50 protein-coding genes (2 of these 50 cut by a window edge) are annotated in these 57,671 nt (G+C 68.8%); 24 read left to right on the forward strand and 26 right to left on the reverse strand.

The genetic code is table 11. The annotated features are described in order from the left end of the window. Positions 1–786 carry the 5' portion of a YlbL family protein gene (locus NK1_RS19270; RefSeq protein ID WP_218023142.1) on the reverse strand. The gene continues 240 nt to the left of window position 1, outside the view, so 786 of the gene's 1,026 nt are visible here — the first part of the coding sequence; the start codon lies at positions 784–786; its stop codon lies beyond the left edge, outside the window. Positions 787–836: 50 nt separating this feature from the next. Between NK1_RS19270 and NK1_RS19275 the strand changes: the two genes are divergently transcribed. Continuing rightward, positions 837–2,330, forward strand: a complete 1,494-nt coding sequence (locus tag NK1_RS19275; RefSeq protein WP_084461206.1) for a zinc-dependent metalloprotease — start codon at positions 837–839, stop codon at positions 2,328–2,330. Positions 2,331–2,360: 30 nt separating this feature from the next. Here the strand turns inward: NK1_RS19275 and NK1_RS19280 are convergent, their stop codons facing one another. Further along, on the reverse strand, positions 2,361–3,341 hold the full coding sequence (locus tag NK1_RS19280; RefSeq protein WP_063010487.1) for an FAS1-like dehydratase domain-containing protein: 981 nt from the start codon (positions 3,339–3,341) through the stop codon (positions 2,361–2,363). 235 nt (positions 3,342–3,576) lie between these two features. On the opposite strand from NK1_RS19280, the gene NK1_RS19285 reads away from it, so the two are divergent. Further along, positions 3,577–4,482, forward strand: a complete 906-nt coding sequence (locus tag NK1_RS19285; RefSeq protein ID WP_063906052.1) for a TOMM precursor leader peptide-binding protein — start codon at positions 3,577–3,579, stop codon at positions 4,480–4,482. 128 nt (positions 4,483–4,610) lie between these two features. On the opposite strand, the gene NK1_RS19290 is transcribed toward NK1_RS19285, so the two are convergent. From NK1_RS19290 to NK1_RS19305, 4 genes are read right to left on the reverse strand one after another with little or no spacing between them, the layout of a single operon-like run. Then, on the reverse strand, positions 4,611–5,300 hold the full coding sequence (locus tag NK1_RS19290; RefSeq protein ID WP_063010491.1) for an NUDIX hydrolase: 690 nt from the start codon (positions 5,298–5,300) through the stop codon (positions 4,611–4,613). A gap of 9 nt (positions 5,301–5,309) precedes the next feature. After that, the gene (locus tag NK1_RS19295; protein WP_063010493.1) at positions 5,310–6,572 is read right to left on the reverse strand and encodes an adenylosuccinate synthetase; all 1,263 of its coding nucleotides are present in this window, start codon (positions 6,570–6,572) and stop codon (positions 5,310–5,312) included. A gap of 36 nt (positions 6,573–6,608) precedes the next feature. After that, a complete protein-coding gene (locus NK1_RS19300; protein ID WP_063010600.1) occupies positions 6,609–7,592 on the reverse strand; it encodes a hypothetical protein in 984 nt (327 codons plus the stop codon). A 5-nt stretch (positions 7,593–7,597) separates the two neighbouring features. Further along, the gene (locus tag NK1_RS19305) at positions 7,598–8,614 is read right to left on the reverse strand and encodes a hypothetical protein (RefSeq protein ID WP_063010495.1); all 1,017 of its coding nucleotides are present in this window, start codon (positions 8,612–8,614) and stop codon (positions 7,598–7,600) included. Between the two features lie 241 nt (positions 8,615–8,855). On the opposite strand from NK1_RS19305, the gene NK1_RS19310 reads away from it, so the two are divergent. After that, positions 8,856–10,199, forward strand: a complete 1,344-nt coding sequence (locus NK1_RS19310) for an ABC1 kinase family protein (protein WP_063010601.1) — start codon at positions 8,856–8,858, stop codon at positions 10,197–10,199. A gap of 120 nt (positions 10,200–10,319) precedes the next feature. Here NK1_RS19310 and NK1_RS19315 read toward each other — a convergent pair whose 3' ends face one another. The 5 genes from NK1_RS19315 to NK1_RS19335 form a co-directional block, all read right to left on the reverse strand. Next, positions 10,320–10,607 (reverse strand): WhiB family transcriptional regulator, encoded by a 288-nt coding sequence (locus NK1_RS19315; protein ID WP_051042974.1) that lies wholly within the window; start codon positions 10,605–10,607, stop codon positions 10,320–10,322. A 644-nt stretch (positions 10,608–11,251) separates the two neighbouring features. Next, positions 11,252–13,405, reverse strand: coding sequence for an ATP-dependent DNA helicase UvrD2 (locus NK1_RS19320; protein ID WP_439955950.1), 2,154 nt, complete (start codon positions 13,403–13,405; stop codon positions 11,252–11,254). Positions 13,406–13,504: 99 nt separating this feature from the next. Further along, positions 13,505–13,975: a MarR family winged helix-turn-helix transcriptional regulator gene (locus NK1_RS19325; RefSeq protein WP_063010497.1), complete on the reverse strand. Its 471-nt coding sequence runs from the start codon at positions 13,973–13,975 to the stop codon at positions 13,505–13,507. Then, positions 13,972–14,424 (reverse strand): EVE domain-containing protein, encoded by a 453-nt coding sequence (locus NK1_RS19330; protein WP_063010499.1) that lies wholly within the window; start codon positions 14,422–14,424, stop codon positions 13,972–13,974. The genes NK1_RS19325 and NK1_RS19330 overlap by 4 nt, the downstream gene beginning before the upstream one ends. Before the next feature lie 41 nt (positions 14,425–14,465). Next, positions 14,466–14,903 carry an SRPBCC family protein gene (locus tag NK1_RS19335; RefSeq protein ID WP_063010501.1) on the reverse strand — a complete coding sequence of 146 codons (438 nt, stop codon included), beginning with the start codon at positions 14,901–14,903 and terminating at the stop codon, positions 14,466–14,468. Positions 14,904–15,005: 102 nt separating this feature from the next. On the opposite strand from NK1_RS19335, the gene NK1_RS19340 reads away from it, so the two are divergent. Next, on the forward strand, positions 15,006–15,257 hold the full coding sequence (locus NK1_RS19340) for a mycoredoxin (protein ID WP_269750196.1): 252 nt from the start codon (positions 15,006–15,008) through the stop codon (positions 15,255–15,257). A 22-nt stretch (positions 15,258–15,279) separates the two neighbouring features. Here the strand turns inward: NK1_RS19340 and nudC are convergent, their stop codons facing one another. Continuing rightward, positions 15,280–16,206 (reverse strand): NAD(+) diphosphatase, encoded by a 927-nt coding sequence (nudC, locus tag NK1_RS19345; protein WP_063010503.1) that lies wholly within the window; start codon positions 16,204–16,206, stop codon positions 15,280–15,282. Positions 16,207–16,273: 67 nt separating this feature from the next. After that, positions 16,274–17,332 (reverse strand): potassium channel family protein, encoded by a 1,059-nt coding sequence (locus NK1_RS19350; RefSeq protein ID WP_063010505.1) that lies wholly within the window; start codon positions 17,330–17,332, stop codon positions 16,274–16,276. A 365-nt stretch (positions 17,333–17,697) separates the two neighbouring features. On the opposite strand from NK1_RS19350, the gene NK1_RS19355 reads away from it, so the two are divergent. Then, positions 17,698–18,090 (forward strand): DoxX family protein, encoded by a 393-nt coding sequence (locus NK1_RS19355; RefSeq protein WP_036504380.1) that lies wholly within the window; start codon positions 17,698–17,700, stop codon positions 18,088–18,090. Between the two features lie 13 nt (positions 18,091–18,103). Here NK1_RS19355 and NK1_RS19360 read toward each other — a convergent pair whose 3' ends face one another. Together NK1_RS19360 and NK1_RS19365 are read right to left on the reverse strand one after the other, a co-directional pair. Next, entirely contained in the window at positions 18,104–21,832 is a 3,729-nt protein-coding gene (locus NK1_RS19360; protein WP_084461214.1) for an ATP-dependent helicase, read from the reverse strand. Continuing rightward, a complete protein-coding gene (locus NK1_RS19365; protein WP_063010507.1) occupies positions 21,829–25,362 on the reverse strand; it encodes an ATP-dependent helicase in 3,534 nt (1,177 codons plus the stop codon). Before NK1_RS19365 ends, NK1_RS19360 begins: the two co-directional genes overlap by 4 nt. A 351-nt stretch (positions 25,363–25,713) precedes the next feature. Between NK1_RS19365 and NK1_RS19370 the strand changes: the two genes are divergently transcribed. The 5 genes from NK1_RS19370 to NK1_RS19390 all read left to right on the forward strand — a co-directional run bounded on the left by NK1_RS19370 (position 25,714) and on the right by NK1_RS19390 (position 31,804). Next, positions 25,714–26,466 carry an alpha/beta fold hydrolase gene (locus NK1_RS19370; protein WP_063010604.1) on the forward strand — a complete coding sequence of 251 codons (753 nt, stop codon included), beginning with the start codon at positions 25,714–25,716 and terminating at the stop codon, positions 26,464–26,466. Beyond that, the gene (locus NK1_RS19375; protein ID WP_063001444.1) at positions 26,466–26,765 is read left to right on the forward strand and encodes an MGMT family protein; all 300 of its coding nucleotides are present in this window, start codon (positions 26,466–26,468) and stop codon (positions 26,763–26,765) included. The genes NK1_RS19370 and NK1_RS19375 overlap by 1 nt, the downstream gene beginning before the upstream one ends. Before the next feature lie 55 nt (positions 26,766–26,820). Next, positions 26,821–27,558, forward strand: a complete 738-nt coding sequence (locus tag NK1_RS19380) for a VOC family protein (protein ID WP_063010509.1) — start codon at positions 26,821–26,823, stop codon at positions 27,556–27,558. A gap of 105 nt (positions 27,559–27,663) precedes the next feature. After that, on the forward strand, positions 27,664–29,397 hold the full coding sequence (locus NK1_RS19385; RefSeq protein ID WP_084461216.1) for an NTP transferase domain-containing protein: 1,734 nt from the start codon (positions 27,664–27,666) through the stop codon (positions 29,395–29,397). A gap of 109 nt (positions 29,398–29,506) precedes the next feature. Then, positions 29,507–31,804: an arylsulfatase gene (locus NK1_RS19390; RefSeq protein WP_063010511.1), complete on the forward strand. Its 2,298-nt coding sequence runs from the start codon at positions 29,507–29,509 to the stop codon at positions 31,802–31,804. Here the strand turns inward: NK1_RS19390 and NK1_RS34620 are convergent. Next, a complete protein-coding gene (locus NK1_RS34620) occupies positions 31,722–32,219 on the reverse strand; it encodes a hypothetical protein (protein ID WP_157104350.1) in 498 nt (165 codons plus the stop codon). The genes NK1_RS19390 and NK1_RS34620 overlap by 83 nt on opposite strands. Before the next feature lie 393 nt (positions 32,220–32,612). Between NK1_RS34620 and NK1_RS19400 the strand changes: the two genes are divergently transcribed. The 6 genes from NK1_RS19400 to NK1_RS19425 are packed head-to-tail and all read left to right on the forward strand — an operon-like array spanning position 32,613 to position 41,366. Then, positions 32,613–36,425, forward strand: a complete 3,813-nt coding sequence (locus NK1_RS19400; RefSeq protein WP_084461218.1) for a nitrate reductase subunit alpha — start codon at positions 32,613–32,615, stop codon at positions 36,423–36,425. Position 36,426: 1 nt separating this feature from the next. Then, complete coding sequence (gene narH / locus NK1_RS19405) at positions 36,427–38,130, forward strand: nitrate reductase subunit beta (RefSeq protein WP_063010517.1); 1,704 nt, start codon at positions 36,427–36,429, stop codon at positions 38,128–38,130. A gap of 43 nt (positions 38,131–38,173) precedes the next feature. Beyond that, on the forward strand, positions 38,174–38,923 hold the full coding sequence (narJ, locus tag NK1_RS19410) for a nitrate reductase molybdenum cofactor assembly chaperone (RefSeq protein ID WP_063010519.1): 750 nt from the start codon (positions 38,174–38,176) through the stop codon (positions 38,921–38,923). Continuing rightward, positions 38,920–39,657, forward strand: a complete 738-nt coding sequence (narI, locus tag NK1_RS19415) for a respiratory nitrate reductase subunit gamma (RefSeq protein WP_063010521.1) — start codon at positions 38,920–38,922, stop codon at positions 39,655–39,657. Before narJ ends, narI begins: the two co-directional genes overlap by 4 nt. A 57-nt stretch (positions 39,658–39,714) precedes the next feature. Then, the gene (locus NK1_RS19420) at positions 39,715–40,671 is read left to right on the forward strand and encodes an LLM class flavin-dependent oxidoreductase (RefSeq protein ID WP_063010523.1); all 957 of its coding nucleotides are present in this window, start codon (positions 39,715–39,717) and stop codon (positions 40,669–40,671) included. A 38-nt stretch (positions 40,672–40,709) separates the two neighbouring features. After that, positions 40,710–41,366 carry a Uma2 family endonuclease gene (locus tag NK1_RS19425; protein WP_063010525.1) on the forward strand — a complete coding sequence of 219 codons (657 nt, stop codon included), beginning with the start codon at positions 40,710–40,712 and terminating at the stop codon, positions 41,364–41,366. 57 nt (positions 41,367–41,423) lie between these two features. On the opposite strand, the gene NK1_RS19430 is transcribed toward NK1_RS19425, so the two are convergent. Continuing rightward, positions 41,424–41,843: an SRPBCC family protein gene (locus NK1_RS19430; protein WP_063010526.1), complete on the reverse strand. Its 420-nt coding sequence runs from the start codon at positions 41,841–41,843 to the stop codon at positions 41,424–41,426. Between the two features lie 115 nt (positions 41,844–41,958). Between NK1_RS19430 and NK1_RS19435 the strand changes: the two genes are divergently transcribed. The 3 genes from NK1_RS19435 to NK1_RS19445 all read left to right on the forward strand — a co-directional run bounded on the left by NK1_RS19435 (position 41,959) and on the right by NK1_RS19445 (position 44,327). Continuing rightward, positions 41,959–42,468: an anthrone oxygenase family protein gene (locus tag NK1_RS19435; RefSeq protein WP_063010528.1), complete on the forward strand. Its 510-nt coding sequence runs from the start codon at positions 41,959–41,961 to the stop codon at positions 42,466–42,468. Positions 42,469–42,607: 139 nt separating this feature from the next. Further along, positions 42,608–43,024, forward strand: a complete 417-nt coding sequence (locus tag NK1_RS19440) for a YciI family protein (protein WP_036504404.1) — start codon at positions 42,608–42,610, stop codon at positions 43,022–43,024. 13 nt (positions 43,025–43,037) lie between these two features. Continuing rightward, positions 43,038–44,327, forward strand: a complete 1,290-nt coding sequence (locus tag NK1_RS19445; protein ID WP_063010530.1) for an RNA polymerase sigma factor — start codon at positions 43,038–43,040, stop codon at positions 44,325–44,327. 30 nt (positions 44,328–44,357) lie between these two features. Here NK1_RS19445 and NK1_RS19450 read toward each other — a convergent pair whose 3' ends face one another. The 3 genes from NK1_RS19450 to NK1_RS19460 are packed head-to-tail and all read right to left on the reverse strand — an operon-like array spanning position 44,358 to position 48,846. Continuing rightward, positions 44,358–46,097, reverse strand: a complete 1,740-nt coding sequence (locus NK1_RS19450) for an N-acyl-D-amino-acid deacylase family protein (RefSeq protein WP_063010532.1) — start codon at positions 46,095–46,097, stop codon at positions 44,358–44,360. A 39-nt stretch (positions 46,098–46,136) separates the two neighbouring features. Beyond that, positions 46,137–47,789 (reverse strand): steroid-24-oyl-CoA synthetase, encoded by a 1,653-nt coding sequence (gene casG / locus NK1_RS19455; RefSeq protein WP_063010534.1) that lies wholly within the window; start codon positions 47,787–47,789, stop codon positions 46,137–46,139. A 16-nt stretch (positions 47,790–47,805) separates the two neighbouring features. Beyond that, complete coding sequence (locus tag NK1_RS19460) at positions 47,806–48,846, reverse strand: NAD(P)-dependent alcohol dehydrogenase (RefSeq protein ID WP_063010537.1); 1,041 nt, start codon at positions 48,844–48,846, stop codon at positions 47,806–47,808. Positions 48,847–48,959: 113 nt separating this feature from the next. On the opposite strand from NK1_RS19460, the gene NK1_RS19465 reads away from it, so the two are divergent. Next, positions 48,960–49,580, forward strand: coding sequence for a TetR/AcrR family transcriptional regulator (locus NK1_RS19465; RefSeq protein ID WP_063010539.1), 621 nt, complete (start codon positions 48,960–48,962; stop codon positions 49,578–49,580). Between the two features lie 23 nt (positions 49,581–49,603). On the opposite strand, the gene NK1_RS19470 is transcribed toward NK1_RS19465, so the two are convergent. Then, positions 49,604–49,939 (reverse strand): TfoX/Sxy family protein, encoded by a 336-nt coding sequence (locus NK1_RS19470; protein ID WP_063010541.1) that lies wholly within the window; start codon positions 49,937–49,939, stop codon positions 49,604–49,606. A gap of 137 nt (positions 49,940–50,076) precedes the next feature. Here NK1_RS19470 and NK1_RS19475 point away from each other — a divergent pair, with 137 nt between their 5' ends. The 3 genes from NK1_RS19475 (at position 50,077) to NK1_RS19485 (ending at position 53,196) form a co-directional block, all read left to right on the forward strand. Then, positions 50,077–51,777 carry a metallophosphoesterase family protein gene (locus NK1_RS19475; RefSeq protein WP_063010543.1) on the forward strand — a complete coding sequence of 567 codons (1,701 nt, stop codon included), beginning with the start codon at positions 50,077–50,079 and terminating at the stop codon, positions 51,775–51,777. 107 nt (positions 51,778–51,884) lie between these two features. Further along, a complete protein-coding gene (locus NK1_RS19480; RefSeq protein ID WP_063010608.1) occupies positions 51,885–52,772 on the forward strand; it encodes a TIGR03619 family F420-dependent LLM class oxidoreductase in 888 nt (295 codons plus the stop codon). Between the two features lie 7 nt (positions 52,773–52,779). Continuing rightward, positions 52,780–53,196, forward strand: coding sequence for a nuclear transport factor 2 family protein (locus NK1_RS19485; protein ID WP_063010545.1), 417 nt, complete (start codon positions 52,780–52,782; stop codon positions 53,194–53,196). Positions 53,197–53,208: 12 nt separating this feature from the next. Here the strand turns inward: NK1_RS19485 and NK1_RS19490 are convergent, their stop codons facing one another. The 3 genes from NK1_RS19490 to NK1_RS19500 form a co-directional block, all read right to left on the reverse strand. Further along, entirely contained in the window at positions 53,209–54,192 is a 984-nt protein-coding gene (locus NK1_RS19490; RefSeq protein WP_063010547.1) for an alpha/beta hydrolase, read from the reverse strand. 169 nt (positions 54,193–54,361) lie between these two features. Then, positions 54,362–54,808, reverse strand: coding sequence for a VOC family protein (locus NK1_RS19495; RefSeq protein ID WP_063010549.1), 447 nt, complete (start codon positions 54,806–54,808; stop codon positions 54,362–54,364). A 106-nt stretch (positions 54,809–54,914) separates the two neighbouring features. Then, on the reverse strand, positions 54,915–55,745 hold the full coding sequence (locus NK1_RS19500; protein ID WP_063010551.1) for a helix-turn-helix domain-containing protein: 831 nt from the start codon (positions 55,743–55,745) through the stop codon (positions 54,915–54,917). Between the two features lie 117 nt (positions 55,746–55,862). Here NK1_RS19500 and NK1_RS19505 point away from each other — a divergent pair, with 117 nt between their 5' ends. Beyond that, positions 55,863–56,927, forward strand: coding sequence for an aldo/keto reductase (locus tag NK1_RS19505; RefSeq protein WP_063010553.1), 1,065 nt, complete (start codon positions 55,863–55,865; stop codon positions 56,925–56,927). 22 nt (positions 56,928–56,949) lie between these two features. Here the strand turns inward: NK1_RS19505 and NK1_RS19510 are convergent, their stop codons facing one another. Together NK1_RS19510 and NK1_RS19515 are read right to left on the reverse strand one after the other, a co-directional pair. After that, complete coding sequence (locus NK1_RS19510) at positions 56,950–57,666, reverse strand: sirohydrochlorin chelatase (RefSeq protein WP_063010555.1); 717 nt, start codon at positions 57,664–57,666, stop codon at positions 56,950–56,952. Beyond that, positions 57,663–57,671: the 3' end of a uroporphyrinogen-III synthase gene (locus tag NK1_RS19515; RefSeq protein WP_084461220.1), read on the reverse strand. The gene runs 1,218 nt beyond the window's last position; the window shows 9 of its 1,227 coding nt (coding positions 1,219–1,227); the start codon falls outside the window, past its right edge — the gene reads right to left on this strand; its stop codon occupies positions 57,663–57,665. Before NK1_RS19515 ends, NK1_RS19510 begins: the two co-directional genes overlap by 4 nt.

A 57,671-nucleotide genomic window follows, 5' to 3' on the forward strand; every position in this document is an offset into this window, starting at 1 on the left:
GACGAAGCGTCCGCCGTTGAGTTCGCCGGGGCTGAGCTTGTCGACCAGGGCCAGGCTGAACATCAGACCGGCCGAGGGGCCGCCGATATCGGCGAGATTGAAATCGACCTGCAGCGGACCGGCCGGCACCTCCTGCGGGGTGACGCCGAGGTAGGCCTTGTTCGAATCGTCCGGGCGCGCACCGAGTTTCACCTCGGCCGTCTGCTCCACGCCGCCGCGGCGGATCACCATCGGGATCGTTGTGCCCGGGGCGGCACCCTGCACCGCCTCGATCACGTCCTTGGAGGTCGTGATCGGTTTCCCGTTCACGCTCACCAGTTCGTCACCCTTCTGCAGCACCGCTTTGGCCGGCCCGTCGTCGGCCACGACGCGCACCTGAACCTTGGTCGGATACTTCAGGAAGTTCAGCGCGGCCAGTTCGGCGTTGTCCTCGGATTCCTTGAAATCGGCCTGGTTGGACTTGTCCACCTGATCGCGGGGAACGCCGGGCGGGTAGACCTCGGCACGCGGCACCAGCCCGTAGCGGCCGTCCACCCACAAGCCCATCGCCTCGAATATATTCAGCCCGTCGCGAACGGACACCGTCGTCATGTTCAGGTGTCCCGAGGTCGGATCCACCGCGGCACCCTGCACCGCGACGACCTGCTTGCCCTCCACCTCACCGAGGGTATTGAAGGTGGGACCAGGGCCGAGAGCGACGAACGGCACCGTCACCGCACTGCCCACCACACCGAGGACGAGCACGGGCACCAGAGCCGCTATCAAGGTGATGATCCGACGATTCACCCGGCCCACAGTAGCGGCTCCACGATCACCATCCGCGTAGCCTTGGGGGCATGAGCGACGTGCCCTTCGGATTCTCGAACCGCGACGACGATCCCGACCGTGACAAGCGTGACGATCAGGCCGGTTCCGGAGCGAACAACCCCTTCGCCTTCGGTATGGGGTCTTCGGGCGCGGCCGGATTCGATCCCGCGGCCTTCGGGCAGATGCTGACCTCGCTCGGGCAGATGTTCTCCACCATGAGCCAGCCGGGCGGCCAGGCGAGCCCGGTCAACTACGACGTCGCCAAGCGGCTGGCTCGCCAGCAACTCGGTTCGACGGTCGCGCCGATCACCGACGGTGCGCAGCGCGCCGTCAGCGATGCCGCGCATCTGGCCGAACTGTGGTTGGACGCGGCGACCACCCTGCCCGCCGGGGCCACGAAGACGGTCGCGTGGTCGCCCAACGATTGGATCGAGCAGACACTGCCGACCTGGAAGCGACTGTGTGATCCGGTCGCCGAGCAGGTCTCGGGTATGTGGAGTTCGACACTGCCGGAGGAGGCCAAGCAGTTCGCCGGGCCGATGCTCGGCATGCTCGGGCAGATGGGTGGTCTGGCCTTCGGCTCGCAGCTGGGGCAGGCGCTGGGACAGCTCGCCCAGGAGGTACTGACCTCCACCGATATCGGGCTGCCGCTGGGTCCGGCCGGAACCGCGGCGCTGCTGCCCAGCGCGATCAGCGAATTCAGCAAGGGCCTGGAGCTTCCCGAAAGCGAGATCCTGGTTTATCTGGCCGCCCGCGAGGCCGCCCACCAGCGGCTGTTCGCCCATGTGCCGTGGCTGCGGCAGCAGGTACTCGGCGCGGTCGAGGATTACGCGCGTGGCATCCGGATGGACTTCTCCGCGATCGAGGAGGCCGCGCAGAACATCGATCCGATGTCGCTGACCGATCCGTCGAAACTCGAGGAACTGCTGTCGCAGGGCACCTTCGAACCGCAGACCACCCCCGAGCAGAAGGCCGCGCTGGAGCGGCTGGAAACACTGCTGGCGCTGATCGAGGGCTGGGTTCAGGTCGTGGTGGCCGAGGCCGTCGGCGACCGGCTGCCCGGTGCGGGCGCGCTGGCCGAGACGCTGCGGCGCCGCCGCGCCACCGGCGGTCCGGCCGAACAGACCTTCGCCACTCTGGTCGGTTTGGAGTTGCGTCCGCGCAAGCTGCGGGAGGCCGCCACGCTGTGGCAGCGGCTGACCACCGATGCGGGGATGTCGGCGCGCGACGCGGTGTGGGCGCATCCGGATCTGCTGCCCAGTTCCGAGGACCTCGACAAGCCGAGCGGCTTCATCGACGGTGTGATCGGTGGCGGCGCCAACGTTTTCGACGATCCGCTGGCGCAGCTGGCCGAGACCGAGGCGCGCGAACGCCGCGAAGGCGCTGCGGCGCAACAGGAGCGGCCGAACAAGGACTCCGACGGTGACAAGGACACGGAAGGCACTGCCGCCCAGGGTGATTCCGCTTCGGACGCACATCCGGCCGACGCCGACGACGAGCGCGGCGACAACGAGGATCACTGACCGTCGGCGGCGCAGTCCGGCCGGCGCGGTTCAGCCCAGTCGTGCCTCGGCGGTCGCGTAGCCGAACAGCTTGCGCCCCTTGGACAATGCGTCGACCACGACGGTCACCATGCGGCGACGCGAACTGAGCCAGCCGACCTGGCCGCCGAACAAAATCGACGCCGGAGCGTCGGAGTCGACGGGCAGATAGTGCATCTTGGGCGCGTACTGCACCCGCAGTTTCGTCAGTGCGGTCGGATCGCCGAGCCAGCGGCCGAGATAGCCGGCGACCAGGCCGAGCGTGAGCATGCTCGGCGCCGCCCCCGCTGTGGTCGCGGACCGGTGCGGATCCACGACGCCGGCGTGGCGCACCACATCGTCGGCCGCGAGCGTGACGGTGTCGGCGGGCAGATCCGCGCCGACTGCCAGCGGACCGAGGTCGACGATCGGGCGCGGTAGCGGCGGTTGGATCCGGTCGCGCTGCGGTGTGCGCAGACGCCGTTGCGCCGGGACCGGTTCGAGGTCGTGCGGCCGCTGGAGCGCCCCGGATCGCGCACAGGTTCCGGGCTGGGTGTGCACCAGCAGGGTGGAGGAGCCACTGGTCACGACCTGACCGTCGTCGTCGCGCAACAGAGTGGTCACCGAGACCACGTCGTAGTCGCGGTAGTGGCGGAAGGATTCGAATCCGATATCGCAGCTGATGCGGTCGCCGGCCAGCAGCGGGCGCACGATTTCCAGCGTGCGGTCGGCATGCACGACGCACCCGCTGTGAAAACCCGGCACGAGTGCGTCCAGCGTGCGTTCCTCGGCGCGCATCCACACCGTGGTGGCGAAGGTCGGCGGGGCCACCAGGGCATCGAATCCGCGCGCGGCGGCGGCACGTTCGTCACAGTGGATGGGATCGGTGGCGCCTATCGCCCGGGCGTACTCGCGAATCGTGTCCGCGGCGATCGGCCGATCGCCGGGGATTCGAAACCGATGTTCGCCGTGCAGCGACGCCACCGGTGGCACGTCGAGGGATGCGCTGACCATATTGCTCCTTTAACCGACCCGAATCGACCCGATTGTCGGCCGCCGGTGGCCGGGCGTTAGCACTCTCCGCGCCGGTCTGGAAAATTCACGGCGAGTCGTCGGCCGGTTTTGTGAAACGGTGCGTGCACAGTGACGCTGCGACATCACCCGAAGCACCCTGTGGACAACGCCGAACCTGTGGATAACCAGCGGTTTTCCCGCGGGTGCGCCTCGGCCCGCCGACAATACTGAGGCCATGACGTTGTCACACGCACGTGGACCGATGTTGCATCCGCGGGTGGCGGTTCTACGCCGGCCCTCGGGTGCGGTGCAATTGGGATGGGATCCCGAACGCGCGGTACTCCTGCACCCGCCCGCCGCCGACACCGATGCGGTAGTCGCGTTCGTCCGGCTGCTCGACGGTCTGCACAGCCATCCCCAGCTCCTCTGGGAGGCCGGGCAACTCGGCCTCGGTGGCGTGGCCCTGGAACTGCTACGAGATATCGACGCGGCCGGACTGCTGATCCGGCCGCAGACCCGCCGCACTCGCGTGCGCACGGTACATGTGCACGGCCGCGGGCCCCTGGCGGATTCGCTGCACAGCGGTATCCGGCAACTGGGCATCACGCCGACGCGGTCGAGCGAATATCGCAGCGGCACAACGGATTCGCTGCCGACCTCCGATCTGGTGATTCTCACCGACGCGCTGGTCCCGGTGCCGGAGCTGGTCAGCATGCTGCTGGTGCGCCGAATCCCGCACCTGCAGGTGCGCATCCGCGACGGGCACGGTGTGATCGGGCCGCTGGTACTGCCCGGCGGCACCAGCTGTCTGCGCTGCGCCGATCTGACCCGCACCGAATTCGACGCCGAATGGCCGCATCTGGCGGCGCAGCTGCTCGGCCGAACCGGCTACGCCTCCCCCGCCACCATTGCCGCCACCGCCGCCCTGACACTGCGCGAAATCGAATCGATCATCGAGGGCGCCGCCGACGATCCGCCCCGAACCCTGGACACCACACTGGAGTTGGATCCGCACACCAGGCGCATCGGCCGGCGTCGCTGGACCCCGCACGCCGACTGCGCCTGCCGCCGAATCGCAGCCCCGGGCGCCGGGGCGCCGGACGACGATCGCACGGTCTCCGTCGCCGGAGGACAGGTATGAGCGCGACGAAGGCGGCACACGCCGTGGCTCGGGCGCTGACAGAGTCTCGCCTCGGTGAGGTCGTCACCGTCGTGCAGGAGGGCTGGGCCGTTATCGCCTCGGCCGCGAGGTGGGTTGGTGTCGCCGGCTCAGCGCTCGCCGGGGGCCGAGTCGGTGAAGGACCAGACGGCCGCCGGACGTCCGGTGGCCTTGGTGCGCATACGTTCCCCGGTTCGGGTGAGCCCGGGGATCGCGGCCAGGGTGCGGTTGAGGTTGCCCGGGTCGGGACGAGCGCCGGACAACGCGGTGGCCAGGGCCACGGCGCGGGTGGCGGGGAAATGTTCTCCGATCAGGGCGCGGGTGAAGGTGAGATCCTTCCACAGCATGTCGGCGAGCCGTTCCCGGGCGACCTCGACGATCATGGTGTGGTCGAAGGCCAGCGGCGGGACGTCGTCGAACGAAACCCACCGGACATCGAGAAGGCTTGCAGCGCCGCCGGTTTCACCATTGCTCGACCCGGGGGATGCTGCGGCGTCACCGAGAACCGCCCACATCGCGATCGAGAGTGTCGGGCCGCGTGGATCGCGATTCGGCTCGTCGAACGTGACCAGTTGCCCGACGGCGAGGATCGCATCGTCGGGCACACCGAGTTTGCTGTGTATCGCGCGGCGGGCCGCCGTCGCGAGCCGCTCACCGCGGCCGAGCAGCACACCCGGCAGGGCGAGCTCGCCGGCGAACGGATCCCATTGCCGGGGCGCCACCCCGAAGGTGACGGTCGTGTCGTCGGCGCCGAATCGGAGCGCGACGACATCGAGCGATACGGCGGATTGCTGCTCCACGGCGAACCATCATGCCGCAGCGGCGACCCGGGCCACGCGATCGGCACGATCGGGCCCGTGCCCGGTCAGCACCACCGGTGCTCCGAGCCGGTGTTCGAGGTATTCCGGTACCTCCGCGGGCAGCGCCACAAGATCGGGGGTGCTGCGCGCGACGAGGCCGGTCAGCCGGCGCTGATGGTCCAGATCCCGCCAGGGACCGCAATCGAGCCGGTCCCGATATCCGTCCGGGGTGAAATAGCCTGCGACGGTGCGCATATCGTCACGACCGGCCACGAGATCCAGATGGTTGATGGCGAGCGCGTCGATTCCCCCGCACGCTTCCACGGCGTAGCGCAGCAGAACCAGATCCAGATGCCCGACGCGGAAGACACCCTGATACGGGCCGGTGGCGTTGTGCGGCTCCGGGATCGACAATGCCGCATCCTCGGTCGGAAAGGGGCCCGCGCCGTGGCGAGTCTGGTACGCGCGTGTCACTCCGAGTACCGTGCCCGGTTCCCCGATGCGCGCCAGCATGGCGCGGGCATGGCGGGGCTCCACCGTCGACCAGGTGGTGTAGGGATGCAGGCCCCGCCATTCGTCGAGCAGTACGCCCTGGGCGCCCTCGAAGATCAGCCGGCCCGCGGCGGCGAATACCGCGAGTTGCTCACCCGGCACCAGCGCCACCGACCGCGCGAATTCCGTATAGGCCTCGATCAGGGCATCGATCGGTTCGTAGCCGTGCTGCCCGCCGGCCAGCAGCGGTGCGAAGTGCCGCTCCAGCGCGATCAGTTTGCGGCGCAGGATATCCGGAGTGCGGCAGTCCCGGATCCTGGGCGCATCGTGCTCGAGGGCGTAGCGCACGGTCTCCCCGATGCCCATCCCGCAGGAACCGTGCCGGGCGGTACCCCGCGCATCCTCCCGGCAGCGGTTGGCGGCTCCGTGGATCGGAGTGGTCAGCAGCGCCCGCTCGTCGACGAAGATCGATCCCAGCGGATCGGCGACGCCCAGCGCGGTCAGCGCTTCGGCCTCGGCCGCCAGGGCGATCGGATCCACGAGCACGTGCCGCGACAGCACTGTCGGCACGCCCGACAGCGTGCCCGATCCGAACTGCCGGAAGGTGTGTCGGCGGCCGTCGGCGATCACGGTGTGCGCGGCCTGCGCGCCGCCGTTGAAGCGCACGACGGCCGCGACGTCCAAGCCGGCCTGTGGCGAGCACAGCCAATCCACGGTGGCGCCTTTCCCGGCGTCACCGAATCCCAGATCGACCACGATCACATGCCGGTCGCCGAACATGGTGATTTCCCTTCGCTTTTCGAATCGGATTCGCGGTCAGAACCGGACGTCGTCGTCGCCCGGGGTCGCCGCCGGCAGCGCGCCCGCACTGCGGTGACCGCCGGGAGTACCGATCGGGGCCAGTGCCTTACCGACGACGTCGGCGGCGTCGGCGGACCCGATATCGCGCAGATCGGCCAGCCCGGCACCCAGGTCGACGCGATCCTCGCCGATGCCGATGGTCAGGGCGATGAGTTCGCATACCGCCGCCGGATCGTCCAGGCGCAGGACCCGCTCCCCGAGCACTCCCCGCCAGTGCTCGAAGATCTCCGGATCGGTGTAGTAGTGGGATTGATTCGGCAGGATGTAGTACACATGCCACCGATCGGCCAGCTCGCGGTAGATCGAGGGAACCGAAATGTCTTGGTGCACATCGTCGCCGATCACCCGGCGCACGTGCCCGGCGGCGAGGCGCGGCTTGTTCAGCTCGTCGCCCACGATGAACAGATATCCCTTGCGCCCGCGCTTGTCCCACGCGTCGGTCGCCGTGTGCCGAGCCATGAAATACGCTGCCAGCTCATAACTTTCGGATTTCTGTCCGCCCCCGCCGCCTTCGAGCAGAATCAGCCGCAACTGTTCGTCCATCCGATTGTCGGATTCGAACTGCCCGATCTGCAGCGGCACCCGATCACAGTCGGCATCGCCGATCCCGCCGAAGAGAATCTGCGGATCCTCGGCGTACCCCTTGCGCTGCAGCAGACCGTGCAGGGTAGCCAGTTTCTCCTGCATGATGCGCGGGACCCGCCCCATCGACCCGGTGACGTCGAACAGCACCGCGATCGGCAGCGAGGCCCCGTGCTCGGCGGAGTCGCGCGATTCGCGCAGTCCGACGCCGAAGGGGTCGAGCAGCGGATGGGCGACCCATTCCGTATAGGGCTTGGCCCGCATGTCGACGGTATAGCCGAAGTCGTCGAGTCCGCGGGCGGCGCGGAAGGTGCGGGCGGCGTCGTAGGCGCTGTCGTCCCACTGTCCGTATCCCATGGTGATCACTGTCCTTTCGGTAGTTCGAACGGCCGGAAGCGGCGGGCGCCGTACAGCCGGTCGAGCAGGTCGTCGAATTCGTCGAGCAGGGTGCGGGCGTCGGGCCGCAGCCTCGGTGCCGATTGCAGACATCCCTCGGCGAAGGCGCGCATCGGCGCGGGCGCGCGGGCGCCGAGCATGGTGAGCAGTAGCCGGTGGGCCAGATACACATCGGTGCGCGGGCAGACCCCGGTGCCGATGTCGGGCGGATAGTCGATCGAGGCCGGCGTGGCCACGGGCACCCGCCCGGGCCGGGTGGCGAACGACCAGCCGACCAGCACCACCCCGTGCAGCCGCGGATGGATGAGCACGTTCTCCGCGGAGACCGCGGTGTGCACCCAGTGCGCGGCCGCGGCACCGGCCAGGCAGCGCAGCAGCCGCCGGTGCATCCAGGCGTAGTCGCGCGGGTCGAGCCCTCCCGGAAAGGCGGCGCGGACCTGGGCCAGCGTCACGAACCCGTCGGTCAGCGCATCGAGCACATTGATCGCGCGCACCTCGCCGGTTTCGATGTCGGTGCGGTCGACGGTGTCGATCAGGCGCGGAAAGTACGGCGCGAGCCACTCGTGCTCCCCGGCGAGCGCGGCGATATCCGTCAACGCGTTCCGCTCGTTCGCCAGCAGCGAATTCGCGGCCGGGCGCCGTGCGATCTTCACCACCGCGGCCGAATCGGTGCGGTACACGTCCGCGACGGAACCGCGGGCATGCATCGCATCGAGGCGATACCGCCCCCGCACACCACACACCTCGAAGGCCCGCCCGGCCGTGAGCCAGCTCCGGTACAGCTCACCGAGGCGAACGAATGCCGCAGTGGCCCCCTCGGCCTCGGCAGCGGGCACCCGATCCGGATGCAGCGCGGCGGCCAGCCGCAGATACGTCCGATGCGCGGTGCGGCGAGTGGCCGAATCCGTTGTCGCCGTGCCGAACAGGTCTTCCGCGCGTCGCACCTCCCTGATGGCCGCCGCGGCCTCTCGCGCTGTCGTCATACTTTTAGTCTATACGACTAAAACATGGGGAACCAGACCTTCGGCCAACTTTTAGTCAAACCCACTAAAACTCGTCGCCAGTGGCCCCCGACCACCACGGATGAGCCGTTTCGCAGGCGCTCGCGCGCACCGACGATCACCCGGACCGGCCCCACTGTGACCGATGACACGTCTCGGTCCGGGGGTGGAGTTCACGCAATTCACATGGCACGCGGCACGGTGGGTCAGCCATGATGGGGGTGTGTCTGAGATTGTGCGCCGTAGCTCATCCCGCAACGCCAAGTTGGCGAAGATTCCACTCGGTATCGCGGGACGGGCCGCTGTGGGGTTCGGCCGCAAACTCGCCGGCGGCGACAAGAGCGAGATCAATGCGGAGTTGAATCAGAAGGCCGCCGAGCAGATCTTCTCCGTTCTCGGCGAGCTCAAGGGCGGCGCAATGAAATTCGGGCAGGCGCTGTCGGTGATGGAGGCCGCCGTACCCGAGGAGTTCGGCGAGCACTATCGCGAGGCGCTGACCAAACTGCAGGCCGCCGCCCCGCCGCTGCCGGCCGCCGCGGTGCACCGCGTGCTGGACCAACAGCTGGGCACGGCGTGGCGCAAGCGCTTCCGCTCCTTCGACGACGCCCCCACCGCCTCGGCCAGTATCGGACAGGTGCACAAGGCCGAATGGTCCGACGGCCGCACGGTGGCGGTGAAGGTCCAGTACCCCGGCGCCGACGAGGCACTGCGCGCGGACCTCAAGACCCTCAATCGGATGGCCGGCATGATCGGCGCCGTCGTCCCCGGCGCCGACGTCAAACCCATCCTCGCCGAGATCACCGAACGGACCGAGGAAGAGCTCGACTACCGCACCGAGGCCGCCAACCAGCGCCGTTTCGCCAAGGCCTTCGACGGCCACCCGCGGTTCCTGGTACCGAAGGTGGTGGCCGGGGCGCCGAAGGTGATCGTCACCGAATGGCTCGACGGCACCGCGGTGTCCAAGATCATCAAGCGCGGGCAGGAGGATCCGGCGGGCACGGTCGAGCTGCGCAACCGCGTGGCAACGCTGATGGGTGAATTCCACTTCTCCTCCCCCGCCCTGGCGGGACTGCTGCATGCGGACCCGCACCCCGGCAATTTCATGATGCTCGACGACGGCCGGTTGGCGGTGCTGGATTTCGGCGCCTGCGCACCGCTGCCCGACGGGTTCCCGCCGGTACTCGGCCAGATGGTGGCGATGGCGGTCGAGGATCGGTTCGAGGAACTGACCGATCTGATGTACAGCAACGGCTGGGTGATTCCCGGCCGCACCGTCACACATGCGGAGATCGCCGACTATCTGCGCCCGTTCACCGATCCCATCCGCGAGGATTCGTTCCACTTCACCCGCAAGTGGATGCAGCGCGTGGCGGGCAAGGCCACCGATGTGAGCCGCCCGGAGATGAAAACCGGTATGTCACTGCAACTTCCGGCCGAACACATCATGGTGTTCCGGGTGCTGATGGGTTCGATCGGCATCTGCGCACAGCTCGACGCCGAGGTGCCGTTCATGAAGCTGATGCACGACTGGGTGCCGGGCTACGCCGAATACCGCAGCGCCAGTTGATCCTTCGCCCCGCCGGGCGCCGATATGGGACAAGCCCCGCATCCGACATCGGATGCGGGGCTTGTTCGTGTTCCCAGAAGTGGCCGAGGCGGATCCGCGCTCGGCCCGAACCGGCGCCGATCACGCCAGTGCGACCTTCCGCGGGCGGCCGCGCGGCCGCTTGCGGGCGATCACGACGCCCTGTTCGAAGATTTCGCCACCCCAGACACCCCAGGGTTCACCGCGATCCAGGGCGGCAGCGAGGCAGCCCTTGCGGATCGGGCAGGAAGCGCACAGTGTCTTGGCCTCTTCCAGCTGGGTGGGGCTTTCGGCGAACCACAGGTCCGGGTCACCGACTCGGCAGGGCAGTGCGAGCGCGACACCGCGGGTGCGGGCCGGCCTCGAGGCCTGGGTCGATCGGCATGTCACGCGAGTAGCGGTCGCGGTGGACACGTCTTGCTCCTTCAGCTCGTGCAGCGGTCGTTTCGTTGTCTTCCGCGAAACCGGTGCCGGTGGCTGGAGGCCGAAAAAGAACTGTGGCCACGGTTTCGCTTCGGGCGATCCGTGGCCAGGAGGCTGCGGTAGCTGGTGCTACCTGAACCGACTTCGATGTCGGCTACTGATCACGGTCGCTGGGTGTGCATTGCGGAGGCGGGCTGCCTGCAGATTCGCCGTCATACGATCGGCTTCCACTGCGAAGGCGTGGGCTGCGTCGGTGTGGAAACCGATGTGTGCCTGATGCCAACCCCACTCGGACTTGTCTGCGGCAATTGCATATGCGGGCGCTTGCGGTCGAGCACCGATAATGCTTGCGACAGACAGACCGGTCCCCTGCAAGGCGAGGACCCCCCGGGAGGCGGACACGACAGAAACCATCGGTGCCACAACGCTTCTCGAAGCGAGAGTCACGATGTTGTTCATTTTGTCTACCTCCCTCCTACTCGTTATCCGACTGATCACTGTGCGCACCGGAATGCCCTCCCAGCGCGTGATCACCACCCTACGGGTGCGATACACAACCGCACAACCTATTTTTCACCTGCGGTTTTGTCATTCGCGGCACGCTCGCCGAATCACCGGTTGCGCACCCGTGATCGCACGATCGCCAGTAGCTCCGGACCGAACTGCTGCGACTTCTGCTGTCCGATGCCCGGAATCGCGGCCAGCGCGTCCTCGTCCATCGGCACCTGTTCGGCGATCGCGGTCAGCGTTTTGACGCTCACCACCGCGAACGGTTTGATCTGCAATTCCTCGGCCCGCTGCCGCCGCCATTCCTGCAGCGCGCCGAGCAGTTCGGTGTCCACCTCGGCCGGACAGCCCGAACACCGCCCGAGCAGCGTGTCGGTGGAATTGAGCAGCGAACGCCCGCACACCCGGCAGACCGGCAGCCGGCGCCCGCGTCCACCCCGCGTCCCCGCCTGCTGAGCGATCATCGACGCCGGGGAATCCTCCGGCACCAGCCCGGTGAGGAATCGGCTGCGCCGCCGGTTGCGCCGCCGGCCGTCGGCGCGCGACAGCGCCCAGGACAACCGCAGGTGTTCGCGCGCGCGGGTCACGCCCACGTAGAGCAGCCGCCGCTCCTCCTCCAGTGCGGCCTCGTCGGTCACCGCGCCACCCTCACCGAGCACATGGGCGATGGGCAGGGTGCCGTCGGTCAGCCCGACCAGGAAGACCGCATCCCACTCCAGCCCCTTGGCCGCGTGCAGCGAGGCGAGGGTGACGCCCTGCACGGTCGGTGGGTGGCGGGACTCGGCGCGGACGGCCAATTCCCGTAGCAGCCCGGCGAATTCGAGGGCGGGATCGTGGGCGGCGAGTTCCTCGGTGAGCTGTACCAGGGCCACCAGTGACGACCAGCGCTCGCGAGCCTGCGCACCGGCCGGCTCCTCGGCAGTGAGTCCCAGCCGGGCGAGGACAGCGCGCACGAGCGTCACGACCTCGGGACCGCGGGCCGCGGGCAGATCGTCGCGGGCTCCCGCCTGGCGCAGCGCCTGCACCGCCTGCCGGACCTCGGCACGCTGGAAGAACCCCTCGCCGCCACGGACCTGATAGGGAATGCCCGCCTCGGTCAGCGCCTGCTCGTACAACTCGGACTGGGCGTTGATGCGATACAGCACCGCGATCTCGGCGGCCGGAACACCCTGCCCGAGCAGGGCGGCGATGCCCTTGGCGACGGCGGTGGCCTCGGCGACCTCGTCGTCGTATTCGGTGAAGGACGGTTCCGGCCCGTCGGCGCGCTGCCCGACCAACTGCAGCCGGGTCCCCGCGATGCGGCCGCGCGCGGCGCCGATCACGCGATTGGCCAGCGACACCACCTGCGGCGTCGACCGGTAGTCCCGTTCCAGCCGGACGACGGTGGCGTCGGGGAACCGGCGGGAGAAATCGAGCAGATAGGCCGGGCTGGCGCCGGTGAACGAGTAGATCGTCTGGTTGGCGTCGCCGACCACGGTCAGATCGTCGCGATCGCCGAGCCACGCGTCGAGGACGCGCTGCTGCAGCGGGGTCACGTCCTGATATTCGTCGACGACGAAGCATCGGTAGCGGCCGCGGAACTCCTCGGCCACGGCCGGGTAGTCCTCGAGCGCGGCGGCGGTGTGCAGCAGCAGGTCGTCGAAATCGAGCAGCAGACCGTCCGGAGTGTTCTTCAACGACTCGTAGCCGGTGTAGACGGCCGCGATCTTGTCCGCCTGATACGGAATGTCGCGGTGGCGGCGCTGGGCGGCGCCGGCGTAGTCCTCCGGCGCGATGAGCGAGGCCTTCGCCCATTCGATCTCCCCCGCCAGATCACGCACGTTCTCCGTCGCGGTCGGCAGCCCCACGCGCTGCGCGGCCTGGGCGACGACCGCGAATTTGGAGTCGATGAGCTTCCACGGCACGTCACCGACGATCTGTGGCCAGAAGTACTTCAGCTGCCGCAGCGCCGCGGCGTGGAACGTGCGCGCCTGAACCGTCTGCGCGTCACCACCCAGGCCGAGCGCGCGCAACCGGGCCCGCAGCTCACCGGCCGCCCGGGCCGTGAAGGTCACCGCCAACACCTGGTCGGCGCGCACATGCCCGGCCGAGACCAGATGCGCGATGCGGTGGGTGATGGTCCTGGTCTTTCCGGTGCCCGCGCCGGCGATCACACACACCGGGCCGCGCGGAGCCCGCACCGCGGCAGCCTGCTCGGGGTCGAGCCCGTCGAGCCGCAGGCTGGTCGATGAGGTCGGGGCAGGCACGCGCTCCATCATGACAGGCACCACCGACATCCGCGCCGCCGCGACGACGCCCGCGGTGACCAGGCACCCCGCGTGCGCAGCCGCGTTGCCCTCGGCCGGCCCGAGCGTCGCTCAACTCCGCGCGTCGCGCAGCGTCCGCAGCGATGCGGCGAAGCCGGCGGTCCGATCCTGCAACGGACCGAAGAAGGCCCGGTCGCAGTCCTCCACCGCGACGATCGCGCGATTCACCAGTGCCACACCGGCTTTCGTGGGGACGAGGGACTTCGCGCGCCGGTCGTGCGGATGATCGCGCCGCTCGATCAGGCCCTTCCGTTCGAGGGCGCGCAGTACCTGGGAGGTCATCATCGGGTCGGTGGCGGCATGGGCGGCGAGATCGCGCTGGGTGACGGGGGTGTCGGCATGCGATCCGCCGAACCACGTCAGCGCCGCCAGCAGAACGAACTGCACGTGGGTGAGATCGAACGGGGCCAGAGCCGCGCGCACCGCCGCCTGCCACCGGTTGGTCACCTGCCACAACAACAGGCCGGGACTCTCGTCGGCACTACCGAATTCCGTTCGCAGCGAGCGAGTTTCGTCGCTCATCGGGCCGCTCCCGACCGCTCACCCGCGTCCGCTCCCAGCATGGCCTGCGAGATGACCTCGAAATCGTGTGGGCTCAGTTCCACCACACCGCGGCGCAGCACGATGCCCCAGTTGGGGACGCTGGTGAGATCGAGATCACCGCGCACCGTATCGATCGCGACGTCGTGCGCGTCCGGGCGATAGGTCACCGCGCGCCGCCACGGCCGGAAGCAGCCGCCCGGATCCTCCGCCTGCCACGCGGGCCGGTCGTCGACCGTGCCGATCGCGGTGAACGACTTGACCGGCTCCCCCTCGCGCATACCGGTTCTGGGCGAGTAGTAGACGAGCCCGTCGCCCGGCCGCATCCGTTCGACCGCGGCACGCTTGCCGTGATTGGCCTGGACGATGCCGAGCGCCACCCCGCGCCGCACGTGATCGCGAGAGACGACGGCCAGCCAGTACTTGTTCATGATGCCCTCCTCGAACGATTCAGTGAGTGCCCGGAACCGATTCAGTGGCCGCCCGGAACGGGGCGGCGCGCCTCGGCCGTCTCGACCAGCGCCGCGAGGTCGCGATGGACGGAATCGGCCAGTCCGCCGCCCATCAGCGCCGACCACAGCCGGCGCAGCGGGCCGGTCATCGAGATGGTCACCGTCACCTCGGTGCCCGCGGCCGTCCCGACCACGCGATGGGCGAAGGTCAGCCGAGCGCCTAACAGCCGCGAGACGTCGATGAACTCCTCATCGGTCAGCTTCTCGACCACGAACGCGACCTTCGGTCCACCTTTCGGCTTCAGGGTCCCGGTGACGCCCTCGACGAAGGGGCCGTCCAGCCGGACCCACTCGGTGTCGGCGTTCCATTCCGGCCAGGCGGCCATATCGGCCCAGACCGCGAAGAAGTCGGCGGGCGCGGCGGTGGATACGGCGTGAGCTGCGGCGATCTGTGTCATGCATTTAGTATGCGCGCTTACTATCTGTCTGGCAAGTCCCCTCCGGCGGAGGTCACAACCAGCCGGGGGAACACGGAAAACCGATTCGATGTTCAATCAGGCGTGACTGCTACTGACCTGACCATGTACTCGACGACCTGGTGCGGATATTGCCGCCGCCTCAAGAAGCAACTCGACGAGGCGGGGATCACCTACACCGTCGTCGACATCGAACAGGACCCCGAAGCGGCCGAATTCGTCGGCAGCGTGAACGGCGGCAACCACGTGGTGCCGACCGTCAAATACTCCGACGGATCCACTGCCACCAACCCGAGCCTCGCCCAGGTGAAGACCGCGCTCGCCGCGATCGGCTGACCGGCGGCGAGTCGCGGGCGAATCAGCCTGCCGCAGCCCAGGATTCGACGATGGTGCGGGCGATGGAGATGGAGCCCGGCAGCAGCAGCCGCTGCTGCTCGGCATTTCCGGTGTCGCCGGTGACCGAACCCCACGCACCCGCGGCCAGCGCCGTGCGCACCTCGTCGCGGGTGAACCAGTGGGCCTCGGCGATCTCGCCGTCGGAGAAGACCAGCGGCGCGTCGGGATCGGCGACCGCGGCGAACCCCAGCATGAGCGAACGCGGCAGCGGCCACGGCTGACTGCCGAGATAGCGGATATCGCGCACCGCGACGCCGACCTCCTCGCGGACCTCGCGCTCGACGCAGCGTTCCAGCGACTCCCCCGCCTCCACGAAACCGGCCAGCAGCGAGAACATCTTCTCCGGCCAGTTCTGCTGACGGCCCAGCAGAACCCGGTCGCCGCCGTCGTGCACCAGGCAGATGATGGCCGGGTCGATGCGCGGGAATTCCTCGTGCCCGGAAGCGTTGACGCGCGACCAGCCGGCATTCGAGACGGTGGTCGGGCTGCCGTCGACGGCGCTGTAGCGGGCGCGGTCGTGCCAGTTCAGCAGCGCCAGTGCGGTGGACAGGATGCCGAGGATCACATCGTCGAGGTGCAGCGCAGCGCCCACCACCCGCAGGTCCATCAGCTGACCGTCGAGTTCGTTGTCGCGAATCGCCCAGATGTGCGCGCCGTCGACCACACCCAGCAGAACCGCCTCCGGCACCGGCTCGGCCGCGTAGTCCAGCGCCGCTTCCAGCACGAGCTGATCGCCGTCGATCCGGACCTGTCCCCGCCGGTTCATCCGCACCAGTTTGGCCTCGGCCCACCCCTGTTTCAGCGCCTGCTCGTCCGAGCGCAACGTCTCGGCCCGATCGAGGGCGGAACGCGACAGCAGGGGAAGACCATTCAGTTCGAATACCGACACGCTTCGAGAGTATCGCGCTGGTCGCGCGGGCCCGGAGGAGGAACCCCGCCGGGGGCCGCCGTCCGGGCTATTTGTGCACGCGGCGGATGTAGAGCAGTTTGTCGCCGGTTTCCAGGGCGTCCACCTCGGGCTCGTCGACCCGGATCAGCGTGCCCTCCCGGACCACGCCGAGCACGATATCGCGCAGATGCCGCGGCGAGCCGCCGACCTCGTCGGATTCCACGTCCCGCTCGGCGATCGCGAAACCGGCCTCCGGAGTGAGCAGGTCCTCGATCATGTCGACGACGCTGGGGGTGGTGGTCGCGATACCGAGCAGCCGGCCCGCCGTCTCCGAGGAGACCACGACCGAATCGGCACCGGATTGCCGCAACAGATGGGTGTTCTCGGCCTCGCGGATCGAGGCGACGATCTTGGCCTTGGCGTTGAGTTCCCGCGCGGTGAGCGTGACCAGCACCGCGGTGTCGTCGCGGTTCGCGGCGATGACCAGCGAGGCCGCGTGCTGAGCTCCGGCCAGCCGCAACACATCCGATTGCGTCGCCGAGCCGTGCACGGTCACCAGCCCGGCGTTGGCCGCGGCCTCCAGCACGGTCGCGTCGGTGTCGACCACCACGATCTCGGCCGGTTGCACCCCGTCGCCGAGCATGGCGTCGACCGCGGTCCGGCCCTTCGTGCCGTATCCGACGACCACGGTGTGATTACGCACCTTCTGCCTCCATCGCTGAATTTTGAACGCCTGCCGTGACCGCTCGGTGAGGACCTGCAGGGTGGTGCCGACCAAGACGATGAGGAACAGCACGCGCAGCGGGGTGATGACGATCGTGTTGATCAGCCGCGCCTGCTCCGTGATCGGGGCGATGTCGCCGTAGCCGGTGGTCGACAACGAGACCGTCGAGTAGTAGGCGGCGTCGAGCAGGGTCAGTTCCTCGCCGCGGTTGTCGTGATATCCCGCGCGGCCGAAATAGACCACCAATGTCGCCGCCACCAGCAGCAACACCGCGAACGCGACCCGGCGGGTCAGCGAGACCCAGGGACTGGTCCGGATCTCCGGAATACGCAGAATGCCGACCAGCGCGTAATCGGGGCGTTCCGTCAAACGGCCCAGACCTCGTGAGCTGTCACCGAACACGGCATCCCCCGGACATGTCGTTGCTCACCTGTGCCACAGATCGGCAGCGTACCGGCCGGATGCCGACTCCACGGACTGGGCACGCGAGTGGGAACCGCCCGGCGTGAGTGGGCAGGAGCGGAGGCGGCAGCGAAGCGTTTCCACGCAGCGACCCTACTCACGCCGAAAACAACACAGCGTGAGTGGGCAGGAGCGGAGGCGGCAGCGAAGCGTTTCCACGCAGCGACCCCACTCACGCCGAAAACAACACAGCGTGAGTGGGCGGGAGCGGAGGCGGGGGCGGATGCGGCAGCGTAGCGTCACCACGGAGCGACCCCACTCGCGGCGGAGAGCGCGCGGCAGCCGGGGCGAAGAAAGGACACAGCATGAGTGACGCCGGTCGGGCCTCGCAGCGGCGAGCGGTGCTGATGAGCACCGCACTGTTCGGCATGGGCGCCTTGCATTTCGTGGCGCCCAAGCCCTTCGATTCGATCGTGCCGCCCGCTCTCCCGGGCCGGGCCCGGACCTACACCTACGCGTCGGGTGTGGCCGAAATCGGTGTGGCGGCCGCCCTGGCGGCTCCGCGCACCCGGCGACTCGGCGGCCGGCTGGCAGCGCTGTTGTTCCTGGCGGTCTTCCCGGCCAACATCCAGTTCGCCGCCGATTCGGTGCGAAATCCGAAGGCGGCCAAGGCGATCAAGTGGGTGTCGGTGCTGCGGTTGCCGTTCCAGGTCCCGATGATCACCCAGGCTCTGCGCATCAGCCGCGACGCCGCCTGAGCGGCAACGACTTTCACCCGGGCGGGTAGTCCGGGTCGAAATCGGCGTCGGACACCGGGTCGGGCGGCAGCTCATCGCCGTACTCCGCGTCGGGCGGAAGGTCGGCGAGTTCCGGACCGGCCCCTTCCCGCGGGTCGGCGGGCGGCGCCCAGGCCGGCGCGACCTCGGCGATGAGATCGGCCAGCTCGGCCGGCCCCGGCAGTTCGGCGGGCGCGACCGTCCGGCCGCTGCGGACGTAATGGAAGGCGGCGCCGACCTTGTCGAGTACGAGCTCTTCGGCTTCCCCGATCTGCGCGGCCATCATGCGGGCCCAGGCGACCCGGTAGACGGCCAGCTGCATCGCGACCGAGCGTTCTTCCGCGCGTGACGGTTCCGCGCCGGTCTTCCAGTCCACGACCAGCCAGCGGCCGCCGGGTTCGCTGAACACCGCGTCCATGCGGCCGCGGATGAGGGTGCCGCCGATGCTGGTCTCGAATCCCACTTCGACGTCGATGGGGTTGCGGTCGGCCCAGGGCGAGGCCAGGAACGCCTCCTGCAACCGGATCAGGTCGGCGTCGCCCGCACCGCTGTCGGCGGCGCCGGGCAGTTCGTCGAAATCGAGCAACCCGACCGCGCCGAACCAGCGCTGCAACCAAGCGTGAAAGGCGGTGCCGCGCCGGGCCAGCGGGCTCGGCGGATATGGCAGCGGCCGCCGCAGCCGCGCCGCGAGCTTGGCCGGATCGGCCCGCATATCCACCAGCGCGGTGGCGGGCAGCTGCGCGGGCAACTCCACTTCGTGAATGCCCTCGACTGTCGCGAAATGCTCGGTGAGCAGGGCATCCACATCGTCGGCCCAGCCTTCGGGATCCGGATCGTGGTCGGGGGCCGCACCGTCTGCCGATCCGTTGCCGGAGGCCGTGCGGTCCGTGCCGGAGGTCGCGGGGTCGTGCGTCAGGTCGTCGAACAGGTCCAGCTGGCGCGGGGATTCGAGTTCGCTCGAGGCGTCGTGGGCCCGGCGGGAGGGGACCGGGGGGATCTCGGCCCGGACGGGAGCGGTTCGGCCCTTCGCCGGCTGGGTGCGATGCTCCCGAGGTTCGGGCGGAAGATGCGCGAGCGCGGTGCGGACCAGGGCCGCGCCCGCTTCGACCGCCCGCCGCCGCACGCCGAGCGGGTCGCGGGGCCAATCGGCCACGGCGGGATTGTCGGTGAAGGGATTGGGTGCGTCGGGGGGTGGTGGGTCGGCCCAGAGGTCGACGCGCACGGTGCCGTGTCCAGGAGACTCCGGATGTTGGGTCCACCGTTTCAGTTCGAGCAGGAAATCCGAGGGCCCCTTCGGCGTGGAACCGGTCTCGGCCCAGTGGTGGGCCGAAACGAACAGTGCGCGTTCGGTTCTGGTGAGCGCGACGTAGAACAGGCGGCGTTCCTCGTCGAGGCGGCGGCGGGCCAGCGCCTCCTTGTGCTGTTTGATCGCCCGTTCCAGATCCGCGCGGTCGTACAGTTCGGTGAGGTCGAGGACCGGAACCCCGTCGCGCGCGGGCGCGGAATCCGTTGTGTCACCGTCGTTGTCGCGTTGCCGGTCGCCACGCAGCGAGGTGGGGAGTTCGGCGAGTGCGCCGAGCCAGGTCGCGGCGGCGTTCCCGGAGGGAAACAGGCTGCGCGATACGTGTGGTACGGCCACGACCTCCCATTCCAGCCCCTTGGCCGCGTGCACGGTGAGCACCTGGACCCGGTCGTGCGCCACCTCGACTTCGCCCGGCTCCAAACCGTTTTCGACCTCTTCGGCGGCGGCGAGGAAGCTCAGCAGGCCGGGCAGGGTGGCGCGGTGGTCACCGGCGTAACCCGCGACCACGTCGGCGAAGGCGTCCAGATGTTCGCGCCCCGCACCGGCTCCGGCGGCCGCGCGGCGGGTCTGGGTTTCCACACCGACCCCGATCGTGCGTTCCACATCGGCGACCAGTTCCGGCAGCGACTGCCCGCTGCGTTCGCGCAGCGCCGCCAGCTCCCGCCCCAGCGCGACGATGCGCGCGTAACCGAGCTCCGAATACCGTTGCGCCGGACCGGGGTCGGCGATCGCATCCGCGATGCCGGCTTGTTCGGCGGGTTCGGGCGCCACGGCCCGCAGCGCATCCGACAGCCCCGCGGCGTCGGTGATCGGTTCCGCGCGGCCCGGCGTCCCCGCGATCGACAGCTCCCGCGCCCGCGCCGACAACGCCTTCAGATCGCTCACGCCCAACCGCCAGCGCGCGCCGGTGAGGATGCGCATCGCGGCACTGCCGGCCGCCGGATCGGCGATCAACCGCAGGGTGGCGACGATATCGGCCACTTCCGGGGTGGCGAGCAGACCGCCCAGGCCGACGATCTCCACCGGCAGCCCCCGGGCGCGCAACGCCTCGGCCAGCGGCGCGGCGTCGGCGTTGCGGCGCACCAGGACCGCGGAGGTCGGGGGCGGCCGTCCGGCGTCGGCACACTGCTCCCATTCCGCCGCGATCCGCTCGGCAACCCACTTCCGTTCGTCGGCAACGGTTTCGGTGAGAGCCAGCGCGACCGTTCCGGCCGTCGCCAGCGGCCGGGGACGCAGCGCGTCGACGGTGACCCCGCCCTCGGCGCCGCGGAGTGGTTCGGCGACCAGATTCGCCAGATCCAGCGCCTCCGGCGGATTGCGCCAGCTCGTCAGCAGCGGCAACACCGGCGCGGCGACATTCGGGGCGGCCGGGAAATCGGTGGTGAAGCGGGGCAGGTTGGCCGCCGACGCACCGCGCCAGCCGTAGATGGACTGCATCGGATCGCCGACCGCGGTCACCGCCGGGCGGGTGGCGACATCCGTCTCCGGCGCCTCGGCGCCGATGCCGACCGCGCCGCGGTCACCGAACAGTGCTGCGAGCAGAATGCGCTGGGCATGCCCGGTGTCCTGATATTCGTCCAGCAGCACCAGGCGAAATCGCTCGCACTCCGCCGCACCGACCTCGGCGTGCGTGGCGGCCAGCCGCGCGGCCAGCGACATCTGCGAGCCGAAATCCAGTGCGCCCCTGCGCCGTAACTCCTCGCCGAGCCGCGCGACCAGCGGCAGCAGCGCCACCCGGTCCTGCTGGGCTTTGACGATCCCGCGCAGCTCCTGATTCGGGCCGCCGCGCTGGCGCGGACCGGGAGGCAGCGTCTCCACCAGCCGTTCCAGCTCCCGATGTGCCACCGCCAACTGCTCGGGTTCCACCAGATGTTCGGCGAGCTGACCGGACAGCGCGAGCACCGCCTCGGTGACCGATACCGGGGTGCGCTCGGTATCGAGATCGCCGTCCCAGCCGGTGACCACGCGGTGCGCGAGCTGCCACAGCTGGGTTTCGGTGAGCAGTGTGGCCGAGGGCTCCACGGGCAGCAGCAGACCGTGTTCGGACAGCAGCCGCCCGGCGTAGGAGTGGTAGGTGCTGATCTCCGGCTCGGATCCGACCAGGGTCGCGCGCAGCCGCCCGGTGCTGTCGATCTCGCGCAGCAGCGGCGATCCGGCCAGCCGCGCCAGGCGGGTGCGAATGCGAGTCGTCAACTGCTGCGCGGCTTTTCGGGTGAACGTCAGTCCCAGCACCGCGTCCGGGGCCACCAGTCGATTGGCGACCATCCAGACCACCCGCGCGGCCATCGTCTCGGTCTTGCCCGCGCCCGCACCCGCCACCACGAGGGTCGGGCCGAGCGGTGCGGCGATGACGGCGGACTGTTCGTCGGTGGGTGGCGGCAGGCCCAGCGCCTGCGCCAACTGCTCCGGCGTGATCGTCATCGATCCGTCACCTGGCGGCCCGTGTCCTGCACCGGGCAACTGCCGGCGACCTGGCAGTGCCGGCAGCCGTCGTTGCGCATGGCCAGGAAGCCGGGCCCGCGGGTGGCGGCCGCCGCATCGTGAATCGCCTTGCGCCACTGGGTGATACCTTCGGAATCGAGCGCGGTCTGCAACCGCTCGGTGGCCCCGTCGCGGCTCGGTTTTGCCACGTAGACGAGTCGGGCGCCGCCCGGTTCGATCCGGTCGCCGTCCACCTCCGCCGACAATCCGCCCGCCCCGGCGGCCACCTGGTAGGTCGCCAGCTGGGCGTGATCCTGAGCGGCCTGTTTGGAGATCGGGGTCTTGCCGGTCTTGACGTCGACGATGACGAAACGGCCCAGCGCGTCACGCTCCACCCGGTCGACGCGGCCGCGGATCCGCACCGGCACCTCGTCCGGGTCGCGGGCCGGCAGAACACAGTCCACCGGCACCTCGACACCCACCTCGGCCAACTCGGCCCGGGTGTTGCGCAACCAAGCCAGGAAGGTGTCGACCATCGATTCGGTGCGGCGCAGTTCCAGCCGGGAGTGCCAGCTGTGCGGGCCGTCCTCCCCGGAACTCGGGTCGACGGCCTTCCATGCCTTGACCAGCGCCGCCTTCACCTGGTCCTCGGTCACTCGCCCGGCCAGCGCTTGGACCAGGGTGTGCACGAGATTGCCCTTGACGGCATGCGGATTGTCCCCGTCGCTGCCGCCGTGTCGTTCCAGCGCCCAGCGCAGCGGACAGGTCTGCAACAGCTCGACCGTCGACGGCGACAACGCGACCGGCCCGTCACCGTCGTCCCACAGCGCCAGTTCCGAACTCGGGTCCGCGATGCCGTACCACTCGTCCGGATGGGCGCCGCGCACACCGGCCGCGGCCAGACGGGCCAATTGGGTGGCGGCTCGGTCCCGGCGGGCGGGATCGGCGCCGTCGTCGCAGACCACGCCGCGCAATTCGGCGATCAGGGCCTGTGCGACCAGGGCGCGCCCCGGATCGACCGGTGGCGGAATACGTCCCGGCTCCCCCGGTTCCGCCTCCGGATCGAGTTCGGCCAGGAACCGGGACGGCACCAGATCGCGGTCGCCGGTGACGGATTCGACCGCGGTCACCAGCAGGCTGTGGCGGGCCCGGCTGCACGCCAGCAGCAGCAGCCGGCGCTCCTCGGCGAGGATCGGCGCGGCCCGGCTGACCTGCTCCCCCGGATCGGCCACGCCCCCGATGAGGTCGACCAGTTCCTCGATGCCGAGCAGGGTCCCGCGCGGACGCAGGTTGGGCCAGATCCCCTCCTGCACTCCGGCGACGGCCACCACATCCCATTCCCGGCCGGCCGCGGCGTGCGCGCTCACAATCGCCACCGCGTCACCGGGTTCGGTCAGCGGAGCCGAATCCTGGTTGATCTCCTGCTGTTCCAGATATTCGACGAATCCCTCGACGGATGCGCCGGGCAGCCGGTCGACGTAGGCGGCAGCGGCATCGAACAGACCGACGGCGGCATCCAGGTCGCGGTCGGCCTGCACGGCACCGGCGCCGCCGCGCTCGGACTGCGCCACCCAGCGCTTCTCCAGCCGCGACGCGGTCCACAACGCCCACAACGCGTCCTCGACCCCGGCCCCACGCCGCAGCGCCCGCCGCGCCCGGTCGACCGCCCGCAGCACCCGCACCAGCGGCGCCACCTCGACCTCGGTGAGCCGATCGAGCAGGGTGCGATCACCGACTCCGGTGATGAGGTCGCGCAAGACGACAGCCGAGGACCGGTCGAGCTCGGAATAGGGTGCGAGGGCCTCCGGCGACTCCTCGACTGTCGATGAACCGCGCGCCGGTCCGCTCGCCAGCGGTGCGGAATCGGCATCACCGGCCACGTTCGATCCTGGTTCGCCTGTCCGCGTGGACAATTCGGCTGCCGGCTCGCCGTCGGCGACCGGCTCCGCCTCGCCCGGGCCGCTCGCGTTCGGCTCGGTCCGGGGATATCCGCGCTCGATCAGCGCGCGGCGAACGCCGCGGCGCAGTCGTCGCAGACTGATCTGATCGGCTCCGCCCAGCGGCCCGAGCAGCAGATCGAGCGCATCGTCTTCGGAGAACATCTCCGGACGCCCGCGTTCGACCACCAGCAGGGCGCGCAGCGACTGCAGCATCCACGCCGCGCCGCGCCGCCGGGCCAGCGGTGTGTCCGGTTTCGGTTGCAGCACCGGCACTCCCGCGGCGGTGAGCGCGCGGCGCAACGGGCCCAGCGACAGCGGCACCGAGCGCACGATCACCGCCATCCGCGACCACGGCACCTCCGCGGTGAGATGCGCCCGCCGCAGGTGGTCGGCGATCAGCGCCGCCTCCTTGGCCGGGGTGGTGAGAACCCGCACCAGCGCCTGCCCGTCGACGGCGGGATCGCCGAGGAGATGAGGTCCGCCGGTCCGCACGTCGAAGCGGTGCTCGGTCCGGCCCGGCATGCGGGCGGCGATCCGCGCGACCGCATCGTGAACCGCCGGGGCGCAGCGATGATCGTCGTGCAGGACGATCCGGCGTTCGGGTGGGGCGTCGGGTTCGGTGACGAAACGGGTATCCGCACCCCGGAAACTGAAGACCGCCTGATCGGGGTCGCCGGCCACGACGGTGGTCGCGGGGCCGGATCCGATCGCGCGAATCAGTTGTGCGGCAAGCGGATCCACATGCTGGGCGTCGTCGACCAGGAGGGTGCGGATGCGTTCGCGCTCGGCGGAGAGCAGTTCCTCGTCCTCGATCAGCACGTCCAGTGCGGCGCCGACCAGTTCGGCGGCGTCCAGGGCGGGGGCGCTGGCCTCGGGGGCTTGGACGCCGACCGACCAGCGCAACAGCATCGACTGTTCGTAGCGCTGCGCGAACGATCCGGCCGCCTCCCATTCCTCGCGTTCGTGCAGGCGCCCCAGTTCGATCAGATCCTCGGGTCCCAGATCGCGCTCGGTGGCGCGCAACATCAGGTCGCGCAGTTGCTCGGCGAAACCGTTGGTGCCGAGTGCGGCGTGCAGGCGCGGTGGCCACAGCACCTCGGCACCGGATGACATGTCGGCGAGTTCGCCGCGCAACATCTCGCGCAGGACCACGTCCTGCTCGGCGCCGGTCAGCAGCCGCGGCGGCGGATTGCCGCGGGCGGCCGCGTGCGTGCGCAGGATCGCGAAGGCGTAGGAGTGCACCGTGCGCACCATCGGCTCGCGCCCGGCGCCCGGCACCCCGCCGAGTTCGGGTGCGAGCGCGGTCAACTGCCGGGTGAGGGCGTTGCGCACTCGCAGCGCGGCCTGTTTGGAATGGGTGAGCACCAGCACCGATTCCGGGTCGGCGCCCGCGACGATGCGATCGGCGGCGAGATCGGTGAGCAGCGCGGTTTTCCCGGTGCCGGGCCCGCCCAGCACCTGCCAGGGCCGCCAGCCCGGGTCCGCGCCCGACCCACCCGCGAACAGCGTTCGGACATCGGCACCCCATTCGCGTAACCGGGGTGCGGTCTCACTGCGGCGCACCAGTCGCACCGAGCTATCCGATCGCATCACACGCGCTATTTCAACAGACACCCCCGACAGGATCGAATTCCGTGACAGCAAACGCACCCCGTGCATCCGATGTGTCCGTGTTGTGATCGGCGCCACGCCTGTCCGGGCGATATTCACGAATTCGCGCCGGTCTCCGCCTGCGGTTGATAATGCCTGGTGGAGAGCTTGTATGTCGTTCCGCGCCGCAGCGCGGCGGGGCCGCTGCGAATATCGGGCCGAAAATCCCACCGTCGCAGTCGTTCCCCGGCGGTTCACCGGCGCGGCCAGCGTCCGGCAATCCCCGTGCCCGATTCGCGCGAACGGAACGCACCGGTCGCACCGCCGCCGCGCCGACGGCACAATGATCGGGTGCCCGACGCCCCTATTCATCGATTCGGCCCCGCCGACGGCCCGCTCGTCCTCGCCCTGCACGGCCTGACCGGACACGGGCGGCGGTGGAGCGCGCTGGCCGAGGGGCAGTTACCCGAGGTTCGCGTCATCGCTCCCGACCTGCGCGGCCACGGGCGGGCGAGTTCGCTGCCGCCATGGACCTTCGAGCAGATCGTCGACGATCTGGTTCCGCTGCTCGCCGAACCGGCGGTCGTCGTGGCGCATTCGTTCGGAGCGGCGGTCGCCGTCCACCTGTCCCGTCACCGCCCCGATCTGGTCCGCGCACTGGTGCTGCTGGATCCCGCGATCGCCCTCGATCCGGTTCTGCTGCACGACATCGCCGAGGCGGGTCTGGCGCGGCCGGACTACGCCGACATCGCCGAGGCGCGCCACGACAAACTCGAGACGGCCTGGGCCGATGTGGCCCCCGAACTTCTCGACGCCGAACTCGCCGAACACCTGGTCGATACGCCCGAGGGCCGGGTCACGTGGCGGATGAGCCTGCCCGCCGTCACGTCCTACTGGAGTCAGCTGGCGCGAGAGCTGGTCCTGCCGCCGCCGCACATTCGGACCGTGCTGGTCCGCGCCGGTAAATCGCCGTTCGTCACCCCCGCGACCGTCGAGGCGTTCGCCACGCTCCCGGATTTCACGCTGCACGAATTCGACTGCGACCACATGGTCGCCCAGGCACGTCCCGCCGAGACCGCGGCCGTCGTCCGGTCGGTGCTCTGATGCCCACCACGGACGCCGAGATCGAGCGGGTGCGGGAACTGGTCGCGGCCATCCCGCCCGGCCGGGTCGCCACCTACGGCGATATCGCGGCGGCGGCCGGACTGTCGACGCCGCGAACCGTCGGCTGGATCATGCGCACCGACTCCGCCGACCTGCCCTGGCATCGGGTGCTGCGTGCCGACGGCACCCCGGCGAGCCATCTGGTCCAGCGCCAGTTGCGCCGGCTGGCCGAGGAGGGCTGTCCGATCCGCGGCGACCGCGTCGACCTGGCCGCCGCCCGCCACCGATTCGACCACTGACGGCGCCGATATCCGAATTCGCCCATTACTCCGGTTCGGCGGTTACCGTGGAGGAATGACCACCCGTCTGGCGTGCGTGGTGTTCGATGCGATCCGGCCACGGAACGTGGCGCGGTTCTGGGCGGAGTTGCTCGACTGGCAGATCACCGTGGACCGTCCGCACGCGGTCGAGGTGGCTGCTTCCGATCCGGATGCCGCCGATGTGTCGTTGATGTTCGTGCCGACGGCCGGACCCAAGTCCGGGAAGAACCGCATCCATCTCGATGTGGTCGGGCGTTCGCTGGATCATCAACGCGTACAGGTGGATCGGGCGCTGGCGCTGGGCGCGCGGCCGATCGATATCGGCCAGGGCGCGGTGCCCTGGACGGTGCTCGCCGACCCCGAGGGCAACGAATTCTGTGTCCTGGAACCGCGCGAGGAATATGTGGATACCGGCGCGGTCGCCGCGATCGTCGTCGATACTCCGCATCCCACCCGGCTGGCCCGGTTCTGGGAGACCGCCGCGGGCTGGCCGCTGACCCACGACGAATCGCGGATGTCCGGCATCCGCTCGGCCACCGGTCAGGGTCCGTGGCTGGAATTCCTGCGCACCCAGGTCGCGGCCCGCGAATGCGATCGCGTCCACCTGGACGTCGTCACCTACTCCACCGGCGATCCCGCGGACGAGGTCGCCCGACTCACCGCGGCCGGTGCCGTCCCCTGCCACGGCGCCGCAGTGCATCCACCGGCTCAGGCGATGCTGACCGATCCGGAGACGAACCGCTTCCGGTTGTTGCGCGCGCCGTGCGATTGACGTGGTCGCGAGCAGACGGCGGGCGTGTGCGCGTCCGCGTGCCGTTCGCCGTCCGATGTGGGCGGTTTACCATCGGTCCATGATCAACCTCCCGGGTGAGCCGCTGTGACCACTGTCGACGCGATCGTGCTGGCCGGTGGGCGGGCGACCCGGATGGGCGGGGTGGACAAACCCGCGATCGCCGTCGGCGGGCGCGCGATGCTCACCGTGGCGCTGGACGCGGTCGCCGACTGTGTGCGCACGGTGGTGGTCGGCCCGCATCGGCCCGAACTGGCGCCCGAGATCCGGCAGGTGCAGGAGGTGCCGGCCGGAGCCGGCCCGGTCGCGGCCGTCGCGCGCGCGGTCCGCGCCCTCGAGGAATGTGATTTCCCGGCCGATCTGGTCGTGGTCCTGGCCGCCGACCTGCCCTTTCTCACCTCCGCCGTGATCGGCGAATTGATCGGGCACGCAACGACTTCCGATGCCGATGCGGTGTTCGCCACCGACGAGTCCGGCCGTCCGCAATATCTGGTCGGGGTGTGGCGGCGAACGGCGCTGCTGTCGGCCCTGCGGCAGCTGGATTCGGTGACCAATCAGCCGATGAAGGCGCTGGTCCCGGTCGACACCCTGATGGTGACGCTGCCCGGTATCACCGATTGCGACACCCCGGAGCAGGTGCGCGCGGCCCAGGCCGCCGCCCCGGCGTTGTCCTTGGCGCAGGCCCGCGACGTGCTGCGCACCGGCATCACCCGGCTGCCGGTGCACGAGGCCCGGCCGGCGGCGGTGCGGGGTGCGGCGTTGGCGGCCCCGCTGCGCGCCGCCTCGGCGCTGCCCCGCTTCGACGTGTCGGCGATGGACGGTTACGCGGTGTCGGGTGAGGAGCCGTGGCGCCTGCGCCACGATGTCGGCTTCGCGGGTGGTGAGCGACCGGTGGGCCTGCTCGCCGGTGAGGCGGTCCGCATCGCCACCGGTGCCCACGTCCCGGAGGGCACCGACACCGTGGTGCGCGACGAATTCGTCCGGCTCGACGACGGGCTGCTGCGGCGGCTACCCGAGGCGCCGATCCGCGACGATGTGCGCCACCGCGGTGAGGATTGGCACAGCGGCGATATCGTCGCGGCCGAGGGCACCCCCGTCAACGCGGCACTGATCTCCGTCGCGACCGCCGCCGAGGTGGTCACCGCGCAGGTCCGCGGACCCGTGCGGGCACGAATCGTGATGACCGGCGACGAAATTCGCAGCGAAGGCCCGCTGCGCAGCGGCCAGACCCGCGATTCGGTCGGTCCCGTCTTCCCGGAGTTGTTGTCCTGGCACGGAATCGAATCGTCGGACCGGGTGCATCTGCGCGACACGCCCAACGGCTTCGACGATGTGCTCGCCGATACGACCGACGACCACCTGCTGGTCGTGGTCGGCGCGACCGGTGGTGGCGCGGCCGACCAACTGCGCGGCGCACTGGATCGGGCCGGGGCACGAATTCTGGTGCACCGCTTGCGGATGCGGCCGGGCGGCTCCACCGTGGTCGCCGAATTGCCCAGCGGCCCTGTAGTTCTCGGGCTTCCCGGTAATCCCTACGCGGCGGTCGCGACGCTGTGGGCGCTGGCCCCGGCCATCGTGTCCGGTCTCACCGGCCGCATACCGGCGCGGGTGCGGACCGGACCGCTCCTGAACGCCGGCGACGTGTCCGGTCCGGTGCCACGCATCCTGCCCGCGCGGGCGGCCGAGGCGGGCGGCTGGGTCGCCGACGGCCATATCCGCACCGCACATCTGGCCGGGCTGCTCGATCGCGACGGTCTGGTCGTCGTCCCCGCCGGCGCCGCCGACGGCGAACCGGTCGAATATCTGCCCCTGCCGGGCTGAAGCCACGCGGACCAGGAATGCCGCCGACGCCGGTCCCCGGCCGGCACCGGTTGCGCGCACAGTGCGCCGAACCCTGGTGGCGGCACCCCGCGGCGGGTTCCCTGGTCGTATGCCAGTGCCCGAGTATGCCCGCGGATATGATGCCTTCACCGGCGAGATCGGCCGGACCACCGCCGAATCCAGCCCTGCGTGGGACTACCCGCCGAGCGCGCCCGCGGGAGCGCCGAACATCATCGTGGTGCTGGTCGACGATATGGGCTACAGCGATATCGGCCCGTTCGGCTCCGAAATCGAGACACCGACCTTGAACCGGCTGGCCGAGCGCGGGGTCCGGCTCACCAATTACCACACCACCCCGCTGTGCTCGCCCTCGCGCGCGGCCCTGCTGACCGGCCTCAATTCCCATCGCGCCGGATTCGGCTTCGTCGCCAACGCCGATCCCGGCTACCCGGGCCTGCGCCTGGAACTCGCCGACGATGTGCTGACCCTGCCGGAGATATTGCGCGCCGGCGGCTACGCCACCTACGCGGTCGGCAAATGGCACCTCGTGCGCGACGCCACGATGAACCCTGCGGCACACCGTGATTCGTGGCCGACACAGCGCGGCTTCGATCGATACTACGGTTCACTGGAGGGTTTCAACTCGTTCTTCTACCCGAACCAGATCGTCTCCGACTCCTCCGTGGTGGATATCGAGCAGTATCCGGAGGACTACTACGTCACCGACGACCTGACCGACAAGGCGATCACCTACCTGAAGGATCTGCGCGCCCACGACGCGGACAAGCCGTTCTTCCTCTACTTCGCCCATGTCGCCATGCACGGCCCGCTGCAGGCCAAGGACGTCGATCTCGCGAAATATCGCGGCCGATACGCGCAGGGCTGGGACGCGGTGCGACAGAGCCGATTCGCCTCCCAGCTGGCGCAGGGACTCTTCGCGCCGGGAACCGAACAGCAACCGCGCAACACCGAGCCGGGTTACGAAGCGCAGGAATGGGATTCGCTGAGCGCCGAGCAGCAGCGCCGCTTCGCCCGGTACATGGAGGTGTACGCCGCGATGGTCGACAGCATCGACCAGAGCCTCGGGCGTGTTCTCGACACCGTCGAGCAGTTCGGTGAACTGGACAACACGATCGTGGTGTTCACCTCCGACAACGGCGGCACCGCCGAGGGCGGCCCGGTCGGCACCCGCAGCTATCTGGCCGAATTCGCGCACGTCGACGATCCGGACTGGGTGGGCGATGTGCCGCACGACGAGGATCTGATCGGCACCGCCCGTCTCGGCGTGCACTATCCGCGGGGCTGGGGGCAAGCGTCGAACACGCCGTTCCGGTTCTACAAGGGACAGACCTTCGCCGGTGGAGTGCGGGTGCCGTTCATCATCTCCTGGCCGAAGGGTCTGCCGGACAACGTGATTCGCGATGAATACGTGTATGTCACCGATCTGGCGCCGACCCTGCTGGAACTGTCGGGAGTCTCGCGACCGTCCGTGCGAAACGGGCTGCCGGCCAAGGATTTCGACGGCGTATCGGCGGCAGAAGTGCTGCGGGACCTCGATGCCCGCTCCCGGCACCTCGAGCAGTATTCGGAAATGACCGGGCATCGCGGCTTCTACCGGGACGGCTGGAAACTGCTCGCATTGCACGAGCCGGGCGGCGAGGTGGACGCGCCGAACTGGCAGCTGTTCGACGTGCGGACCGACCCCACCGAATTGCACGATGTCGCAGCCGAATTCCCCGGCAAGGTGCGTGAACTGGCCGCGGCCTGGGACGAGGCGGCCTGGCGTAATACCGTCTTCCCGCTGCTGACCCGCCGGGATCTGGCGCGCCGGCGCCCTGAGGAAGCCCGCCTGTCCGAGCCGTTGCGCATCCTGCCCGGGACGCCGACGCTCGAGCGGTACCGCTCGCAGCGCCTCATCGCGTACCGCGATTTCACCGTCACCGCCGAACTCGCGGGCTACCACGACGGTGACGAAGGGGTACTCGTCGCCCACGGCGATCCGCAGGGCGGTTATCTGCTCTACCTCGAGAACGGCCGAATCGTGTTCGGCTTCAACTCGTTCGGCCGGTATACCGAGGTGTCTGCGCTCATCGTCCCCGGGACGCGGGAGGTCACCCTGGCCGCGACGGTACGGCCGCGCCTGCGCTGGGACTTCGCCCTCTTCCTCGACGGCACGTCCGTCGCCACCCTCACCGACCAGGTCCAGCTCGTCGGGATGGCCCCCTGGACCGGTATCTCGGTCGGCGTGGACGCCCGCGGCCCCGTCGCCTGGGACCTACGACAGCGCCGCGGCCCGTTCCGCTACACCGGGTCACTGCGTGCCGTCACCTACACCCCGGGACCGCTCCAGGTATCGGAACAGGTGGTGCGGGCGGTGGAGTCGGAGGCAGAACTCGTGGCCGAATAGCGGTCTGCGACATATCGATGACCACACCCTGATTCGCCTGCTGGACTTCGAGCATCTCCAACGCCACGTCGTACACCGTCGTCCGGCGGGCCGAGGTGATCAGCTCCTGCCGGATGTAGGCGCTCAGCGGCATGCCGACGGCGCCCGCTCGACGCGCGAGAACGCTCCAGGTTTGCGCCGGGAGGTCGTAGTCACGGATCACGGCCATGGCGTCGGCGTCGATGCCGGAATCGTGACGGCCGCGGCGCTCGGCATCCAGGAATTCCACGACAGCGTCCAGCGGAACACGCCGACCAGCGAGCTCGATCAGCTCACCGCGAATATGGGCGTTCATGGAGAGACCGGCTGCGCGCGCCCGGCGCCGTAGGACGTCGGCCGTCGGGGTGGGCAGGTCGTCGGTCGGAATCATCGCCATCGTGACACCGTAGCCACGCGCCGGGCGGGCGGTGCGACCGTTCGGCAAACAGTGCCGAAAATCGGTAATCGCCGTCACTTCCGACCGCGCGCCGCTATCCTTTCGACTCGATTCGGCGCCGCGCGAATGTGTTAACAAATGTAAAACGCCCGCGAAGCGCCGGTTTCCAAAGCATCACCGAGCGCGTGGACGGCGGCTCTGCGCCGACGGTTCGGCACCGTGAGAATCGGTATCGCCGCAGGTCGGACCGGAATCACCCCGCGCCATCGGCAATTGCCCAGTGACCGGCACGTTTCCCCCAGCTCACAGCTCACCGGCGGCTCACGCGCGGTGTGAGCGGATCGTTTTGCCGCCCCCGCCGGCGTCCTTACTCTCGACTGGTCAGCCCGGTTCATGTGTCTCGATGGGGGCGTTGTGGTCATATCGCACAAAAAGAGTTCGGCCCCCTCATCAGCGTCGAACGGCGGAGCCGCGGTGTCGAACGGCGCACCCGAGTCGGCGGCCGATGCCTTGCTGAAGGTGGGCCGCTACTTCCAGCGCGGGGAGGTGTCGGATGATCTTCGCACCGTGCACAAGGTCGGCGGGCGCGAGGCCGACGAGTTCTACCGCGACCGCTGGGCCCACGACAAGGTGGTCCGGTCCACGCACGGCGTCAACTGCACCGGCTCCTGCTCCTGGAAGATCTACGTCTCCGACGGCGTGATCACCTGGGAGTCCCAGCAGACCGACTATCCCTCGGTCGGCGCCGACAAACCGGAATACGAACCGCGCGGCTGCCCACGCGGCGCCTCGTTCTCCTGGTACACGTATTCCCCTGCGCGCGTGCGTTATCCGTACGTGCGCGGAGTCTTGCTCGAGATGTACCGCGAGGCGAAGGCCCGGTTGAAGGATCCGGTGCTGGCCTGGGAATCCATCGTCGAGGATCCCGAGCAGGCCGAGACCTACAAATCCGCGCGCGGCAAGGGCGGATTCGTGCGCGCGGAATGGTGGGAGGCCGCCGAAATCGCCGCCGCGGCACACGTTTACACCATCAAGCAGTACGGGCCGGACCGCATCGCGGGTTTCTCACCGATCCCCGCGATGTCGATGGTCTCGCATGCGGTCGGCGCCCGGTTCATCTCCCTGCTCGGCGGTTCGATGCTGTCGTTCTACGACTGGTACGCCGACCTGCCGGTCGCCTCGCCGCAGGTGTTCGGCGACCAGACCGACGTCCCGGAATCCGCGGACTGGTTCGACGCCGGCTATCTGATCATGTGGGGTTCGAACGTCCCGGTCACCCGCACCCCGGACGCGCACTACATGACCGAGGCCCGCTACCGCGGTCAGAAGGTGGTGGTGGTCTCCCCCGACTACGCCGACAACACCAAATTCGCCGACGAATGGGTCCCCGCCCGCCCGGGCACCGACGCCGCCCTGGCGATGGCGATGGGCCACGTGGTGCTGCGCGAATTCTTCGTCGACCGGTCCACTGCGCGATTCGACGACTACATCAAGCGCTACACCGATCTGCCGTTCCTGATCACGCTGGACGAGCGCGACGGCGGCTGGAACGGCGAGGGCGAATACCGCGGCCACACCTGGCTGCCCGGTAAGTTCCTCACCGCCGCCGACCTGGCCGCCGCGGGCCTCCCCGGGTTCGATGTGGACAACGCCGAACACAAGACCGTCCTCCTGGACGGCGACGGAAATCCCGTGGTGCCCAACGGAACCCTCGGCGACCGGTTCTCCGAATCCGGCGCCGGGCGATGGAATCTGGACCTCGGCGACGTCGATCCGCTCATGACTCTGTACGGCCGCACCGACGATGCTGCGGCCGTACAGTTCCCCCGCTTCGACGGCGAGACCGGCACGGTCACCCGTTCGGTGCCGACCACCGTCATCGCCGGACGCCGCGTCACGACCGTCTTCGACCTGCTGCTCGCGCAATACGGCGTCGGGCGTCCGGATCTGCCGGGCGACTGGCCCACCGGCTACGACGACCCGAGCGCGCCCTACACTCCAGCGTGGCAGGAGTCGATCACGGGAGTGCCTGCGGCACAGGCGATTCGGATCGCGCGCGAATTCGCCGACAACGCCGATCGCTCCGGCGGCCGGTCGATGATCCTCATGGGCGCCGGGACCAATCACTGGTTCCACTCCGATCAGATCTATCGCGCCTTCTTCACCCTGACGCTGCTCACCGGCTGCCAGGGCGTCAACGGCGGCGGCTGGGCGCACTACGTGGGCCAGGAGAAGTGCCGCCCGGTCACCGGCTGGTCCACCCTGGCATTCGGCCTGGACTGGCAGCGATCGCCGCGGCAGATGCAGGGCACGGTGTTCTGGTATCTGACCAACGACCAGTGGCGCTACGACCCCTTCACCTCCGAAACCTTCGCCTCCCCACTGGGTTCCGGCGTGTTCGCGGGGCGCACGGCCGCCGACAATATCGCGCTGGCCTCCCGGCTCGGCTGGATGCCGACGTATCCGACGTTCGATCGCAATCCGCTGGATCTGGTCGACGCCGCCGAGGCCGCGGGGCAGACGCCGCAGGACTATGTGGTCGGCAACCTGAAATCCGGTGATCTCGAGTTCGCCTGCGAGGATCCCGACGCACCGCGGAACTTCCCCCGCGTGCTCACCGTGTGGCGGGCCAATCTGCTCGGCTCCTCGGGTAAGGGCAACGAATACTTCCACCGGCATCTGCTCGGCGCGGATTCCAATCTGCAGGCCGACGATTCGGCCGGAGTGCCGCCGCAGGAGGTGCGCCGGCCGGAACAGGCGCCGACCGGAAAACTGGATCTGCTGGTGTCGCTGGATTTCCGGATGACCTCGACGACGCTGTTCTCCGATATCGTCCTGCCCGCCGCCACCTGGTACGAGAAACACGATCTGTCCTCGACGGATATGCATCCGTTCGTGCACGCCTTCTCCCCCGCGATCTCCCCGCCGTGGGAGGCGAAAACCGATTTCGAGGCCTTCCACCGCATCGCGCGCGGCTTCTCCTGGCTTGCCGAGAAACATCTCGGCGTCCGCAAGGATCTGGTCGCCGTTCCGCTGCAACACGATTCGGTGGACGCGCTGGCGCAGGCGCGTGGGCGGGTGCTGGACTGGAAAGCGGGTGAATGCGAACCCGTTCCGGGCCGTACCATGCCGAAACTCGTTGTCGTGGAACGTGATTACCCGAAGCTGGCCGAGAAGATGGCGGCGCTGGGCCCGCTGATCGAAACGCTCGGTGTCACTACCAAGGGCGTCACGACCGTCCCCGACGCCGAGGTCGACTATCTGCGCGGCGTCAACGGCAGCGTGGTCTCCGGCATCGCGCAGGGCCGCCCGTCGCTGGCCAAGGACGTGCACGCGGCGGAGGCCGTCCTGGCGCTGTCCGGGACCACCAACGGCCGGTTGGCGGTGGAGGGATTCCACGCGCTGGAGCGGCGCACCGGCACCCGGCTGGCGGATCTGGCGGCCGAGCACGAAGGTAAGCGGATCACCTTCGCCGATACGCAGGCCCGGCCGGTGCCGGTGATCACGTCACCGGAATGGTCCGGATCCGAAACCGGCGGCCGGCGCTACTCCCCGTTCACCATCAACACCGAACGGCTCAAGCCCTGGCATACGCTCACCGGACGCCAGCACTTCTATCTCGATCACGACTGGATGATCGAACTGGGCGAACAACTTCCGATCTTCCGGCCACCGCTGGACATGTCGGTGCTGTTCCGCGAACCCGACGTCGGGGCGGTCGGTGAGCGGGGCGTCACCGTCCGCTACCTCACTCCGCATTCGAAGTGGTCCATCCACTCCGCATATCAGGACAATCTGCATATGCTCACCCTCTCGCGGGGCGGGCAGGCGATCTGGATGTCGGATCGTGACGCGGCGAAAATTGGTGTGGCCGATAATGATTGGATCGAGGCCGTCAACCGCAACGGTGTGGTCGTCGCCCGGGCGATCGTCAGTCACCGTATGCCCGAGGGCACGGTCTTCATGTATCACGCCCAGGACCGCGCGGTCGACGTACCGCGTATCGAGGGCACCCCGGACATGCGGGCGGGCCGAGGCAAACGCGGCGGCATCCACAACGCGCTCACCCGGATCATGATCAAGCCCACGCATCTGATCGGTGGATACGCCCAGCAGTCGTTCGCCCTGAACTACCACGGGCCCACCGGAAATCAGCGTGACGAGGTCACCACGATCCGGAGACGCTCACAGGAAGTGGAGTACTGATATGCGTGTCATGGCACAGCTGGCCATGGTGATGAACCTGGACAAGTGCATCGGCTGTCACACCTGCAGCGTCACCTGCAAACAGGCCTGGACCAACCGGGGCGGCACCGAGTACGTCTGGTTCAACAATGTGGAAACCCGGCCGGGGCAGGGATATCCGCGGCAGTACCAGGATCAGGAGAAGTGGAAGGGCGGCTGGACGCTGGACCGCCGCGGCCGCCTCACCCTGAAGTCCGGGTCGCGGATGAAGCGGCTGCTCAACATCTTCGCCAATCCGGATCTGCCGACGGTGTCGGACTACTACGACCCCTGGAGCTACGACTACGACAATCTGCTGTCGGCGCCGGCCATGGACACCACCCCGGTGGCACGGCCCAAATCGCTGATCACAGGCGAGGATACGAAGGTCACCTGGGGCGCGAACTGGGACGACGACCTCGGCTCGGGACCGGAACAGGTCGGCCGGGACCCGTTGCTGGCGCGGCTGTCGGACCAGGTCAAACTCGAATTCGAGCAGACCTTCATGTTCTATCTGCCGCGCATCTGCGAACACTGCCTGAATCCGTCCTGCGGCGCCTCCTGCCCCTCGGGTGCGATCTACAAGCGTGCCGAGGACGGCATCGTGCTGGTCGACCAGGACAAATGCCGCGGCTGGCGGCAGTGCATCACCGGCTGCCCGTACAAGAAGATCTACTTCAATCACAAGACCGGCAAGGCCGAGAAATGCACGTTCTGCTATCCGCGCGTGGAGGTCGGTATCCCGACCGTCTGCTCGGAGACGTGCGTGGGGCGTCTGCGCTACATCGGCGTCATGCTCTACGACGCCGACGCGGTCCTCGAGGCGGCCTCGGTGACCGATCCGGAGCAGTTGTATCCGTCGCAGCTGGGCGTATTCCTCAATCCCCACGATCCGCGGGTGATCGCCGAGGCCGAACGCGCCGGTATCTCGCCGGAATGGATTGCCGCGGCGCAGGATTCGCCGGTCTACAAGCTGATTGTCGACTACAAGATCGCGTTGCCGCTGCATCCGGAGTACCGGACCATGCCGATGGTCTGGTACGTGCCGCCGCTGTCGCCGGTGGTGGACGTGCTGGCCGAGACCGGGCACGACGGTGAGGATGCGCGAAATCTGTTCGGCGCCATCGACTCGCTGCGCATTCCGGTGGAATATCTGGCCGAGCTGTTCACCGCCGGGGATATCGGGCCCGTGCGCGCGGCATTGCAGCGGCTGGCCGGGATGCGGTCGTTCATGCGCTCGATCAACCTCGGCCAGGAACCAGATCTGGCGATTCCCGGCGCGGTGGGCCTGGAACCGGAGGAGATCGAGGCGATGTACCGGCTGCTGGCCATCGCCAAATACGAACACCGGTACGTGATTCCGTCGGGCGCGACATCCCGGGCGCACGAACTGGATTCGCTGGCGACGGGGTGCAGTCTGGACGGCGACGGCGGGCCGGGGATGACGGCCTTCGACGTGACATCGGAGAAGTTCGCACTCGTCGATGCCAATTCCGCGGCGCCGGAACAGAAATCGTCGCGAATCAACCTGCTGAACTGGGACGGCGGGTCGACCGAGGGGCTGGTGCCGGAACGCGACGGCAACGGTGCCGCCGACGGGCATTCGGCGACCAACGGGCACGAGAGTGGTCCCGCACACGACGTAGCCGACGACACGCTGCCCGAACCGACCGGAGCGAGCCGATGAGGATATGCCACCGCCCCGGCTCCGCACGACGAGAGGTGCGGCCATGGGACTGCTGACGTTGCGCAAGCGCCCCGCGCCGGTCGTCCAGATGTCCGAACGGGATCGCCGGCTGATCTGGCGGATCTCGGCGCTCCTGCTCGATTACCCCGGTCCGGACACGCTGGCCATGCTCGCCGACCTGTCCGAGGCGGTGGCCTCGCTCCCGGAGCCGGTGCGCGCCGATCTCGACCGGCTGCTCGCCCACCTGACCGGTACCGCACCGCTGACCCTGGCGCGCGACTACGTCGACACCTTCGACCTGCGCCGGCGCGCCAGCCTGCATCTGACCTATTACGCCTACGGCGACACCCGCAAGCGCGGTATGGCGCTGCTGCGGTTCAAGCACGCCTATCGGCACGCCGGGGCGGAGTTGTCGGATCGCGAACTGCCCGACCATCTTCCGGTGCTGCTGGAGTTCGCCGCCACCGTCGACCCGATCGGCGGTGAACGACTGCTCGGCGAACACGTGCCGGTGCTGGAGATGTTGCGGCTGTCGCTCACCGACAGCGAATCGCCGTACGCCGGCGCCCTGGCCGCCGTCCTCGCCACCCTGCCCCCGCCCACCACGGCAGATCGCCGCCGGATCGCGGAACTGGCCGCGCAGGGACCGCCGGACGAGGACGTCGGGCTGGAACCGTATTCGATGAACGGCGAGTCGATGCATCCCGCCATGAACCCCGACCTGTATTCGCCGCCCGCCGCCGGAACCTCCGCCACCGCAGGGCTTTTCGCCGGATCCGGAGATCGACGATGACATCCACCGTCTGGGCCACCCTGCCCTACATCGCCTTCACCTCGTTCGTGCTGGGCCACCTCTGGCGCTACCGCAACGACCAATTCGGCTGGACCACACGGTCTTCGCAGATCTACGAATCCCGGCTACTACGCATGGGCAGCCCGCTGTTCCACTTCGGCATGCTCGGTGTGATCGGCGGACATGTGCTGGGCGTGTTGATTCCGGAGTCCTGGACCGATGCCGTCGGCATCTCCGAACACTTGTATCACGTGATCGCTGTCTCCGCGGGTACGGTGGCGGGCGTCGCGGTGATCGCCGGTATCGGGATACTCGCCTATCGACGCGTGCGTGTCCCGGCCGTGCGCAAGGCGACCACCACCAACGACATGTTCATGTACGTGTTGCTCGCCGCCGCGCTGATCACCGGGCTGCTCAATACCGTCGGCAGCAATCTGCTGTGGGGCACGTACAACTATCGCGAGACCGTATCGCCGTGGTTCCGAAGCCTTTTCACCGCTCATCCGCAGCCGGACCTGATGGTCGGCACGCCCTGGACCTTTCAGGCGCACGGGCTCATCGTGCTGACGCTCATCGCCGTCTGGCCCTACACGCGGCTGGTCCACATGTTCAGCGCCCCCGTCGGCTATCTGGTGCGTCCGTACGTGGTGTACCGCAGCAAACCTGTCGATGTGGCGAACAAGAAGAAGTACGCGCGGGCCTGGCAGAGCCCGGTCCTGCCGCCGTCGCGCTGATTCGCCCGACCCGCAGCCCTTGACCTGGAGCGCACTCCACGGACTAGCTTCGCCGGTATGAACGATTCCGTCCGGCCCGCACCGAGTTTCGGCATCAAGACGACACCCGCGCACGTCGGCTACGCGGACATCCTGCGGGTGTGGCTGGAGGCCGACGACATACCCGAGATCGAGCATGCCTGGTTGTACGACCATCTGCTGCCGCGGGCGGCGGTCGGGCTGCCCGGACACGACGGCGATTCGACGGGGAGCCGGTCGGCGGGCCCGGTCCTCGAGGGCTGGACGCTGCTGGCGGCGCTGGCGGCGCGGACGCGACGACTCCGGCTCGGATTACTGGTGTCCAACAACCGGATTCGGCATCCGGCACTGCTGGCGAAGATGGCCGCCACCGTCGATGTGATCTCGGGCGGGCGACTGGATTTCGGGATCGGCGTCGGGGGGTTCCCGCGCAACGATCCCCGCTTCGCGACGATGGTCGCGCCCGAGTACGCGGCGTACGGCATTCCGGTCGGCACGTGGCGCGACGCGGTGAGCAGTTTGGGTGAGGCGTGTGTCCTGATCCGGCGGATGTGGAGCGAGGAAGTGTTCGACTTCCCGGGCGAACACTTCCCTCTCACCGGCGCCCAATGCGATCCGAAACCGGTCCAGCGGCCCCATCCGCCGATTCTGCTCGCCGGTGCGGGCGCGTCGACGCTGCCGATCGTGGCCGCCCACGCCGATCTCTGGAATGTGATCGGCCCCCCGCTGACCGGCGTCGACACCCTCCGCGAACACAGCCGGGCACTGGACGACCAGTGCGCGGCGATCGGCCGCGATCCCGCACACATCACCCGTTCGGCGCAACTGCCCATCTCCTACGACGCCCCCGCCCGCATACGCGAAACGCTGCTCGAACTGATCGACGCCGGTTTCACCCACCTGGTCCTCAACCCTCCCGCCCCGTACCCGGACGGAGTCGCCCACTGGATCGCCGACGAAATCATCCGCCCGACCCTGGACGCGGCCCCGCACTGAGCGCCGTCTTTTCGAGGGCGACTCCCTATCATGGACGCATGCCGAGCCCGCTCAGCGAACCCGATGACCTCCCGGAATACATGACCTGGGAGGAATTGGCCGCGCTGCCGGAGGAGATCGCGGGCCAGATCGAACTGTGGGAGGGCAGGGTCGTCTGGGTCCGTCGCGGGCCCGCCGAGCATCAGGACTGCACGAACCTGTTCTGGAACGCCTTGCGGCGATGCGTCCGCGAGGAACACGACAGGCAGCCCGACCGTTGCTGGCGCGTCTCGACCGAAACCAACGTCTTCCTCGGTCGCAACGGCAAATCGGACTTCCTCACGCCGGACTTTCTCGTCTACCGATGTCTGCCCGTTGAATATCAAGATGTTCGTGCGGACGACGTTCTACTGGTCGGCGAGGTGTTGTCACCGTCGAACACCGTCAGTGACATGGAGGCGAAGAAAGCACGCTACGCGGAGGCCGGCATCGACTGGTATTGGGAGGTCAAGCTGGCCAGGAATCCTCGCGGCATCGCCACCGTCCGCGCCTATGCGCTGCAAACACGCACCGGAAACCTTCCGCCCGGCGTACACGCCCTTCACGCGATGAACTACATCCTGGCCGACGAATGGACGCCCCGAGCGGACCCGAACGGCATCAGCATCGAGTTTCCGTTTCCGATCACCATTCCGTGGACAGAGCTGGAACTCTAGGTCGGTCCACGGTCGGATCTCACCCGCACGCGGGAATGCCGATGGCGCGGACCGTGTTCACGCTCCCCGGACCGCTGCCGCTTCGATGGCTCGTTTCATCTCCGCGGCGCCGTATTCGATACGGATCCGGACTTCGGGGGCGCGTTCGTCCGGGAGCAGATCGGTGGTCCAGATCAGCCGTCCGGTGTGCGAATCCGTCTCGCGCACTTCGAAAGACGCGTTGTGATGGGTGAGGGCCGGACGCGCGCCCTCGATCACGCTGTAGGCCAGGCGGCGCAGGTCGTCGTCGACGCTGACGATGCGTTCGCGGATCACATGGCCGTCGGGGAAGGTCAGGATGCGGTGCTCGCCGTCGAGCGCGGTATCGGCGACCCGGCCGGGTAGCAGGCGCTCGTGCACGGCGCCGATATCGCGCAGTACGTCCCAGATGTGTTGCGGCGGTGCGTCGATCGCGATCTCGTGGCGGATGGTGGCCATGGGATCGACGCTACCCTGGTCCGGGTTCGCCGGTGCCGGACCGCGTGGACGCTCGCGTATGGGAGCGAGCGTCCGGACCATGGGAACGCTCAGCGTTTCCCGGTGTACTGAATGCATGACAGCGACCACCGCCACCTCGACCACCTCCGGCTTCGCGACCGGCTCTCTGATCGGCGCGACCGTCACCACCGGCCTGCTGGCCGGCGTCTTCTACGCCTACGCCAGCTCGGTGATGCTGGCCCTGCGCCAGCTCGACGACCGCACCTTCGTGGACGTGATGAACCGGATCAACACCGTCATCGTCAACCCGGTCTTCATGCTGAGCTTCCTCGGTTCGGTCGCCTTCACCGGCTTGGCCGCCGTGCTGTACTGGCGCACCGATCAGCGCACCGTGCTGTGGTGGGTGCTGCTCGCCCTGGCCCTCAACGTGATCAGTTTCCTCATCACCTCGGGCGGCAACGTCCCGCTGAACAACCAGCTCGCCGACACCTCCTCCGGCGATTTCGCCACCCTCCGCCACCAGTTCGAAGGCCCCTGGATCACCCTCAACATCCTGCGGGCCCTCGCCAACACCGGCGCCCTCGGCGTCCTCGCCTGGGCCCTGCGCACCACGAACAAGGGGTAGGGGCCCAGCCACCTGCGATAATGCGGGGCGGGAAAAAAATTTCGGAAAATTTCGGGGGCCGTGTCGATCCATAGTGGTTGTCGTTCGACCCAGGGGTGAGAGGGTCCGGAGGGGATCCGCGAGACGAAGGAGACACACCATGAAGTACATGCTGATCATGCGCGCCACCGACGAGGCCTACGCGAGCATGGGCGAGGTCGATTTCGGCACCATGCTGGAGACGATGGGCAAGTTCAACGACGAGTTGATCCGGGCGGGCGTGCTGCTCGCGGCGGAGGGGCTCGACCCCGCCGAGAGCGTGGTGGTCGATTACGACGGGGAAACCCCGGTCGTCACCGACGGTCCGTACGGCGAGACGAAGGAACTGTTCGGCGGGTTCTACCTGCTCAACGTGGCCTCGAAGGAGGAGGCGGTCGAGTGGGCGAAGCGGATGCCGGTCATCGTCAAGGGGTGCAAGACCGAGATCCGGCGGGTGCCCACGATCGACGAATTTCCGCAGGACAACGTCTGGATTCAGAAGGAGCGGGCGTGGCGCGAGGCCACCGGGCAGCTCTGAACGGAACATCCGGATGACGGCCGATCCCACCGGACGCGAGGCGGTCGCCGCGGTGTGGCGGATCGAATCCGCGCGCATCGTCGGCGCGCTGGCCCGCTACACCGGCGATTTCGCCCTCGCCGAAGATCTGGCGCAGGAAGCACTGGCCGAAGCGCTGGTCACCTGGCCGCGGGAGGGGACACCGCACAATCCGGCCGGTTGGTTGCTCACGGTGGGACGGCGGCGCGCGATCGACACCTTCCGCCGCCGGTCCGCCCTCGACGATCGCTACGCCGCCCTCGCCCGCGGCTTGGGTGAGGGCGGCGTGCTGACCGGTGGTCCCGGTGCGGATCCGATGCGTTCGGGAGCGGAACCGCTGTGGGATCCCGATCGCATCGACGACGACGTGCTGGCTCTGATCTTCACGGCATGTCATCCGGTGCTCTCCCGGGAGGCGCGGGTGGCGCTGACGCTGCGTGTGGTCGGCGGTCTCACCAGCGACGAGATCGCCAGAGCATTTCTCGTCCCGGCCGCGACGGTTCAGGCTCGGATCACGCGGGCGAAGAAAACCCTTGCCGCGGAACATATTCCGTTCGCAGTCCCGGAAGCGGGTGAGCGTGCTGCCCGGCTGAGCTCGGTGCTCAGCGTGATCTACCTGATCTTCACCGAAGGTTCGTCGGCGAGTTCGGGCACCGAACTGATCCGCTTCGATCTGGCCGGGGAAGCGCAGCGACTGGCTCGGGTGCTGTCCCGTCTCGTGCCGGACGAACCGGAGGTGTACGGACTGCTGGCGCTGCTCGAGCTGACCGCGGCCCGCTTCCCGGCGCGGACGGGCCCCGACGGTGAGCCGGTGCTGCTGGAGCATCAGGACCGGCGGCGCTGGGACCGGGCGGCGATCCGGCGCGGCCGCGCCGCCCTCACCCGCGCCGGACAGGTCGGCCGTGGGCTGGGCTATTACGGCGTGCAGGCCGCGATCGCCGAATGCCACGCCGTCGCCGGCTCGGTCGCCGACACCGACTGGGACCGCGTGGTGAGCCTCTACGAAGCGCTGGGCCGCCTCGCCCCGTCGCCGGTGGTCGAGCTGAACCGGGCGGTCGCGGTCGCCATGGCGAAGGGCCCGGACGCCGGACTCGAGATCGTGGACGGTCTGCGCGCCGAGGGCGGACTGCCGAATTCCCATCTGCTGCCGACGGTCCGGGGCGAACTGCTGGCCCGCCTGGGCCGCACGAGCGAGGCCCGCGAGGAGTGGGAGCTGGCGGCGCGCTTGTGCGGCAACGACCGCGAGCGAGCCGTCTTGCACCGCAAGCTCGACCACCTCGGCTGAGCACGGCCCGCGGTCCGTGGGCCGACCGGGTCAGGCGGCGGTGAGAAAGCGCCCGGTGCGCTGCGAACCCAGCACCGGCGCGGCCACTCCGTTGCCGAAAACGTAACGGCCACCGACGAATACGGCATTCACCGTGTCGTCGTTGCGATTCACCATGCGCGACAGATTGCCGAAGTACGGCATCGTCTGTTCGGTGTAGCGCTCGAGTCCCGCATCCAGCCGGGCCGGGTCGATCACCACCGCGTCGGCGCGGTCGCCGACGCGCAGATGTCCCGCGTCGAGCCCGTACCAGTCGGCCAATTCCCCGGTCAGCCGGTGCACCGCGTGTTCCACCGACATGAACGGGCGCCCCGCCAGTTCGGCATCGCGCACCCGGCGCAGCAGCCGCAGCCCGAAGTTGTAGAAGGCCATATTGCGCAGGTGCGCACCGGCGTCGGAGAAACCCAGCTGCATGCCGGGATCGGCGGCGAAGCGATCCAGCACACGCGGCCGGTGGTTGGAGATCGTGGTGCGCCAGCGCACCTTGGGCCCGTACTCCACCACCAGATCGAGGAAGGCGTCCACCGGATGCACTCCCCCGCGTTCCACCCCGACCTGACCGAAGGTCTTGCCGACGACCGAACTGTCCGGACATTCCACGATCTCGGCGTCGAAGAAGTCGCGATGCCACACCCGAGGGCCGAACTTGCGGTCGTAATCCTTGCGGAACTGACGGCGATAGCTTTCGCTCTGCAACATCCGGTGGCGCTCGTCCAGCTGATTCGACAGATGCAATGCCGCTGCGCCGGAACCGAATTCCTCGAACACCACCAGATCGATACCGTCGGCGTACACCTCGAACGGCACCGGCAGATGCTGGAAGCGGAAATCTCCGCCGAAGGCGTTGATCGCCCGCGCCAGGGCCGGAAACACGTGCGCCACCAGGGGAATCGCCTTGATATCGGCCGCCGAGAGCAGACTCACCTTGAGATGCGGCTGCCCGATGCCCAGACTCGACAGCGCCATCGCCACCAGGCTGTGCGGTCGCGCCACATCCGGCCCGCCCTGCAGAGCGCGCCGCCGAGCCCGCAGAATCGCGTTGAGCTGGTGTCGTTCGCGCATGGTGGCGTAAGTGGAGGGCAGGGTGCGGGAGCGGCAGGTCTCGCCGTCGAGTTTGTCGAACATCAGCTGTTGCGAGGACATACCGACGAAACCGGCGTCGAGGGCCTCGTCCAGATGCCGGCGCATGGCGGTCAGCTCGCCGGCGGTCGGCTTCACCTCGGTGCGGGTGGCGCGGTCCAGACCCATCTCCGCGGCACGAATATCCGAATGTCCCAGGAACGCCGCCACATTCGGCCCCAGCGGCGAGGCATCCAGGGCGGCGGCGTACTCGTGGGCGTTGCGCCAGGTCTTCACATCGCCTACGGCGTCGATCACATGTCCGCGCGGGATGGCCTCCACCCGGCCGAACAGGTCGCCCGCGGTTTCGGCGCCGACGTGCACGGTCGACAGCGAACAGGAGCCGAGCAGCACGGTCGTGACACCGTGGCGCACCGATTCCGACAGCGACGGATCCAGCAGGACCTCCACGTCGTAATGGGTGTGGATGTCGAGCATCCCGGGGATCACCCATTTGCCGGTGGCGTCGACGACGGTCTCGCAGCCGGATTCGTCCAGGGGTTCGGCCGAGACGGCGGCCACCCGCCCGTCGCGGATGCCGACGTCGCGCACCGCCGACGGCGCGCCCGTGCCGTCGAACCAGATACCGCCCTTGATGATGCTGTCGTACATGACAGTCCCTCTTTCACCCACCCGCCCCGGCGGGGCGCGTCAGATCTCTATCTCGCGCCGCACGACCTTGCCGGTCGCGTTGCGTGGCAACGGTTGTGCCGTGATCACCCAGCGGGCCGGCACCTTGAAGTAGGCGAGCCGCTCGGCGGTGAAGGCCCGCAGCTCGTCCTCGGTCACGATGGCCGGATCGGCGACGACCACGACGGCCGCCACCTCCTGCCCCAGATCCGCGTGCGGCACACCGAGTACCGCCGATTCCAGTACCGCGGGATGCTCGTCGAGCACGTTCTCGATTTCGGTCGGGTACACGTTCTCCCCGCCGCGCAGGATGAGATCCGACCGCCGTCCCGACAGACGCAGCCGGCCCTCCTCGATCACGCCGAAATCGCCGGTGTGCAGCCATCTTTCGGCATCGATGGCGGTCGCGGTGGCGGCCGGGTCGTTCCAGTAACCGAGCATCACGTACGGGCTGCGTACACAGATCTCACCCTCCTGGCCGTCTGGCAGCGCCCTGTTGTCCGGATCGCGGATCTCGATGCTCACGCCGATGATCGGCATCCCGACGGTGTCGGGGTGGGCGGCCAGCACCGGCGGCGTGGCAACCGTTGCCGCGGTGCCGCTTTCGGTGAGGCCGTAGCTCGTGGTGAGCGCGACCTCGGCCATCGGCAGTTCCCGGCGCAGCCGTTGATGGAAGGCCGGGGAGGACGGGGCGGCGTTGAGCGAGAACGCCACCAGACTCGACAGGTCGTAACGGGACAGGTCGTGTTCGAGCATGCGGCTGACCATCGTCGGCACCGCGCCCCAGTTGGTCACCCGCTCCCGCTCCATCAGCGACAGCACCCGCTCCGGGTCGAAGCTGCCGGTGTTGATCACCACGGTCGCGCCCGTGGCCAGTCGCGGAATGATCAGATTGTGCAGGCTCGCGATATGAAACAGCGGTGAGGTCAACAGGAATCGGCGATCGCTGGGCCCCGATCCGAGCTGTTGTCCGCGAAAGGCGGCCGCCATGGCATCGGTGAATCGATGATAGTCGCAGACCGCCAGCAGGTTTCGCTGGGTGTGTACCACGCCCTTGGGCCGCCCGCTTGTCCCGCTGGTGTAGAGAATGACCGCCGGGTCGTCCTCCGCGATCGACACCTCCGGCGCCGGACCGGGATGGCCGGCGATCAGCCGCGGCAGATCGGATTCCATGGTCAGCACCGGAATGTCGGTGCCCACCTCGGCCAGCAGGGCGGCGCGCTTGGCGTCGGCGACGACCACCGTCGGGCGGGTGTGCTGCAGACCGTAGGCGATCTCGCGCGGCGCCCACCACGCGTTGTAGCCGACCGGAATCGCGCCGAGCACCTGCGCCGCCCAGAACGTCGTCACCCATTCCGGCGTGTTCGCGGCGAGGATGCCCACTCGGTCGCCCTTGCCGACACCGTAACGATCGGCGAGTGCGCGCGCGAGAGCCGTTGCCGCGGCGCCGTGTTCGGCGAACGTGATCCGGCGGTCCGGGGTCACCAGATAGTCGTGGTCACCCCAGGCCGTACCCGCGTGGAACAGTTCGGCCATACTGCGCCGCCGATCGCGCATCACCGGAATCGGCGCGCCCAGTACCTCTTCGACCACCATCTCGAACGGCCCGCCGGGGCCGGTGAGGTCGGCGGTGATCCGGGCGGCGATGGCCTGCGGGTCGGCAGCTCGCGTCATAACCTTCACTTTCTGCTTACGGGATGAGCACGGCACGACCGCGGATCTGGCCCCGGTCTAGTCGTTCGAATGCGGCCGGGCCCTCGGCGAGGTCGAATCGTTCGACCGATACGCCGATGGCACCGCGCTGCGCGAGCGCGACCGAGGCGTACAGGTCACTTCTCGTGCCGCCGTAGGACTTTCGGATGGTGGCACCCCACGGCAGGCCGGGTCCACCGGCGGGTCCGGCGTCGATGCCCGGAATACCGCCGTCGAGTCCCACCATGCGGTAGGCGCCGTTCGGCGCGACCGATTCGACGGCCAGTTTCGCGGTGGCGTCGTTGCCGACGAAGTCGAAAACCGCCTCGGCGCCCCGGCCGTCGGTGAGGTCCAGAATGCGGGCGGCGGTCTTCTCGTCGGCCGGCAGGGTGAGGTCGGCGCCGCAGGACGTGGCGAGCTCCAGCTTTTCCGCGGAGATGTCGACCGCGATGATGCGGCAGGCCGTCGTGGCCTTCAGGATCTGCACCGCGACATGTCCGAGCCCGCCGATGCCGATCGCGACGGCGGTGGCGCCGGGTCGCAATTGATCGGCGGCCCCGCGGATGGCGTGATACGGCGTCAGCGCCGCATCGGCCAGCGGCGCCGCCGTCGCGAACTCCAGCTCGCCGATGGGCACGAACGAATTCGCCGGAATGCGAACGTATTCCGCCATCCCCCCGTCCGGCCCCAGTCCCGGGCAGGGCGGCATCGCGGTGCGACCCGCCGCGAGGCAGACGTTCTCGTTACCGCTCACGCATTCCCGGCATACGCCGCAGGACCAGCACAGGTAAACAAGCCCCCGCTCCCCCGCGCGACGACCGTCGACCTCGGTGCCGACCGCCTCGATGGTGCCGGCGATCTCATGCCCCATCGTCAGCGGATCCTCGCGCAGCGGGAACGGCAAGCCGAGCACGAAGGAATCCGAATGGCAGATTCCGGCCGCCCCGACCTTCAACAGCAGATCGGTGGGCCCGATCTCGGGGATCGGGACCTCGCGCAGCTCCAGCGTGCCGGGCCCGGTCAATTGCAATGCGCGCATGTTCTGTTTCCTCACCGCGGCGTTCGGCGCAGCGCCGGACGTGACGTGGCACACACGGTAGCACTCACTGGACACAGCGTCCAGTGAGTGTGCGGGCGTCTATCATCGACGTCATGCCTTCGGAATCGACCGCCCGGCGCGGGTCGCTGCGCGATGAGCAGAAGCGGGCGACGCGGATGCGCATCGTGGAGGAGGCGCGGCAGCTGTTCGTGCGTGAGGGCTATCTGGGAGTGCGTGTCGACGACATCGCGGCCGCGGTCGGCTGCAGCCGGGCCACCTTCTACTTGCACTTCACCGGTAAGACCGAGGTGCTGCGGGCGATCGCCGAACAGGGCACACTCGCCAGCGTCCAATTCTTCTACCGGGATCTGGACCGGGTCCTGGCCACCGGTTCCCGCGCGGAGTTCACCACGTGGATGCGCCGGGCCATCGAGTGGTTCTTCGACAACAAGGATCTGCTTCCCGCCTGGGACGAGGCGACCGCCCTGGAACCGGAGTTCCGCGACCTCGCGCGGGAGGGCATCATGCAGCTCGCCGACGGGATGCCGGACTATCTGGCGCGCTGGCCCGAGAGCCGCCGCGACGAAGCGCGCCTGCGCATCGAACTACTCGTGGCGCAGCTGGAACGCTTCTTCACCCGATGGGCGATGCAGGGCACCATCGAGGTCACCGCGGCCGCGGCGGCCGAAGTCCTCACCGATATCTGGTTCCCGGCTCTGCAGGCACCCGAATAACACTGTCGGACAATGTCTTCCGGCTATTTCGGCGGGAGTGTACGGGCGTATTCGAGCCCGCGATCCAGCCAGGTGTGCAGTACCTCGTCGTCGTCGAGATATTCCGGCGCCACCCGCAACCAGTTCCGCATCTCGCGGCCGCCCATCACCATCGGCGCGACCGCGGAACCGTCGATGAGCTCCTCGGCCTGTGCCGGATCGACCCGGACCAGCAGTCCGCCCCGGCCGCTGGCCGCCACCGCCATATTGCCGCCGACCAGGAAGGCCAGCCCGCCGAACATGCGCTTCTCGACCGTCTCGGTCACCGCCGGCCCGAGCAGGTCCCGGATCCGGTCCGCCAACTCTTCGTCATAGGCCATACGGCATTCTCACACCGGGTACCGACAGGTTCGGCCCGATTCCGCAGTGGCCGGTTCGAAGAATTCACCGAGAATTCGCGCCCTTGGGAACCCGCAGCGGTTGCTCCGGTGCGGCGGTTGGACCAGCATCCAACCTCATGCGGAATCGCTTGAATCCTGCCGGTGACATCCCCGATACCGGAATCCCCGAGCAGCTGGCCGCCACCATGACGATGGCCGAACAGCACGAATGGCACCGGGGATATCTGCGGCGGCATGCGGTGTCGCGGCGGAACTTCCTGCGCGGTTCGGCCGCGGCCGCCGCGGTGGCCGCCGTCGGCACCTCACCGTTCGCGGGGCGGGCCTATGCCGATCAGGCGCAGCTCGCGGTCGGCGGCCGCCACGTCGGTTACGGCCCGGACGCCGCCAGCCAGCTGCGCTTCGCCGCGCAGCTCTCGCGTAATCCCAACGGCGCCAAGATCTTTCTCGACCACGGGCCGACGCCGGCGCTCGGCGCGAGTGTCGAGGCGGAGGTGCGCGATCTGGTGACCCAGATCCCCACGAGCGACAGCGGCGTACTCGCGGCCGAACAGTTCTATGTGCACGCGCCGGTCGACGGCCTGCCCGGACGGCTGCCGCATTTCTACCGCTGGCGCACCTCCGACGGATTCGTCGGCGACATCCGCGCCGCGTCGACCGCGATGCCGAGCGTGCGCAACGCGGTGCTGCCCTTCCGGTTCACCATGATGGGCGATCAGGGCACCGACGACACCCCTGCCCAGCCGGCGGGCGTCGCTCCCGGCGACTACGACGACAAGTACTACAAACCCGACAACGACCCGGCCGTCCCGCACGCGGACAACGTGATGCGCCAGATCGTGGCCTGCAAGCCGGATTTCCATGTGCTGGCGGGCGATATCGCCTACGCGGATCCGTCGGGCGCGGGGAAGAAGCCGCGCTACGTCACCGCCGGCGACAAACTGCCGGACGGATTCGACAAGTTCAATCCGTACGTGTGGGACGTGTATTTCGGCGCCATCGAAGCCAGTGCATCGACCACGCCGTGGATGTTCGCCACCGGCAACCACGACATGGAGGCCGCCTACGACACCCACGGGTACGGCGGACACCTCGCGCGCCTGGACCTGCCGGCCAACGGGCCCGCGGGCTGCCCGTCGGCGTACTCGTTCACCTACGGCAATGTGGCGGTGCTGTCGCTGGACGCCAACGACGTCTCCTACGAGATCAAGGCCAACACCGGCTACTCGGGCGGCGCCCAGACCAGTTGGGTGGAGCGGACTCTGGCGGACTATCGCGCGAATCCGGATATCGACTTCATCGTCTGCTTCTTCCATCACTGCGCGTATTCGACCACCGATTCCCACGCCAGCGACGGCGGCCTGCGCGACGCCTGGTGCGCACTGTTCGACCGCTATCAGGTCGATCTGGTGCTGCAGGGGCACAACCACATCTTCGAGCGCACCGACCCGATCCGCGGCGGCCGCCCGACCAAGGCTGCGGGCGACAATTCGATCGTCTACCCGGACGCGGACGGCACCGTCTACTACACCGTGGGCGGCGGCGGCCGTCCCCGCTACGGCTTCCAGCCCGGCTCCCCGGAGACCTACCGCGGTCACGAGGTGCCCGACACCGCGGTGCCCAACAGCTACGTGTGGACACCGGGGGGCACCAAACAGGACGAGGCCGCGACCTGGTCGCGGGTGCGGTTCCGCAACTACTCGTTCATCCGGGTCGATGTGCGACCCGGATTCTTCGCCAGCGAGATGGATGTGGTGGCCGTCGACGAATACGGCCGCGAATTCGACAAGGTGACCTATCGCCGGCAGGTGGGCCGCTGACCCGCGGCACGGGCCGGGTCAACCCGTCGGCCCACTGAGTCGTCCCGCAGAGCCGCTGAGCGGGCCGCCGGCCCACCACACCGCGACCGGCGGCCACCATGGCGGTCATGCGTTTCCATTTCGCCGAGGCGGGCGGAGACCCCGTGCACTGGGTGGACCTCGCGCGGGCCGCGGAATCGGCCGGTTTCACCGGCATCTGCCTGGCGGACAGCCTGGCCTATCCGCGCGACGGTGACCCGCGTTATCCCTATACCGCCGATGGGCGGCGAGAGTTCCTGCGCGGCAAGCCCTTTGCCGAACCGATGATCGCCGCCACCGCGATCACCACGGCCACGACCACGCTGCGGGTCACACCGTTCGTGCTGAAATTGCCGGTGCGCCCACCCGTCCTGGTGGCCAAACAGGCCGCGACGCTGGCGGTGCTGAGCGGCAACCGGCTCTCGCTGGGCGTCGGAATCAGCCCGTGGCCCCAGGATTTCGCCATGATGGGCGTGCCGTTCGAGCGGCGCGGCGCACGCCTGGACGAGGGCATCGATATCGTGCGCGGCCTGTGCGGCGGCGGTGAATTCACCTATCGCGGAAAGATATACGACCTGCCCGCCGTGGAGATCACTCCGGTCCCCACCACACCGATTCCGATCCTCGTCGGCGGCCACAGCGAGGCCGCGCTGCGGCGTGCGGTCCGGCGCGGAGACGGGTGGATGCATGCGGGCGGCGACCTCGCCGAACTGTCCGCACTCCTGGGTCGCCTGGCCGAATTGCGTTCGGAATACGAGACATCCGCGCCGGCGCGAACCTCCGAATTCCAGATCCACGTCGTGGCGCGCGACCCCTTCGACACCGACGGCATGCAACAGCTGGCCGCCTCGGGTGTCACCGATGTGATCGTCGGATTCCGCAGCGTCTACGACGCCACACCGGATACCCGCAGCCTCGACGAGAAGGTCGATGCGATCACCCACTACGGCGAGACCGTCATCGCCGCGCACCGATAGGAGAATCATGGCCGACCATCCGGCTCGCGCGGCGGGACGGGCATCCCAGCACGCCGTCCGCACCAAGGACCGCACCACCTGGCTGGATCTGTTCGCCCCGGACGCGGTGGTGGAGGATCCGATCGGCCGATCGCCGTACGACCCCGCCGGGAACGGCCACCGCGGCCGGGACGCGATCGCCGCGTTCTGGGACACCGCCATCGCCGAGAGCGATATCGCGTTCCGGATGCGCGACTCCTACGCCTGCGGCGCCGAGGTCGCCTTCGTCGGCACCATCACCAGTGTCCGCCGGGAGCTCACCGTCGAGGTCGACGGGGTGTTCACCTATCGGGTAAACGCCGACGGCCGCATCGCCGCCCTGCGCGCGTATTGGGAACTCGACCGGGCTCGCCGCACCACGTCCGAGCCGGGTACGGCCGGCTGACGGAAATCCGGCCTACACTCCCAGCGCCGGGGCGAAGACCGACCACGAGTCGTGCAGATCGTCCTGCCAGTACACCCACGCGTGAGTGCCGTTGCGATGCACGACGGTCGCCGGAATGCCCAGGGCGGCAAGGCGACCGGTGAGCTGTCCGGTGCAGGAGTCGACGACGCTCTCCATCACGCCGCCGATCGCCACCCGGTTGGCCAGCGCGCCCGTGTTGCCGCCGATCGAGGGATCGGAGAGGGTGTCGTGCACGCCGGGCACCCCGTTGCCCGAGGAGATGTAGAGGGCCGTTCCGCGCAGCCGATCGGCGTTCACCACCGGATCGTGAGCGGCCCAGTCCGGATCCCCCGGTCCTCCCCACATATTCCCGGCATTCGCCCCGAAGACGCCGAGCTGCGAATACACGTACGCCTGCGGAATCGGGCCGTTGGTCAGCGGGCACCCGCTGTAGGCGCCGACCGCCTGGTACAGGCCCGGCGCCCCGATCGCCAGATCCAGTGACGAGGTCGCCGACATCGAGGTGCCCGCGACGGCATTGCGGCCCGTCATCTGGAACCGCGAGTTGAGCAGCGGCGGCAGCTCCTGGGTCAGGAACGTCGTCCACTCGTTGCGGCCCAGCACCGGATCGTCGGACTTCCAGTCGGTGTAGTAGCTGGCCCGCCCGCCCATCGGGACGATCACGTTCACCGGTTTGTCGGCGAAGAATTGCGCGACGTCGGTGCGGCTGGTCCACGGCCCGCCGTCCTCACCGCCGTCGACGGCGTTCAGGAGATACAGCGCCGGCGCCGCGAAATCCGGATGCGACATCCACACGGTGATCTGCTTGTTCATCGCCGCGGAATAGACCACCACCGAATATTGGCGACCACCCAGCGGATGGACGTCGACGATGGCGGGTCCGCCGGGATCCGCCGAGGCTGCCGCGGGCACAATCGCGGCAATCGAGGCGAAGGCGGCGAACAGGACAGCAAAACAGCGCGGAAGCCGGTGCATACGCGGAGTATTCCACCCTGTCGCGGTCCCCGCAGCACTCTCGGCAGGCGTGTCCACCGGGAGACCGGGCCCGCAAGCGGCGACCTCCGCGGGCCCGGCACCGGCGGTCCGCATCCGCCGGGCTATCTCTGTGCGGCCACCACGGTCCGGCCACCCCGGCGGAAGCGGCTCAGTGCGCGGCGACGGCGGCCCGGATCGCGGCGATATCGATCTTCGACATGGTCTGCAGCGCGGCGCCGGCCGCGGCGGCGTGCTCGCCGCCCATCAACGCCGGCAGCTCGGCCGGCACGACCTGCCAGGACAGGCCGTATCGATCGGTGAGCCAGCCGCACGGCCCCGGCTTGCCGCCCGCGGTCAGCGCCGCCCACAGCCGGTCCACCTCGTTCTGCCCGTCGACCACCAGCTGAACGGAGGCGGCATCGGTGAAGGGATGGCCGGGTCCGCCGTTCATCAGCGTGAGCGCGTGTCCGGCCAGATCGACCTGCACGACGAAGGCCGATCCGTCGGGGTTACGAGTGATGCCGGTGATGCGGGCGCCGGGAATGTGCTCGGTATAGAACCGGGCGGCTTTCTCGGCGGCAGTGTCGAACCAGAGGAAGGTGCTGATGTCGGTCATGATCGCTCCTGGGGTGTGTTTCCGACTCGCTGTCACCCCTCGGTCGAGGCCGATCTCGCACATTCGACACAGTTCGCGAATTTTCTCGAGATTTTTTTCGCCGGACCTATTCGGCGGCGAGACGATCCAGTGCCGCCCGGCTCGCTTCGTCGGCGGCGCGGTAGATGATCAGCCGCTGATCGGGGTCCTGCAGCGGCATCAGCGCTTCGTAGGCGACGGTGACCGCACCCACTCGCGGATGATGCATCGTCTTACGCCCGCGGCCCTGCACCCGCACATCTCTGCGCTCCCACAGTTCGGCGAATTCGGCACTGCCCGTGCGGAATTCGTCGATCAGCTCGGCCAGGACCCGGTCGTCGGGATGGGCGGCCCAGGCGGCGCGCAGCCCCGCGATCCCCTCCCGCACCGTCCGTTCGCGATCGGCGTAGAAGGTGCCCATCCCCGGATAGAGCAGGCACAGCCACATGGAGTTGCGCTGCCGGGGCGGCAGCGTGTCGAAATCCAGCAGCAGCCGCGCCATCTCGCGATTCCAGGCCAGAATGTCGTAGCGGTGGTTGAGCACCATCGCCGGTATCGGCGCCAGATCCGCGACCAGCCGGACCAGCTCCGGTGAGGCCGTGGTCGCCGGTTTGCCGTCGTCCGGGGGGCGCTGCCGGGCCAGATCGAACAGATAGATGCGTTCGTCCGGTGCCAGGCGCAGGGCCTGCGCGAGCGCGTCGAGAACCTCCGGCGAGGGCCGCAAACCACGACCCTGTTCCAGCCGCACGATGTAGTCGGTGCTCACGCCGGCCAGCTCGGCGACCTCCTCGCGGCGTAATCCCGGGGTACGGCGGGAACGGCGGCGCAGCGGCAGGCCGAAATCGCCCGGATCGAGTCGTTCGCGCCGGGTGCGCAGAAAGGCGCCCAGTTCCTGTGTCACTTCCACCGTGCCGGTCATCGCTGTCGATCCTACGACGAGGCTGGTACCGGCGATCCCAGGAAAAACCTTCCCTTACCGCGTTCGTCCCGGCCGCGCAGACTTGCCGTCGAGATCGAATCCACACAGGAGGAAGATATGGCGCTCACTCTCGACACCTATCGGCTGCTCGGCCGGTCCGGCCTGCGGGTCTCACCGCTCGCACTGGGCACCATGACCTTCGGCGCCGACTGGGGCTGGGGCGCCGAACGGGACGAGGCGCGCAAACTGTTCGACGACTACGTCTCGCGCGGCGGCAATTTCATCGACACCGCCAGCGTCTACACCAACGGCAGTTCCGAGCGGCTGCTCGGCGAATTCACCCGCGACAATCGCGAAAGCCTGGTGCTGGCAACGAAATACACGATGTTGCGGCGGCCCGGCGATCCGAATTCCGGCGGCAACAACCGCAAGTCGATGTTCGCCTCGGTGGAGGCCAGCCTGCGCAACCTGAACACCGACTACATCGATCTGCTGTATCTGCACGCCTGGGACTTCACCACGCCGGTCGAGGAGGTACTGCGCGGCATGGACGATCTGGTCCGGCAGGGCAAGGTGCTCTACGTCGCCATCTCCGACACCCCGGCCTGGCAGGTGGCGCGCATGCAGACCATCGCCGACCTGCGCGGATGGTCCCCGCTGGTGGCGCTGCAGGTCGAATACAGCCTGATCGAACGCACCGTGGAACACGACCTGTTCCCGATGGCGCGGGAACTCGGGCTCGGCGTGATTCCGTGGTCGCCGCTCGGCAGCGGCGTGCTGACCGGCAAATACACCACCGCCGATCTGGACGCCTCGGCGGCGGGTTCGCCGGAGGGCAGTCGTAAGAACGTCGCGCTGGCCAACGGTTCGCTGACCGAACGGGGCCTCGCGATCACCGAGGTGGTGAAACAGGTCGCGGCGGAACTGGACCGGACACCGGCCCAGACGGCACTCGCGTGGACGCTGCGGAATCCGGCGGTGACCGCCCCCATCATCGGCGCCCGCACCCCCGCTCAGCTCGCCGACAATCTGGGCGCCCTGGAGGTGGAATTCGATGCGGCGCAACTGGAACGGCTGGACACGGCCAGTGCCGTCGAACCCGGATTCCCGCACAATATGCTCGCCCGCGAGATGACCAATACCGTGATCAACGGCGATCTGACGATCACCCCGCGGACCTGATCTCCCGAGGTTCCGCCGCGGATCAGGCTGCGGTGGTGAGGAATTCGGCCGCCGCGGTGCGGTATCGGTCGACCAGCAGGCGCACCACCGCCGGATGTACGCCGAGCGGTTCGGCGACTCCGTCGGCACCGACCTCCCGCAGGCGCTGATGGAACAGCCCGTGCGCCAGCAGATACGAGCCGACGAACACCCGCTCGGCACCGGACTTCCGCAGGGCGGCAACGACATCCGGTACCCGCGGCTCGCCGGTCGCGATGTAGGCCGTGCGAACCGCGGCGTCCAGCTCCTGCGCCAGCATGGCGGTCGCCTGCCGCACATCGTGGCGCGCACGCGCGTCGGAGGACCCGGCCGCCGCGACGACCACCGCATCACCGGGACGCATACCGGCCTCGTGCAACCGCATCCGCATCACCCGAGCCAGCATCGGGTCCGGGCCCATCGCCGGGGTCACCACCACATCCGGATGCCCGCTGTCCCGGACTTCGCGCGGGACATCCTGGTAGACGTGGTAACCGGAGGCGAGAAAGGCCGGAACCACCACGGCCGGAACGCCGTTCAGCTCGCGCAGTACCTCGGCGGGGGTGGGGCCGAGCACGTCGACGAAAGCGGTCCGTACCGGCACGTCGGCGCCGGCGCCTCCCATCTCCGCACGCACCGCATCGGCCAGCGTGGCGATCATCCGCACGCCGGTGGCACTGCGGGTGCCGTGCGCCACCAGCACCAGCGCGGGGGCGCTCACCAGAC

Origin of the sequence: Nocardia kruczakiae NBRC 101016 (assembly GCF_001612965.1) — a bacterium.
Classification (GTDB): Bacteria; Actinomycetota; Actinomycetes; order Mycobacteriales; family Mycobacteriaceae; genus Nocardia; species Nocardia kruczakiae.

What these genes read in the sequence shown, in the direction of transcription:
- NK1_RS19275 (WP_084461206.1), top strand. Translation starts at nt 837, where the DNA reads ATGAGCGACGTGCCCTTCGGATTCTCGAACCGCGACGACGATCCCGAC.
- NK1_RS19280 (WP_063010487.1), bottom strand. Translation starts at nt 3,341, where the DNA reads ATGGTCAGCGCATCCCTCGACGTGCCACCGGTGGCGTCGCTGCACGGC.
- NK1_RS19285 (WP_063906052.1), top strand. Translation starts at nt 3,577, where the DNA reads ATGACGTTGTCACACGCACGTGGACCGATGTTGCATCCGCGGGTGGCG.
- NK1_RS19295 (WP_063010493.1), bottom strand. Translation starts at nt 6,572, where the DNA reads ATGTTCGGCGACCGGCATGTGATCGTGGTCGATCTGGGATTCGGTGAC.
- NK1_RS19300 (WP_063010600.1), bottom strand. Translation starts at nt 7,592, where the DNA reads ATGGGATACGGACAGTGGGACGACAGCGCCTACGACGCCGCCCGCACC.
- NK1_RS19305 (WP_063010495.1), bottom strand. Translation starts at nt 8,614, where the DNA reads ATGACGACAGCGCGAGAGGCCGCGGCGGCCATCAGGGAGGTGCGACGC.
- NK1_RS19320 (WP_439955950.1), bottom strand. Translation starts at nt 13,405, where the DNA reads ATGATGGAGCGCGTGCCTGCCCCGACCTCATCGACCAGCCTGCGGCTC.
- NK1_RS19325 (WP_063010497.1), bottom strand. Translation starts at nt 13,975, where the DNA reads ATGAGCGACGAAACTCGCTCGCTGCGAACGGAATTCGGTAGTGCCGAC.
- NK1_RS19330 (WP_063010499.1), bottom strand. Translation starts at nt 14,424, where the DNA reads ATGAACAAGTACTGGCTGGCCGTCGTCTCTCGCGATCACGTGCGGCGC.
- NK1_RS19335 (WP_063010501.1), bottom strand. Translation starts at nt 14,903, where the DNA reads ATGACACAGATCGCCGCAGCTCACGCCGTATCCACCGCCGCGCCCGCC.
- NK1_RS19355 (WP_036504380.1), top strand. Translation starts at nt 17,698, where the DNA reads ATGAGTGACGCCGGTCGGGCCTCGCAGCGGCGAGCGGTGCTGATGAGC.
- NK1_RS19360 (WP_084461214.1), bottom strand. Translation starts at nt 21,832, where the DNA reads ATGACGATCACGCCGGAGCAGTTGGCGCAGGCGCTGGGCCTGCCGCCA.
- NK1_RS19365 (WP_063010507.1), bottom strand. Translation starts at nt 25,362, where the DNA reads ATGCGATCGGATAGCTCGGTGCGACTGGTGCGCCGCAGTGAGACCGCA.
- NK1_RS19375 (WP_063001444.1), top strand. Translation starts at nt 26,466, where the DNA reads ATGCCCACCACGGACGCCGAGATCGAGCGGGTGCGGGAACTGGTCGCG.
- NK1_RS19380 (WP_063010509.1), top strand. Translation starts at nt 26,821, where the DNA reads ATGACCACCCGTCTGGCGTGCGTGGTGTTCGATGCGATCCGGCCACGG.
- NK1_RS19390 (WP_063010511.1), top strand. Translation starts at nt 29,507, where the DNA reads ATGCCAGTGCCCGAGTATGCCCGCGGATATGATGCCTTCACCGGCGAG.
- NK1_RS34620 (WP_157104350.1), bottom strand. Translation starts at nt 32,219, where the DNA reads ATGGCGATGATTCCGACCGACGACCTGCCCACCCCGACGGCCGACGTC.
- NK1_RS19400 (WP_084461218.1), top strand. Translation starts at nt 32,613, where the DNA reads ATGTGTCTCGATGGGGGCGTTGTGGTCATATCGCACAAAAAGAGTTCG.
- narH (WP_063010517.1), top strand. Translation starts at nt 36,427, where the DNA reads ATGCGTGTCATGGCACAGCTGGCCATGGTGATGAACCTGGACAAGTGC.
- narJ (WP_063010519.1), top strand. Translation starts at nt 38,174, where the DNA reads ATGGGACTGCTGACGTTGCGCAAGCGCCCCGCGCCGGTCGTCCAGATG.
- narI (WP_063010521.1), top strand. Translation starts at nt 38,920, where the DNA reads ATGACATCCACCGTCTGGGCCACCCTGCCCTACATCGCCTTCACCTCG.
- NK1_RS19420 (WP_063010523.1), top strand. Translation starts at nt 39,715, where the DNA reads ATGAACGATTCCGTCCGGCCCGCACCGAGTTTCGGCATCAAGACGACA.
- NK1_RS19425 (WP_063010525.1), top strand. Translation starts at nt 40,710, where the DNA reads ATGCCGAGCCCGCTCAGCGAACCCGATGACCTCCCGGAATACATGACC.
- NK1_RS19430 (WP_063010526.1), bottom strand. Translation starts at nt 41,843, where the DNA reads ATGGCCACCATCCGCCACGAGATCGCGATCGACGCACCGCCGCAACAC.
- NK1_RS19435 (WP_063010528.1), top strand. Translation starts at nt 41,959, where the DNA reads ATGACAGCGACCACCGCCACCTCGACCACCTCCGGCTTCGCGACCGGC.
- NK1_RS19440 (WP_036504404.1), top strand. Translation starts at nt 42,608, where the DNA reads ATGAAGTACATGCTGATCATGCGCGCCACCGACGAGGCCTACGCGAGC.
- NK1_RS19445 (WP_063010530.1), top strand. Translation starts at nt 43,038, where the DNA reads ATGACGGCCGATCCCACCGGACGCGAGGCGGTCGCCGCGGTGTGGCGG.
- NK1_RS19450 (WP_063010532.1), bottom strand. Translation starts at nt 46,097, where the DNA reads ATGTACGACAGCATCATCAAGGGCGGTATCTGGTTCGACGGCACGGGC.
- casG (WP_063010534.1), bottom strand. Translation starts at nt 47,789, where the DNA reads ATGACGCGAGCTGCCGACCCGCAGGCCATCGCCGCCCGGATCACCGCC.
- NK1_RS19460 (WP_063010537.1), bottom strand. Translation starts at nt 48,846, where the DNA reads ATGCGCGCATTGCAATTGACCGGGCCCGGCACGCTGGAGCTGCGCGAG.
- NK1_RS19465 (WP_063010539.1), top strand. Translation starts at nt 48,960, where the DNA reads ATGCCTTCGGAATCGACCGCCCGGCGCGGGTCGCTGCGCGATGAGCAG.
- NK1_RS19470 (WP_063010541.1), bottom strand. Translation starts at nt 49,939, where the DNA reads ATGGCCTATGACGAAGAGTTGGCGGACCGGATCCGGGACCTGCTCGGG.
- NK1_RS19475 (WP_063010543.1), top strand. Translation starts at nt 50,077, where the DNA reads ATGCGGAATCGCTTGAATCCTGCCGGTGACATCCCCGATACCGGAATC.
- NK1_RS19480 (WP_063010608.1), top strand. Translation starts at nt 51,885, where the DNA reads ATGCGTTTCCATTTCGCCGAGGCGGGCGGAGACCCCGTGCACTGGGTG.
- NK1_RS19485 (WP_063010545.1), top strand. Translation starts at nt 52,780, where the DNA reads ATGGCCGACCATCCGGCTCGCGCGGCGGGACGGGCATCCCAGCACGCC.
- NK1_RS19490 (WP_063010547.1), bottom strand. Translation starts at nt 54,192, where the DNA reads ATGCACCGGCTTCCGCGCTGTTTTGCTGTCCTGTTCGCCGCCTTCGCC.
- NK1_RS19495 (WP_063010549.1), bottom strand. Translation starts at nt 54,808, where the DNA reads ATGACCGACATCAGCACCTTCCTCTGGTTCGACACTGCCGCCGAGAAA.
- NK1_RS19500 (WP_063010551.1), bottom strand. Translation starts at nt 55,745, where the DNA reads ATGACCGGCACGGTGGAAGTGACACAGGAACTGGGCGCCTTTCTGCGC.
- NK1_RS19505 (WP_063010553.1), top strand. Translation starts at nt 55,863, where the DNA reads ATGGCGCTCACTCTCGACACCTATCGGCTGCTCGGCCGGTCCGGCCTG.